The following is a 55113-nucleotide window of genomic DNA, read 5'->3' as shown; positions in this document are numbered from 1 at the left end:
CGAGGGTGAACACGGTCAGTGTCGCGCCGGTGCTCGCCGCGATCCCGTACAGCTCACGCAGGTCGTCCTCGATGCGTTCATACGACGGTTCGGGACGAAAGATGTCATTGGCACCGGACGGCAGGTGCAGCAGGTCGGGTCCGAACTCGACGATGCGCTCCGCCTGGGTCGCAATCGCCTTGCGTGTCGTCGCGCCGATTTCGGCGGTGTTGAGATAGACGAGCGCCGGGTTCACCAACTGCAGCACGCCCCGAACACGCTCGGGCCACGGCAACGTGCGGTACCCGGGACTGGGGTCGCTCGTGCCCGCGGACAAGCTGTCGCCGATGGACGCGAAGCGCGTCCACGGTGCACCGGCAAGCAGCGCGGCGGCGGCTTCGTCGGAAAGGCAGTAGGGATCCGTTGATTCGGTGCGGACGGGGAGGTCGATCGAGGAATCTGTGGTCATGTCATCCAGGATTCTCGGCCCGGGACCGGCGCACGAGTGTCTGATCGGCCATCATAGGTATGATTTCAGACATGACGGTCGTAGCCCTGGCGATCTCCGACGGAGTGCCCCTCTACGAGCTGGCCGCGCCGTGCGCGATCTTCGGCGTCGCGGCGCCGCGCGGCATCGATGACTGGTACGACCTCCGAGTGTGCAGTCCGCCCGGCGCACGCGTCGACCGCTGGTTCACGGCGTCGACGCCCTACACCTACGACGATCTCGTCGCGGCCGACCTGATCGTCGTCCCGGCGTGTGCCGACCTACAGCCGCCGGAACCGCTGGTGGCTGCCGTGCGCGCGGGATACGACCGGGGAGCGCGGGTGATGTCGATCTGTACCGGCGCGTTCGTGCTCGCTGCCGCGGGGATTCTCGACGGCCGCCGCGCAACCACGCACTGGATGTACGCGGACACGCTGGTGCAGCGATACCCGGCGGTGACGGTCGATCCCGGCGTGCTGTACGTCGACGAGGGCAGAGTCCTCACCTCGGCAGGTAAGGCGGCCGGTCACGACCTGTGCCTGCACGTCGTGCGAAACGACTTCGGTGCCGCGGTCGCCAACAAGATCGCTCGGCTGCTGATCATCCCGCCGCATCGCGAGGGCGGCCAGGCACAGTACATTTCCCGCCAGGTCCCGCGGCGATCCGCGGACGGACTGTCACCGGTCCTCGACTGGGCGCTGGCACATCTGAACGAGCCGATCACCGTGGAAGACCTCGCCAACCGCGCGCACCTCGGCACCCGTACGCTGCATCGGCACTTCCAGGCACGACTCGGGACGAACCCCCTCGCGTGGCTGCAGCAGCAACGGGTTCGACGCGCGCAGGAACTGCTGGAACGAACCGACCTACCGATCGACACCGTCGCTGCCGAGGTCGGCCTCGGCAGTGCGGCGGTACTGCGCCGACACTTCCGGCAGGCGCTCGACACCACCCCCGACGCCTATCGGCGAACGTTCTCCGCCGTGACGTCGGCGAGTGCGACCGAGTCGGGCGTAGTTTCACTCACGCGGAATGTCGCTCCCGCCCGTTAACCTTTCGCCATGGTGGCGCAGCTGATGTGGGGGATCCCGACGCACGGGTTCTTCGTCGCGCTCGGGGTCGCGGTCGCCGCGGTGGTGTTCTTCCTCGAGTGCAGGCGTCGCGACGCACTGCGCGAAGAGTCGCTGGTCGCGGTTACCGGGGCGTTGGTCGGTGGGGCGATCGGGATGCGGTTGACGAGTCTGGTCGAAACACTCGATCCGTACGAGAGCTGGATGTTCGGGGCGCGCAGTGTGCTCGGCGGATTGCTCGGCGCGTACGTGGGGGTGCTGATCGCGAAAAGAATTATCGGATACAAGGAACGGACCGGGGATCTGTTCGCGCCCGCGGTGGCGCTCGGGATGGCGGTGGGGCGCATCGGTTGCCTGCTCACCGAGGCGCCGGGGCGGCCGACGAGCCTGCCGTGGGGGATCCACGCGCCCGCGACGGTGCCGCAGTGTCCGGGGTGTGTGGCCGGGGTGGCGATGCATCCGAGTTTTGTCTACGAAATCGTGTTCCAGTTGGCCGCTTTCGGCGCACTGTGGTGGTTGCGGGACCGGGTCAGCACACCGGGAGAGCTGTTCACCCTCTATGTGGGGGCGTATGCGATCTTCCGGTTCCTGGTCGAGTTCACGCGCGCCAATGACACGGTGTGGCTGGATCTGACGCGCCCCCAATGGTTCCTGCTACCGGGGCTGGTCCTGGTGGCGGTGCGTTGGACCGTCGGCTATCGGCGCGGGAACTATGACGGTGTACTTCGACGAAAGGTCGCGGCATGAACTTTCCTCCCGGACCACCACCGAACATGCCACCCCCGCCACCGCCGGGAGGTAAGCCGCCGGGACAGGGCGGGCAGGTCGCGGCGATGGCGTTGGCGGGGGCGACGGCGTTCATCGTGGTCAACGCGATGGCCGGGTTCTTCGTGCTGATGGTGGTCTCCTCCATCAACGACGACACCACGACCAGGGTGTTGTTCGCGCTCACCGCGGTGGCCAGCGCGGCCGCGGCATTCGTCGGCGGATGGTTGTTGATCCGGCGCAAAACGCCCGCGCCCAAAGGGTTCGGGATGGGGATGATGATCGGCTGGGCGCTGGTCACCGTGTTCACCGCGGGCGTGTGTACTGCGGTCAACCCGTACATGTACACGTCGATGTTCGGGATGGCCCCATGACCGGGATGCCGTTGCGGGGCGATCGAATCCTGCGGTATGTCACCGCGTTCTGCCCCCGCTGCCACGACGAACATCCCGAGACACCGCTGCCCGAGGTCGCGCGACTGTCGGGGTGGTTGGCCGAACGGGACGGGAAGGTCTTCCTCGAACGCGGTTGCCGCACCCACGGCATGGTGCGGACCCTCTATGACGAGGACCCCGACATCCTCGCCTACCTCGAAGAGTGGACAGCCCCGACCAAAGCTCACCTGCCCGACACCGTCGGCAATTTCGACCCGGTGCCCTCGGCATACCTGCGCGGACTGCCCGAAATGCAGACCCAGCACACCTGCATCCTGCTCGAAGACATCATCGACAGCTGTAACCTGCGCTGCCCCACCTGCTTCGCCGACTCCTCGCCCGAATTGCGTGGTGTGGTGGCGGTGGAGGACGTGCTCGCCAATGTGGACCAGCGACTGGCCCGCGAGAACGGGCGCCTGGACGTGCTGATGCTCAGCGGCGGCGAACCGACACTGCACCCGCAACTGGCGCGGTTGCTCGCCGAGCTGACCGCACGGCCCATCACCCGGATCCTGCTCAACACCAACGGGCTGCGCATCGCCGTCGACGACGAGTTGGTGGAACTGCTGCGCGCGCATCGTGACCGGGTCGAGGTGTATCTGCAGTACGACGGGGAAACGGCGCAAGCCTCGCGCCATCATCGCGGCGGGGACCTTCGGGTGCGTAAACAGCAGGCGCTGCAACGGCTTTCGTCGAACGCTGTCTTCACCACGCTGGTGATGACGGTGGCACTGGGCGTGAACGACGACGAGATCGGCGCGGTCCTGCGCACCGCGATGGACACCCCGTTCGTCGGTGGCGTCTCGATCCAACCCCAATTCGGTTCCGGGCGTTCGGGCGCGATCGACCCGATGGACCGGCTCACCCACACCGGCGTGCTGCGCCGGCTCGGCCCGCAGACCGACGGGCTGGTGACCTGGCGTGATCTGACCGGGCTGCCGTGTTCGCACCCGCACTGCTGCTCGGTCGGTTACCTGCTGCGCGACGACGCGGGGGCCTGGCGGTCGCTGGTTTCGCTGATCGGACACGACCGGCTCAAACAGCAACTGGGGCTGGTGTCGAACCGGATCGCGGACTCGGGCCTGCCCGCCGAACTGCGGGCGGCGGTGCGGGAATCGCTGCTGGGGTTGCTGTCGGAGCAGTCGTCGCTGTCGCATCCGGAGATCGGGCGGGTGTGGCGCAACATCTGTGAGAACTGCGATCTGGGGATGTCGACGATGCTGACGTTGGCGTCGTCGGCGTTGCCCGGTCGGCGTCAACGGTTGCGGACGCTGCTCGGGGAACGGATTGTGCGGGTCACGGTGAAACCGTTCATGGATATGTCGACGATGATCGAGGAACGGCTCACCCAGTGCTGCGTGCACGTGGGCACCCGCGCTGACGCCGATCAGTGCGCGCCGTTCTGTGCGGTGCAGGCGTGGCCTGCGCTGTCGCGGCAGCGGTTGTCGGCGGTGGCACCGCCGGGGCGGGCGTTGCTACCAGTGGAGGTCCGGTGAGCGAGCGCGGGGTCTACTACGAGGAAGCGGTGCGGGGGCAACAGCCGCACGACCCGTTGACGTTGTGTGTGGTCGCGACCGTGGCGTTGCTGACGTGGTTGGTGGGGCCGTGGGCGGTGGTCGGGTTCGGGGCGCTCGCGTTCGTCGGATATTGGCGGGCGTGGCGGGCCGGGCTGAAGCGAAGTCGATGTTGGTTGCGCGATACCCGGCTGGTGCTGGCGTATGTCGGGGCGATCGCTGTAGTCGGGGTGGTTGCCGCGGTGTGGTGACGGCGTGTCGCCAATGTTGGTGTCGCAGAACGGTAGCGGGCGAGGGCGGGGCACGGTTGACTGGTAGCCATGGCCTCCACTCGATCCAGCAGGCAGCGCCGCTCCGGGACGCCCGCACCCGCGGTTCCGCCGGGCGAACTGATCGTCGTCACCGTGTCGACCGGCCCCGAGATCACTCCGATCGCCCTGCGCGAGAACCGCTCCGTGCGCGGCAGGGTCGATGAATTGCTGCCCGCCACCGCACATCTGGTGCCGATCTTCGGTCCGGACAACCGGTTGGCGGCCAGGCTGGCCGATACACCGCAGGCGCCGGTCGCGGGGGAGTACCTCAGCTACTACTCGGTGCACGGGGAACTGGGTGACCTCGGCGAGCTCGCCCACCGGCTTCGGGCGGACGACACCGTCGCCGCCGCCTATGTGAAGCCGGCCGCCGAACCACCGCTGGCGCCGCTGGCGGAGAACATCGTCGCAGCGCGCGCACCGGCCGTGACACCCGATTTCCGTGCCAGACAGGCCTACTTGGACGCCGCACCCCACGGCATCGACGCGGTGTGGGCGCACGGTCAGCCCGGCGGGCTCGGCACCGGGGTGCGGGTGATCGACATCGAAGGTGCGTGGCAGTTCACCCACGAGGATCTGCGTCAGAACCAAGGCGGGATCATCGGCGGCACGGCGTCGGCCGATCTGGGTTGGCGCAATCACGGCACCGCCGTCGCCGGGGAGATCAGCGGCGACCTCAACGCGGTCGGCGTCACCGGTATCGCCCCCGAAGCCCACATCAGAGCCATCTCGATCTTCGGTATCGGTTCGGCCGCCGCGATCCGCTCGGCGGCCGACGCACTGAACCCTGGCGACATCGTATTGATCGAATTGCACCGCCCCGGCCCGCGATTCGACTACCAGGGCACACCCGATCAGCGCGGCTACATCGCCGTCGAATGGTGGCCCGACGACTTCGCCGCCATCCGCTACGCCGTGAGTCGCGGCATCATCGTCGTCGAAGCGGCGGGCAACGGTGCCGAAAACCTCGACGACGCCGTCTACGACACCCGCCCCGGCGACTTCCCCACCACCTGGCGCAACCCGTTCCGCGCCAACGACTCCGGCGCCATCGTAGTCGGCGCGGGCGCCCCACCACCGGGCCTGCACGGCCGAGACCACGGCCCCGCCCGCTCCCGTCTCGACTTCTCCAACCACGGCGCCCGCCTCGACGCCCAGGGCTGGGGCCGCGAAGTCACCACCACCGGCTACGGCGACCTCCAAGGTGGCCCCGACGAAGACCTCTGGTACACCGACGAATTCAGCGGTACCTCCAGCGCCTCCCCGATCGTCGTCGGCGCCATCGCCGCCTACCAGGGCATCCGAGGCTCCGCTCGTGCGACTCCCGACCAGGTCAGGTCCCTGCTGCGCGCGACAGGTTCCCCGCAGACCGCCGCTGCGGGCCGCCCGGTCACCCAACGCATCGGCAACCTGCCGGATCTGCGCGCGATGACGGCGAAAGGGTAACGCCATGGCGGTCATTCATCAGACCACCGTCACGCCGATTGCCTGCAGCTTCGCGACCCGGTGCAGCAGGTTCGGTCGCCGCGCCTTCCGCGCTGGGGACCAACGGTCGAATTGCTTACCGTCCTGACCGACTAGGCGTACCTCGGCCGCTCGAAAACCAGATGTGGCGGGGTGGGACGGCGTGGGAAGGTACGGGGATGGCATCGGCGAAGAGTGTGACGGTTCGGGCGGCTGTGCAGGGGGAATCGGGGGCGATCACCGGGTTGCAGGAGGCCGGGTTCGGGATTCGGTTCGGGGGTGATGAGCAGGAGTTCCGGGGGGAGGTCTTTCCGGTCGAGCGGTCGTTGGTCGCGGTGGAGGGGGACCGGATCGTGGGGCATACCGTGGATCGGACGATGACGGTGACCGTGCCGGGGGAGCGGACGGTGCGGGCGTGTGGGGTGGCGGGAGTCGTGGTGGCGGCGACGCATCGACGGCGGGGGATTCTGCGGGAGCTCTACACCGCCCAGCACGCTCGGACCGAAGCCGAAGCTCTGCCGTTGACGATCTTCACCGCGAGCGAGGGCACGATCTACGGGCGGTTCGGCTACGAGGTGTCCATTCTCGACACCGCGGTCGCCATCGACACGCGGCGGGCCGAATTCCGTTCCACCACACCCGATCCCGGCGGCGTCACCCTGGAAACCCTGGCCGATGCCGCCCCGCGGATTCGCGAGATCTACGAACGCTGGCAGAAGGTGACGCCGGGCGCACAGGAACGTCCGGATGCCAAGTGGGACATGTTCTTCGCCGACATCGAACGGCACCGTCAGGGTGCGACGACGCTGTTCGTGCTGCTCCACGCCGACGGATACGCCCTGTACCGGCGCTCCCGGCGCGGAGAGCACGGCATCGCCTCGATCTGGGAATTCCGCGCCGCGACCCCCGACGCGCACGCCGCACTGTGGCGGGTCCTGCTCGGGATGGACCTCGTCGACACCGTGGAAGCCGACATCGCCGACGACGACCCACTGGCCCACATGCTCACCGACCCCCGTGCCGTACAACTCACCCGCCGCGGCGATTCCCTGTGGGCGCGAATCATGGACGTCCCCGCCGCCCTGACCGCCCGCACCTACCGAGCCGACCTCGACACCGTCATGGCAGTACACGACCCGTTCCGCAGCGCGGGCGGGAACTTCGCCCTGCGGATCCGCGACGGCATCGCCGAGTGCGAACCGACCACCCGCCCCGCGACTCTCAGCTTCGACATCAACATCCTCGCCGCCCTCTACTTCGGCGGTCAGCGCGCGAGCACCTTCGCGGCCGCCCACCGGCTGAAGGCCGAAGACCCCACGGTGCTGCGCGCGTTCGACGAAGCGTTCACCGCCGACCGGGCACCCCAATTGGGCTGGTTCTTCTGAGCCGAACCGCAACGGGCGCGTTCGCCCCGCAGGTCACCCCTCGGGAGTACGGTAGGTAGCTGTGGATTCGCACGAGGTCGATTCTTCGGTTCGGGTGCGTGGCGCCCGGGTCCACAACCTGCGCGATGTCGACGCGGACATGCCACGAAACGCCCTCGTCGCGTTCACGGGTGTGTCCGGTTCGGGTAAGTCGTCGTTGGCGTTCGGCACCCTCTACGCGGAATCGCAACGCCGCTACCTGGAATCGGTGGCGCCGTATGCCCGCCGATTGCTGCATCAGGTGGAAGCTCCCGATGTCGACACCGTCACCGGCCTGCCGCCGACGGTGGCATTGGCCCAGCGCCGGTCCTCGCCGTCGTCGAGATCGACCGTCGGCACCGTCACCGCCATCTCGAACACCTTGCGCATGTTGATGTCTCGCGAAGGCCACTACCCCGACACACCGGCCAGGACCGGCCCCGGGCACTACCCGGAGGGCACCAACCGCCTCTACTCCGACGCGTTCTCCCCGAACACCGCCGAAGGCGCCTGCCCGCGCTGCCACGGACAGGGCGTCGTGCACGAAGCCACCGAGGCGTCGATGGTCCCCGACCCGTCGCTGAGCATCCGCGAAGGGGCGATCGCGTCGTGGCCGGGAGCCTGGCAGGGCAAGAACCTGCGTGATGTGCTGGGCGCGCTCGGCTACGACATCGATCGCCCGTGGCGCGAACTGTCCCCGGCCGCGCGCGAATGGATCCTGTTCACCGAGGAAAAACCGGTCGTCACGGTCGAACCCGTGCGCGAACCCCATCGCATCCACCGCCCCTACCAGGGCACCTACACCGGCGCCAAACAGCTGCTGCTGCGCTCGCACGCCGAATCCAAGAGCGAGGCCACCCGCGCCCGCGCCGCCGAATACCTGCACACCGCCGTCTGTCCCCTGTGCGACGGGCGCAGGCTCAAACCCGAAGCCCTTGCCGTGACGTTCGCCGGATTCAACATCACCGAACTCGCCGACCTACCCCTGAGCGAACTCGCCGAGGTGCTGCGGCCCTATACCCCCGGCACGGACGCGCTGGCCGTGCTCACCCAGGACCTCACCTCCCGCCTGGACGTGTTGATCGAGCTCGGGCTCGGTTACCTCAGCGTCGACCGCGAGAGCCCGACCCTGTCCGGCGGCGAGCTGCAACGTTTACGGCTGGCGGGGCAGCTGCGGTCGGGGCTGTTCGGCGTCGTCTACATCCTCGACGAACCCTCGGCCGGACTGCACCCCGCCGACACCGCCGCCCTGACGACCGTGCTGGACCGGCTCAAGAATTCGGGCAACAGTGTGTTCCTGGTCGAACACGACCTCGACGTCGTCCGCCACGCCGACTGGCTCATCGACATCGGACCCGGCGCGGGCGTGCACGGCGGGAAGGTGCTCTACGCCGGGGAAGTCGAGGGCCTGCGAGACGTAGCCGAGTCGGTCACCCGGCCGTACCTGTTCGGCGAGATCGTGCGCCCACCGCGCGCAGCCCGCACCCCCACCGGCGAGCTGCGGCTGCGGGGGATCACCAGCCACAACCTGCGAAATCTCGACGTCGACATCCCCCTCGGAGTGTTCACCGCGATCACCGGCGTCTCCGGATCGGGCAAATCGACGCTGCTGCACGCTGTTTCGACCACCGCCGACGCCGACCCGGAGATCGTGCGCGTGGTCGAAGTCGACCAGGCGCCGATCGGGCGCACCCCACGGTCGAACCTGGCCACCTACACCGGCCTGTTCGACACCGTCCGCAAACTCTTCGCCGCGACCGACGCCGCCAAAGCGCGCGGCTACGGGGTCGGCCGGTTCTCGTTCAACGTCGCCGAAGGACGGTGCCCGACCTGCCAGGGCGAGGGCTACATCACCGTCGAACTGCTGTTCCTGCCCAGCACCTACAGCCCGTGCCCGGCCTGCCACGGCGCCCGCTACAACCCCGAAACCCTCGACATCACCTACCGCGACACCACCATCGCCGAGGTACTCGACCTGACCGTCGACAAGGCTGCCGACTTCCTCGCCGACGTCCCGGTGGTGGCGCGCGCTCTGCACACACTGCGCGATGTGGGCCTGGGCTACCTACGGCTCGGACAACCCGCGACCGAACTGTCCGGCGGTGAAGCGCAACGGGTGAAGCTCGCCACCGAGCTGCAGCGGGCGCGCCGCAACAACACCGTCTACCTGCTCGACGAACCAACGACCGGACTGCACCCGGCCGACACCGATATCCTGATGACACAACTGAATTCGCTCGTCGACAGCGGCGCCAGCGTGGTCGTCGTCGAACACGACATGACCGTCGTCGCCGGGGCCGACCATGTGATCGACATGGGGCCCGGCGGTGGCGGGCAGGGAGGTCGGATCGTGGCGCAGGGGACACCGCAACAGGTGGCGGACAATCCGGTCAGCCGGACCTCGCCCTACCTGCGGGAGCGACTGTCATGAACGGCGGCCAAGACCGGACCCGGACTGCGATGCTCGTCGCCGGCGGGTGCTCGTTCGTGCTCGGGGTGGCGTTGCTGCTGTGGCCGGGACGCGACGAGAACACCCTGGCGGTGCTGTTCGGGATCTCGCTGATCCTGAGCACCATGGTGCAGGCGTATCTGGCGATGATGGCGCGGCTGGCGTTCCTGCTGCGGGTGTTGGTGCTGGTCAGTGCCGGGCTCACGGGGATTCTGGCGGCGCTGGTCTTCCAGGGCGGCAATATCGAACTGCTCGCCCTGTGGATCGGGATCGGCTGGGCGGTGCGCGGTGTCGTGCACGCACTGGTCGCGGCGTGGGATGCCACTGTCGTCGACGGGTGGATGCACGAGGTGTGCGGGCTCGTCACCACCGTGATCGGCATCGCGATCATCGCGATCACGTTCCAGACGGTCACCGGACTGGCCACGATGGCCGGGAGCGGGCTGGTCCTGATCGGTGTCATGGAACTGCTGGCCGGTGGGCTCGGGCGGGCGGCGTTGGCTGCGGCGCACGGATCCGCGGAGCCGGTGCCCGCGGTTCGGACCGCGACCGAGCTGTAGTTGTCGATCACACACTGCCAGTGCACAATTCGAGGTTTACGCGAACTCGCGGACAACGCGACGTTGCGGGCATCCGAGCGAGCGCTGAACTCTGCGTGCACCCTTGCTCGCGGCGCGGGTAACTGTGCTGCGCGCCGGTAGCGTGGCCCGAGGCGTGCGCACGGGTGTTTCGGCGCGCCGCGTTCGCTCCCCCCGATTGTGAGCCCAGGAGAAGTGTGGTGTCGCGCGTAGTACCCGGCGTAGCTGCTGATGCCGTCCAGCGTGAAGAGCTGGCCATGCGGCGGATGACCGAGAGTTTGGTCGAAGACCTGTCCGAGAACGTCCCCGTCGACCAGGTGACGTCGGCGGTCGGCGCCGCGCACCACCGATTCACCGGCAAACCGATCCGGGAGTTCGTGCCGATCCTGGTCGAGCGGATCGTGCGCAGCGAACTCGCCGATCCCGAACCGACGGTGCGAGTTCCGGCGCCGTCGGCCGCCGTGCGGGCGGCCGAGGTGATCGCGCGCGAGACGAACAAGGCCGAGGGGCAGCCGAAGCGGTTGAGCAGGCGTGCGGTGATGCCGTTGTCGATCGGCGCGGCCGTGGTCGTCGCCGGTGTGGTGGCGGGTGCGGTCCTGCTGCCCGGTGGCGACGACGCTCCGGCGGCCACGGTCGCGGCGACCACTGTGGTGCGCGGTGTCGTCGGGTCGGAGAAGATGTCGTTCTTCGCCGACGAGCGGGTGGTGAAGGTGCTCGCCGACAACGGTGTTCGGGTGCAGGTGGAGCCCGCCGGTTCGCGCCAGATCGCGACCACCGTCGACCTCGGCGCGTTCGATTTCGCGTTCCCGTCGAGTATTCCGGCCGCCGAACGCATCCAGCGTCAGCGCAACATCACCACCAAGTACACGCCGTTCTCCTCGCCGATCGCCATCGCCACCTACCGGCCCATCGCTGACCTGTTGACCACGGCCGGGGTGATCAAGCCCGGCCCGGTCGCGACGTTCGACATGGACAAGTACCTGGAACTGGCCGGAACCGGCGTGCAGTGGGACGACCTGCCCGACAACACCACCTACCCGGTCGCCAAGAACATCCTGGTCTCCACCACCGACCCGCGCAGCTCCAACTCCGCGGCCATGTATCTGTCGATCGCCAGCTACGTCGCCAACGACCACACCATCGTGCGCGGCGCCACCGCCGAACAGCACGTGCTGCCTGCCCTGTCGAAACTGTTTCTCGCCCAGGGCTACACCGACAACAGCAGCGAAGGCCCGTTCAACCAGTACCTCACCAACGGCATGGGCCCGACCCCGCTGGTGTGCATCTACGAAGCCCAATTCGTCGAAGCGGCGGGTAAGGGCCGCATCAAGCCGGACATGGTGCTGACCTACCCGACCCCGACCGTCCTGTCGAGCCACACCCTCGTCCCGCTGACCGGGACCGGCGACAAGATCGGCAAACTCCTCACCGACAACCCCGAACTGCGCCGCCTCGCCGCCGACCACGGCTTCCGCACCGGCGACACCGCCCAGTTCACCTCGGTCGCCGCGCAACGCTCGGTGCCGGTGGCCGCCGATCTGATCGACGTGGTCGACGTGCCTGCCTACGAGACCCTCGAACACCTGCTCGACGGAGTTGCCAACTCCTACAACTGAACCCGATGCCGGTGCCGTGCAGCTCTGCGCTGTGCGGCACCGGCGTTTCAGCGTCCGACGAGCTCGCTGGCCGCGGCCAAGACACTGTCGAGTCCTTGTTCGGAGTAGGTTGCGGAATCGGCGCTACAGAATCCGTGGTGTTGCGGTAGGACGTCGACGGTCACACCGGTAATGGTTCGCAGGGTTGATGCGAGGTGGTTCGGGTCGAAGCTGGGCTCGTGTTCGGCGAAGACGAGGTGGGCACGACCGCTGGGGCGCACGTCGAGATGGTCACGAATCCGCGAGCCGTAGACCGCGAGCACCGCATCGAATTGTTCACTCGCCGAGGCGATCCACGCGGCGGTGGCGCCGACGCTGAGGCCGACGCAGTACACGGCCGTATGGTCTGTCACCTGGGCGGCGTTGTAGTCGAGCACTCGGGTGGCCAGACCGGCGGGGCCCAGTGTCGTCATGAAGCGTTCGTAGGCGATGGCCTCGTCGGCTCGCCCGAAAGGTGCGGTGTCGAGTAGGTGCGGTGCGTAGATCGTGGCTTGCGTTGCCTCGCGGAGTTTTTCGGCGAACTGGGTGATGCTGTCGGTGAGGCCGAAGACCTCGTGCACCAGGACTACCGCGATGTCGCCCGTGCTTGTCGGCCGGATCACTGTGTGCTCCCACTGACCAGGACTCGGCATGTGGGAATCGTAGCCTGGGGTTGACACTTGTTCAGTGCACGACTGTACACTGAGATGGTCAGTTGATACCCGCTGGCCTGCACCGCGAATGGAGTCCCACCGAGATGCGTAAACGCGAACCCGGCCGAGAACTGCTCAACGAACTGTCCATCGCCGCACGCCGAACCGGAAACGCGTTGGCGGGCATCGCGAGCGAAGCGGGACGTAAAGGTGCCCGCGAGGTCATCGATCTGGCGCACGAAGGTCGCGAACTGGTCGCCGCGACACTGCGTGCCCGCGCGGACGAACTCAGCCGCCGCCGCTAGTTCCGGTTCTCGCCCGACTGAAATGCCTGTGACCTGCGGGAAAGATTGTCGGAAAAGAATTTTCGCGGTGAGCGATGAGTTCTCACAGCGGGCACCGTCTGTATGAGTGCTACCTGTAGCCGAGATCCGGGAGAGCCTCATGACCGCCAGTTCCGCCGTCACCACCGGCACCCTCGTGGTGCCGGACGCCCGCCTGTATTACGAGGTCCGTGGGGCGGGACCGCTGCTCGTCCTCGTCGGCGCCCCGATGAACGCCGCCTCGTTCGCCGCGGCCGCCGAACAACTCGCCGTCACCAACACCGTCCTCACCACCGACCCGCGGGGTCATTACGCCAGCCCCCTCGACGACCCTGACCAGGATTCGACGGTGCTCGCCCGCGCCGGAGACCTCGCCCAACTCATCACCCGCCTCGACGCGGGCCCGGCAGTGATGTTCGGATCCAGCGGCGGCGCCGTCACCGCGCTGGCCCTGGCCCAGACCAACCCCGACCTGGTCACCACCGTCGTCGCCCACGAGCCGCCCCTGCGCGAACTGCTCCCCGACGCCGACACCCAACGCGCACTCACCGAGGACATCATCGCCACCTACGCCACCGGCGACGTGATCGGCGCCTGGCGAAAGTTCTTCGCTCAGGCCAACATACCGATCCCCGACCCGATGCTCGAGCAGATCTTCGGCGGCGACCGCGACCCGCAGCAGGTGGCCAGCGAACGCTTCTGGTTCGCCCACGAACTCCGCCACACCACCGCCTGGGTGCCGGACCCGCCCCTGCTGCGCTCGATCCCCACCCGCGTGATCATCGGAATCGGTGCCGAATCCACCGGCCAGTTCTGCGACCACACCTCACGAGCACTGGCGTCAGCGCTGGGCGTCGACCCCGTCCTGTTCCCGGGCGACCACACCGGCTTCGTCAACGACCCCATCACCTTCGCATCCCGCCTGCAAGAGGTGCTCGACGAGCCGTGATCGTCGTCCGTAGTGGCGCCGGGCAATGGCTGGGAAGTGGGCAACGATACCCCTCGGACTGCAATGATCTACGAATGAAGGCGACACCGTGACCGACTGGCGTGCGCGATGGCTCGCGACCGTCGCAAGCAACGTGAGCACGCGAAATGGCATCGGCTGGGAGTTCACCGACCTCCAGCAGCGCGATGTCTGGGCCGTATTTCGAGAGGACGGCGGCGACTTCCCAGTGTTCTCGGCGGTGCGCAGCGTAGGCAATTTGCCGCCGTCAGACGACCTCGAGGAAATGACCGGGGAGGCCGTTGCTGATCTGTTGGCGACTGCCGAACTGCCGGACAACGACGGATGGATCACCAAGAACATCACCTCCGCGCTGATGCTCGCGTCCATGGATGTCGTCGGCTGGGAAGGCCAGGAGTGGGCACTGGAGTCCGCTGACGATGGCGTAGCCGTCAGCTGGGCAGCTGCTGACGGCACCAGGATTCCTTTCGCGTGGCTGCGGGCGAAGGGCATCGATCGCGACGCGATGGTCGGCATTTACCAGGACGACGCCGTGTTCGGTCTGTGCTTCCGTCCGAATGTCGACCCGCAGTTGCCTACGCACGACGAGGGTTCGCTCCGGTCGCGGCGCGATGTCCCCGTCGTCACGGGGCAGATCAGGGCCGTCGAGGTCGTCCTCGACACATCGGTCGACGGCGGCTCGACCCCAGGATCGGTCACTGAGGCCGTGCTCCACGGCTACACGACGTCGACGCTGTTGATCGCCGCCGAGGCGTACTCACACGATGAATGGCACCTCTACGGGGAGTTGGTCGTAGTGCTGCCCGACCCCTCAGCCGTCGACGCGCTCGACTGGATTCCGCCGAGGCGAACATGGCGTCCGACCGCAGCCCCCGGTCGCTGATGCACCAACGGGAGGTCCACGAGGACTCGAGGCAGGAAGTGCCTTGGAAATATTCAGCTGAGCGACCCACTACTTCGGTGCGAGGTGTGGGTAATACCGCAGTCCAATGTGTTGGTGGGCTGCGGCTTTCTACCGTTCGGTCATGCGATTTCGACCATTCACTGTTTCGATCTTCATCGCCGCGCTGATCCTGTCCGCCTGTATGACGAGCACGGCCGAGCCCCTAGCCGTCACGCGCGCGGACAGCGTGCGCGCCGACCTGGACGCGATGGTCGGCACGGGTGCCGTCGGGGCCATCGCCACACTCACCGAATCCGGTACGAGCACCGTCGTCGCCGCCGGATCGGCCGACAGGGCAGCGGCGACGCCGATCGCGACCGACGTCGCCCAGCATGTGCGGGTCGGCAGCATCACCAAGTCCTTCACCGCCGCGATCGTGCTCCAGTTGGTGGCCGAACGCCGCGTCGACCTCGACCGATCCGTCGAGAACGTATCTACCGGGACTGCTCGTCGGTGACGGCGTGGACGGTCGCGCGATCACCGTCCGGCAGATCCTGGGTCACCGCAGTGGCCTGCCCGAACCGGCCCGAACCCCGGAGCTCGACGAACACGAAGCGGCAAAGGCCGGCCGCACCTTCACTCCCGCTCAGGAGATCGCACTGGCCCTGGAGCTGCCCGCGAAGTTCGCGCCAGGCACCCGATTCGAGTACACCAACGTCAACTACATCGTCGCGGGCATGCTGATCGAGGCGGTGACCGGCCATCGCTACGCCGACGAACTGCGCGACCGCATCCTGACTCCGCTCGGCCTGTCGAACACCTACCTGCCCGCCACCGGCGAAACCGGTCTGCGCCGGCCCCATCCGACCGGGTACACCACTGTCGAGGGAACCGTCACCGACACGACGCGGATGGAACCGTCGGTGCCGTGGACGTCCGGCGCCCTGGTGAGTACCGGCGCCGACGTGAACCGATTCTTCCTCGCACTGCTGGCGGGTCAGGTCGTCCCCGAGCCCGAACTCCGGCAGATGCTCGACGGCGTCGACATGGGCAACGGTGACGGCATGTTCTACGGTCTCGGCCTCGGATACACCCAACTGCCCTGCGGTGCGCGGTATGTCGGTCACATCGGCGGCGTCCACGGGTTCTCCACCGTCGCCGGTGCCACCCCCGACGGTCGCGCGGTCACCATCGCCTATACCGGCACCGCTGCGGCGGTCGATCTCGGTGGGCTGCTCACGCACGCGCTGTGCGAGTAGCCGTCCCGCGCTCGGTCACGACAGGTGACACCTCGGTGAGGTAGGAGCGTGTGTCCCCGGTGAGGGCCGGGGACACACGCCACCTCGACTAGCGGCTCAGGTCCCGGAAGCGCTGGACGGCCAGCGGGAAGAACACCGCGATCAGCGCCAGCGGCCAGACCACCGCGAGCAACTCCGCATGGGTCGCGGCCCAGGAGTCGCCGTCGGCGCCCGGGTTGCCGAACAGCCCGCGCACCGCGGTGGCCGTCGCCGACATCGGATTCCACTCCACGACCGCGCCGAGCCAGGACGGCATCGACTCGGGGGAGGCGATGGCGGTGGAGAGGAAGCTGATCGGCCAGACCAGCATCTGCACCGCCTGCACCAGTTCCGGTTTGCCCGCGACCATCGCCAGGTAGATGCCGATCCACAGCATCGCGAAACGCAACAGCAACAGCAGGCCCACCGCACCGAGGAAGGCGGCGAACCCGCCGTGCCAGCGCCAGCCGATCGCATACCCCACCGCGATCATCACCGTCAGCCCGACGACCGATTGCAGCATGTCCGCGACGCTGCGGCCGACCAGCACGGCGCCGGAATTCATCGGCATCGAGCGGAACCGGTCGATCACACCCTTGCCGAGGTCCTGGGTGACCGACAGCATCGTCGATTCCAGGCCGAAGGCCATCGTCATGGTCAGCATGCCGGGGACCAGAAAGGACGTGAAGTCCCCGTCGACGCCCCTGCCGCCGCCGATCAGATAGCTGAACATCACCAGCAGCATCACCGGGAACACCAGCCCGACGACCACTTGCACGGGTTGGCGCACCCAATGGTCCAGTTCGCGTCTGGTCATCGTCCAGGAATCGGCGAGCGCCCAGGTCAGCGTCGACTTGGTGTTGTATGTCGTTGTCACACAGTCTCCTTCGTCAGGTGCAGGAAGACTTCGTCGAGCGTCGGCCTGCGCAGGGCGATGTCCTGGGCCTCGATACCCGCCGCTTCCAAGGCCCGCACGGTTTCGGTGAGCGCGGCCATCCGGTCGGCGACCGTGGCGCTGACCATCCGCCGGTCCTCGTCGACGACCGCGTCTCCGGGAAGGAGCGCGGCCGCGAAGGCGAGCTGGGTGGTGTCGTGCAGGACCACGTCGATGCGGTCGCCGCCGGTCTTGGATTTGAGCTGGTCGGCGGTGCCCTCGGCGATGACCTTGCCGTGGTCGATCACCGCGATCTGGTCGGCCAGCTGGTCGGCTTCTTCCAGATACTGCGTGGTCAGCAGCACGGTCGTGCCGCCGTCGACCAGCGAACGCACGGCGTTCCAGACCTCCGTGCGGCCGCGGGGATCGAGGCCGGTCGTCGGCTCGTCGAGGAACAGCACCTGCGGCTGGGAGATGAGCGAGGCGGCGAGGTCGAGGCGACGACGCATGCCGCCGCTGTACTGCGCGACGGCCTTGTTGCCGGTGTCGGCGAGCCCGAATCGGTGCAGGAGCTCGTCGGCTCGAGTACCGGCTCGGCGCGCACCGAGGTGGTAGAGCCGACCGAACATCTCCAGGTTTTGTCGGCCGCTTAGCTCCTCGTCGACTGCGGCATTCTGGCCGAGCAGTCCGATGCGTGAGCGCACCTCCTCGGCGCGGGTGATCGCGTCGATACCCGCCACTTCGACGCGACCCGCATCGGGGCGCAACAGCGTGGACATGATCCGCACGGCGGTGGTCTTACCGGCGCCGTTCGGGCCGAGGATTCCCTGGACGGTTCCGGCGCGGACGGTGAGATCGAGGCCGTCGAGGGCATGTTTGTCCCCGTATCGCTTGCGCAGGCCTTCGACGACGATCGCGTGATCGTGGTCAGTCACTACGTTCCCCTTCGGTCAGTAATCAAACTTGACTAGAAGAACCAAGGTACGAACTTCTCGGTAATTAGTCAAACTTGATTACTTGGTTGGCGCTCGATGTGACGGCACCTGGTTAAGCTGGCTTCGAGATGCTCTAGTCAAGGTTGCCTAGAAGGAGGCGTACATGTCGGCGATCCGGCTGCTGGTCCTGGGCGCGGTCCGTCAGCACGGGCGGGCGCACGGCTACCAGGTGCGCAACGACCTGGAGTTCTGGGGCGCCCACGAATGGTCCAACGCCAAGCCGGGGTCGATCTATCACGCGCTCAAACAGCTGGCGAAGCAAGATCTGCTGGTCGCCCACGAGGTCGCGCCGAGCACCGTCGGCGGTCCGCCTCGGGTCGAATACGAGATCACCGACAATGGCACCGAGGAATACCTCACGCTGCTGCGCCAGGCCCTGACCTCCTATGACCAGAAGATGGACATGCTCTCGGCCGGCATCGGATTCATGGTCGACCTGCCACGCGATGAGGTCGTCGCACTACTCCGGGAGCGGATCGCGCGACTGGAGCAGTGGCGGGGCTCGGTGACCGAGTACTACACCCCCGAGGACGGTCCGGAACAGCTCGGTCACATCGGCGAGATCATGAACATGTGGTTGCACTCGGCCGACAGCGAGGCGGCGTGGACCAACGGTCTGATCGGGCGGATCGAGGGCGGGGCCTATGAGTTCGCGGGGGAGGGGGAACCGTTTGTCGGGGTGCTCGCCGACGATGCGCCGAACCCGTTCTCGACGGGGCCGCACCCAGGCGACCGGCGCTAGATGCGGCCCTGGATCTCCTAACTGAACTTCGCGCCGACCTCACGCATCCGCTCCACCGCATAGTTCGGGTCGATCAGCGACTCGGGCGTGTGGATGCCGGGTGTCGGTGGGGTGCCGTTGAGGCCGAGGAGGCGTTCGGCGCCGAGGGCGATGCCGAGAGCGGTCATGGGTCGTTGGCCGGCTGGGTGGACGAGGTGGTGCGTGCGATCGAGGTGATCACCTGCATGGTCGGTGCCGTCGAGGTCGATGCGGATTTCGAGTGAGGCGGGCTCGCCACGACGCCGCCTCGCCTCGGAACAGGCCGTTCGCGACGCCGCCCCGACCGTCGCCGGGATCGCCCGGGTCATGAGCGCCGCCTACTTCACCTGCGCCACCGAAATGCCCGAGTGGTTCGGGCGGTGTTCGCCTGGCGGGCGGCGGTGTACGCGCCGCGGGGTGCATCGAGGTCTTCGGGCATGGTTTGTTTGCCGTCGGAGAGCAGGATGACGCGGCGGGGACCTGCGAGGGGCGCGATCTTGTATACGGAGTCGATGGCTTGGAGGGCCGTGATTATGCCTTCGCCGGTTGCTGTGCGCTCGGCCAGTCGCACATTGTCGAGGGCATTGGTGAAGGCGGTGCGGTTGGTTGTGGGGCTCACCTGCAGCGATGCGGTGCCCGCGAAAGTGACCAGACTGAGCTGCGTTCCCGGTGCCAGCCCTGGGCTGGGCGTAGTCCTTCAGCGCTTGCTTGGCGACCGCGAGGCGACTCGGCGCGACATCGGTCGCCTCCATCGACAGTGACACGTCGAGCGCCAGCATCACGACCGCGTCGCACACCGCGGGTACTGGCACCGCAGGCTCGCGGACCCGGAAGTCACTTGCCCGCAACCGGATACGACCACGGCGACGCTGATCGACAGTCCAACCATCGCGGGTCGTATCCAGGATCGAAGCACTCGGTCACGCTACCAGCGGGCATGCCGCCAACCAGGGCAAGAACGATGGTCGCTCGAATACACCTGCGCCAGTGGATGTTCAGGTGAAGTGCTCAAAGGTCGGTGGGTGGCGGTGCGGTCGGGCTGGAAACGTCGACGAGGTAGCCGTTGGGGTCGGTGACCAGCATGCGTCGTTGACCGTAGAACAGATCCCGGGGCTCCTCGACGACGGGAACGCGGAGGTCCTTGACGCGGGCGTACACGGGCTCCACATCGTCGACAACGATGGTGATGTAGGAACCGCCGAATCCGCCCCGGGCATGTTCGGGGACCAGGTCGTGATCACGCGCGATGATGCCGATGGTTGCCCCTGAGCCGGCGTCGTCGAGTTGCACGAACCAGTCACTGTCGTAGGCGATTCGGAAACCCAGTAGGTCGACGTAGAAGTCGCGTGTCGCGGGGAGTCGGTCGCTGCAGATGTTCACGAAGCTTCGTGAAATTGCCATATCGACGAGGCTAGCAAGCGGCGGCGATTCCGGGGAGTCCGATCTGGCTCACTCCGCACTGGACAGACCGCCGGGTCTTCGTCTAACGTTTCATTCAGTCAGTTAGTCAACTAACTCAGGAGTGAAAATGATTGTTGTGACCGGAGCGACCGGCAATGTCGGACGTACTCTCGTGCAGACCCTCGCCGCGGCAGGCGAGCAGGTGACCGCCGTGTCCCGGGGCGCCACGGAGCCCGCGCTGCCGGAGGGCGTTCGGCACCAGCGCGCCGATCTCACTGTGCCCGAATCCCTGCGCCCTGCTTTCGCGGGTGCGACAGCGCTGTTCCTGCACGACACCGGGATCAGTGCGCATCTGCTGGATCCCCGCGCCATCCTCGAGCTTGCGAAATCGGCTGGTGTTCAACGGGTTGTGCAGCTTTCGTCGCAGGGTGTGGCCACCCGGCCGGAGTCGGCCTCGCACGGACAGTTGGGGCACTCGTTCGAGGAGGCTGTGCGCGGATCAGGGTTGGAGTGGACGATTCTGCGGCCTGGCGCCTTCGCCTCCAACGCCTACGCTTGGGCGGAGTCGGTGCGGGCCGAACGCACCGTCGCGGCACCGTTCGGCGAGGTGGGTCTGCCGGTGATCGATCCGTCCGATATCGCCGAGGTTGCCGCGGTCGCGCTGCGCGAGGACGGCCACGCCGGACAGATCTACACATTGACCGGTCCGGAACTCAGCACACCTCGTCAGCGGGCCGACAACCTCGGCGCGGCGCTGGGCGAACCGATTCGGTTCGTCGAACAGACTCGGGCGCAGGCACATACGCAGATGCTGCACTTCATGCCCGAACCGGTCGTCGAAACCACGCTCGACATCATCGGCGCGCCGACGCCCGAAGAACAGCGAATCTCACCCGACGTCACCAAGGTACTCGGCCGCGCACCGCACACCTTCGCAGACTGGGCACGACGAAACATCATCGCGTTCAAGTAGTTCGGCGGAAGACACCCGACAGGCGATGCATTCTCGGGCGACGCACCGGGCTCACCAGTAGGTTGGGCGAGTGTTCACTGCGCACGAATCGGAGGCCCTGGGATTGGTCGCGCCGACTGCGCAGCTGTACAGCGCATGGCTCGATGCCCATGCCGAGTGGGGTTCAGGTGCCCATGAGGACGGTTTCGGGCTGCTGCCCGGCGACGATGTCGGCTCCCTGCCGGGATTCGAGGCGTGGGTCGGGCGGCTCGTCGATGCGTCCGCGGAGCACGCGGACTTCCGGTGCACCTATCGCTGGATCGTCGAGGGTGATCGGGTGCTCGGTGGGATCGCGTTGCGACACGGGGACGGGGAATTCGTGCAGCGGGTGGGTCACATCGGATACGGGATCCGGCCCTCCGCGCGGCGACGAGGTGTAGCTACTTGGGCCTTGTCTCGGATCATCGCGGAGGCGTCGGTGCTCGGCATGGACCGTGTGCTGGCGGTTTGTGACGCTGAGAATCTCGGCTCAGCGATGACGATCGAGCGCTGTGGCGGCGTTCTCGACAGTATCGAGGACACCGAATTCGGTGCGGCACGGTGGTATCGGATCACGGTCGGCCGGTCATACGTCTGAATACTGTTGCGGAGCCGGGGCGCTACCCGGACGGCTGCAGTGCTCGACCGGTCGGGGAACCACCGTCGTGGCAGCGTGCGGGCGTAGGATTTCGGGGATGCGGATCGGTGAGCTGTCCAAACGTACGGGGGTGAGTCCGCGCTCGTTGCGGTACTACGAGGAGCAGGGTCTGCTGACCAGTTCGCGGTCCGCGGCCGGGCAGCGGCACTATTCCGGTGCCGTGGTCGAGCGGGTGTCGCTCATTCGACAGTTGTTCGACGCGGGGATGTCCAGCCGGGTGATCGCGTCTGTGCTGCCGTGTGCTGACGTGCCGGGGGATCTGGACGTCGCCGAGGAGACGTTTGCGACGATGACGCGCGAGCGTGACCGGATCGACGCCGACATCGCGCACCTGATCGAGACCCGCGCTGCGCTCGACGTGCTGATCAAAGCCAACGGTCGGCACCGGGCCGAGCTGTCCGCAGCTCCGGCCTGATGCTGTGACCTGCGACTCAGCCGCTTGCCCCTGACATCAGTGTCAGGGGTGAGGATGGCTACGGAGCCCGGAACCACCGGGTTCGGTCAGCCAGGAGGCAGCGAAAAATGGCGCAGGCGTGGGGTTTCGGCAGGTATGGCGGGCCCGAGGTGCAGGAGTTCTTCGATCGTCCTGATCCGGTTCCCGGTCGCGGCGAGGTGTTGATCCGGGTCGAGGTCGCCGGGGTGAACCCCCTCGATCACGCAGTGCGGTCGGGCCTGGTCCCCGGGCTCGACGGCGGGCGACCGTTTCCCCGCGTGCTGGGCATGGAGGCAGCGGGAACCGTTCTCGCCCTGGGTGAGGACGTCGACGGGCTCGCGGTGGGTGACGCTGTGTTCGGGTTCGCGCTCACCGGTGGGGGCACCTACGCCGAGACGACGGTGCTGTCCGCACCGAATACCGCGCGTATCCCGGCGGGCCTGTCCGCGACGGTGGCGGCAACGCTGCCGGTGGCCGGGACAACCGCCGTCGATGCACTCGACCAGCTCGACCTCCCTACCGGTGCCACGATCCTGGTCAACGGTGTCGGCGGCGGTGTCGGCCTCGCTGTCGCCCGGCTGGCCGTCGCCCGCGGGCTGCGGGTGATCGGCACCGGGAGTGCCGCCAAACGAGCGCACGCGGAAGCCATCGGGGTGCGGTTCATCGACTACGCCGCCGGGGACGTCGTCGCCACGGCACGTGAGCTGGTCGCGGACGGCTTCGACGGAATCGTCGACCTGGTCGGGGGCGCCGCGCTGCGGACCGTCGCTCCGCTGGCCCGGGATCGGCGCAATGTCATCGCCGTGGGCGATATGTCTGTGCCCGATCTCGGTGGGCGTTTCGTCGAGCGTCGCCTCGACCGCGAGAATCTGGAGCGGTCCGCCCAGTTGGCCCTCGACGGAGTCCTCGCACCGGTGATCACCGCGGTCCATTCGCTCGCCGATGCCCCCGCCGCCCTCGCCACCGTCGAGAACGGTCACTCTTCGGGCAAGGTTGTCATCGAGGTGATCGCATGACCGCGGACCAGACGACCGGTCTCACCGTTCCCGCGTCCACCCCGACCGTGGCGGTCGCGCCGCTCGTGCTGCCCGCACCAGCGCGCGGCGAGGACCTGCACGTACGCATTGCCGCCCCGGTGACCGGCACCGATCTGCCGATCGTGTTGTTCGCGCACGGATTCGGCTCGAATCTGGACGGCTACGCACCGCTGGTCGACCATTGGGCCGCCCATGGCTTCGTCGTCATCCAGGCCACCCACCTCGATTCCCAGCGCCTCGACATCCCCGCGGATGATCCCCGCAGACCCCGGACGTGGCGCTATCGCGTGGAAGACATGCGGCGCATTCTCGATGACCTCGAGACTCTCGAGGCAGCCGTACCCGGCCTGGCCGGACGGGTCGACCATGGTCGAATCGTCGCCGCGGGGCATTCCTTCGGTGGCCAGACCGCGGGCATCCTGGTGGGTCTGCGTGTCCGGGATCCGCAGACCGGTATCGCCGAGGATCTGTCCGACCCGCGGATCATGGCCAGTATCCAGCTGGCCACCGCGGGAAAGGGCGGTGACGAACTGACGCCCTTCGCCCAGCAGAACTTGCCGTGGCTGCGCGATCAGGACTTCTCCCACATCACCGCCCCCGGACTGGTCGTCGCCGGCGACGCCGACGACCTCCCGCTCTCCACCCGGGGTCCGGCCTGGACGAGCGACCCCTACACCCTCAGTCGCGGAAACAAGAGCCTGCTCACCGTCCACGGCGGCGAGCACTTCCTCGGCGGCATCTCCGGCTACCAGGTGACAGAGACCACCGACGAGAACCCGGCTCGGGTCGCTCTCGTCCAGCACGTCACGCTCGCCTTCCTTCGCCACGTCACCGGCATCGACCACACCGATTGGGAGACGGCCCAGTCCGTCCTCGCCGATGCGCACCCGTTGGGGCGACTGGAATCCAAGTGACACCGCCGTTTCGAAGAGGCATCGAGCCCGTAGTCGAGACCACGCTCGACACCATCGGCGGCTGACTACTTGCGGCTGAAGTGTTCGACCAGCCGGGAGTAGCTGTCGTGGCCGTGACCTGCGGTGATGGCACCGGCGACCAAGTTTCTGGTGTAGGTGGGTAGGTCGGTGTCGATTCCTCGGGTGTGGCTTTCGGAGATCAGGTCGTCGAGGGAGGGGAGGTGGTGTTTCAGGGCACCGTAAGGGGTGGCGAATTCGGTGTTGTCGATCTCGTTCGCGAGCATCGGGAACAGGGACGACAGGGAGGTCAACGAGGGTTCGGCTTGCTGGGTGAAGTCGCGGATCGAGAGGCCCGCGTTGCCGAGAAGTGCTGAGGCGTGCAGGAATCCGTTCAGCAGGCCCCACATGATGCCGTAGAGGACGGGCACGGCGGGGTCGGGGGAGACGAAAGTGGCGCGGCCGCCGAGGGTTCGGAGGAGGGCTTCGTGGCGGTCGAACGTGGTGCGGTCGCCGCCGTAGAAGATCACGGTGTCCGGAGAGCCGATCGCGGGGGCGATGGTCATGATCTGGCCGTGCAGGTAGTTCGCGCCGTGTTCGATCACCAAATGGCCGGTGGTCGTGGACTGTTCGGCGGAGCCGTCGGTCAGGTCGACGACGGTTCGTCCGGCCAGTTCGGACCCGGAGGCACGCAACAGATCCGCCGCCACCGCACCACCTTTGACGTTCACGATCACCACGTCGGCTGAAGCAACGGCCGCCACCGGAGTCGCGGCAGGCTGTGCGCCCTTGGCCACCAGCGGATGCGCCTTGTCCTCGGACCGGTTCCATACGGTGACTCGATACCCGGCATCCAGCAGTGCAGTGGCCAGTGCCGACCCCATTTCACCCAAGCCCAGAACTGCGACCGCCGGTGTCTGTGCGTTTTCACTCATGAAACGAACCCTAGAAGCTCAACAAACCTTTAGGTCAAGGGGTGAGATCAGGCTCGCCGCTTGATGGTTGCGAGCCAGGCGGGGGTCGTGACGGCGAATCGGGTTCGCAGAGTTTCCGGGGTGACGGCGGCCAGGTGCCAGGCCGGGTCGTCGGTGAAGGGTGCGGTGAGGGCTTGTTCGGTGACGGGATGCGGGCCCGAGTCGCTGAAGCACAGCACGTACAGGGTGCCGCCGGGGTCGATGACCGAGGCCAGGCTGGCCACGTATTCGGTGCGTTCGGAGTCGTCGAAGGTGTGGAACAGGCCGCAGTCGAGGACTGTTTCGAAGCGGCGGTAGAGGCGTTGCAGGTGTAGGGCGTCGGCCATGGCGAAGTCGGCGTCGATGCCGCGGTCGTCGGCGGTTTGTCTGGCGGTGGCCAGTGCTGTTTCGGCAACGTCGACGCCGAGGACCGGGAGACCACGGGCGGCGATGAACAGGGCGTTGTCGCCGGTTCCGCAGCCGACGTCGAGAACCGGCCCGCAGAAACCGCCCGCTTCGGCCAGTCGCACGACGGCGGGTTGCGGGGCGCCGATGTCCCAGGGGGCGGGGCCGTCGAGGTAGGAGGCATTCCACGGTTGGCCGGCTCGGCGTTCGTGGCTGGTCGGTGGGCGGGAGTCGGGTGTCGACTGCATCAGTGGATGAATGTCGCGGAGCGGTCGGCGAGGTCGAGCAGTGGCTGGGGGAAGATGCCGAGCAGGAGGGTGGCGCCGGCGCTGAATGCCACGACGAGGGTGGTGGCGAAGGGTGCAGTGACGGTGGGGGCGTCGGCCGGGGGGTCGGTGAAGAACATCAGGACGATGACGCGGACGTAGAAGAAGGCCGCGATGGCGCTGCAGAGGACACCGACGATGACCAACGCGGTGTAGCCCGCACCGGAGGCCGCCGCGAAGACGGCGAACTTGCTGACGAATCCGCTGGTGAGTGGCAGGCCGGCGAAGGACAGCAGTAGCAGGGCGAATGCCGAAGCGAGCCACGGGGATCGGCGGCCGAGGCCTGCCCAGTGGGACAGGGCGGTCGCTTCGTCGCCGGAGGCGTCGCGGACCAGACTGACCACCGAGAACGCGCCGACCGTGCCGAGGCCGTAGGCGAGCAGGTAAAACAGCACGGCGGCGACACCGGCGGTGTCGGCGGCGACCATACCGACGAGCAGGAAACCGGCGTGGGCGATCGAGGAGTAGGCGAGCATCCGCTTCACGTCGGTCTGGGTGATCGCCATGACCGCGCCGACGACCATCGTCGCCACCGCGACCGCGGCCAGGACCGGACGCCAATCCGGGCTCAGCGCATCGACTCCCACCATCAGCACCCGCATGGTGGCGCCGACGGCGGCGATCTTGGTGGCGGCGGCCATGAAGGCGGTGATCGGGGTCGGCGCACCCTGGTAGACGTCGGGCACCCAGGCCTGGAACGGGACGGCACCGATCTTGAACAGCAGACCGACGGCGAGCATGCCGATGCCGAGCAGGCCCAGGGTCGCGTTCTCGGGTTGCTTGTCCAGTGCCGCACCGATTCCCGGCAGCGACACCGTGCCGGTCTGCCCGTAGAGCAGGGCGACACCGTAGAGGAAGAACGCCGAGGAGAACGCACCGAGCAGGAAGTACTTCAGTGCCGCTTCCTGGGAGAGCAACCGCCTGCGCCGGGCCAGCCCGCACAGCAGATACAGCGGCAGCGACAACACTTCGAGCGCGACGAACATCGTCAGCAGATCGTTCGACGCGGGGAACAGCAGCAGACCGCCGACCGCGATCATCGTCAGCGGGAACACCTCGGTCGTCGCGACACCCGAGCGCACGGCCGCGAGTTCGTGCGCACTCCCGGGCACCGCGGACGCCTGCGGCGTGAACGCGTCGACCCCTCGATCCAACGCGGCCGCCGCCCGGCTCCAGGTTCCCGGCCCGCTGCGCGCCCTCGGCACCGCACCGCGCTCGGCGATCAGCAGCAAACCCAGCAGCGCGACCAGCAGGATCGTGCCCTGCAGGAACAGTGTCACCCCGTCGATGGCGACCGCGCCCACCACCGCCGTGCCCTCGGACCCGGCGAGCAACATGACCGCGATCAATGCGCCGACCACACCGGCCAACCCGAGCACCAACTGCGTGAGATACCGGTAGGGCCTGGGCACGAACGCTTCGACGAGCACACCCACCACACCGACCGCGAACACGATCAGCATCGGGGAGAGCAGGTGGTATTCGATGCTCGGTGCGGGCGCGATGGCCGCGAGCTCGGTGATGGTCACGGAGTCCGTCCTCATTTGTGGCCGCCTGCGGGCGGGATGGCCGCGCCTGCTTCGGGGGCGGGGACCGTCGGAGCGGGGTCGTGCTTGCCGATCGTCGACAGGGTGTGTCCCACAGCGGGATCAACCAGATCCAGGATCGGTTTCGGATAGAACCCGAGCACCAGCAACGCGACCAGCAGCGGCACCACCACGGCCAACTCGCGCGGCACCAGGTCACGCAGGTGCTCGTTGCCCTGCTTCAGCGGGCCGGTCATCAACCGCTGGTACAGCCACAGAATGTAGATCGCGGCCAGCACCAGGGCACCGGTCGCGATCACCGCCGCGAGCTTGTACTTGGGGAAAGTGCCGATCAGGACCAGGAACTCGCTGATGAACGGTGCGAGGCCGGGCAGTGAGAGGGTGGCCAGGCCCGCGATGAAGAACGTGCCCGCGAGCACTGGCGCGACCTTTTGCACGCCGCCGTATTCGGCGATCAGCCTGGTTCCGCGCCGGGAGACGAGGAATCCGGCGATGAGAAACAGTGCGGCCGTGGACAATCCGTGGTTGACCATGTAGAGGGTCGCCCCGGATTGGGACTGGGTGGTCATGGCGAAGATGCCGAGAATGATGAACCCGAAGTGCGAGATCGAGGTGTAGGCGATCAGGCGCATGATGTCGGTTTGGCCGATGGCGAGCAGCGCGCCGTAGAGGATGCCGATGACCGCCAGGGTGATGACCAAGGGCGCGAATGTGTCCGAGGCAAGGGGGAACAGCAGCAGGCAGTAGCGCAGCATGCCGAAGGTGCCCACCTTGTCGACCACGGCCATCATGAGCACCGCGCTCGACGGGGTGGCCGAGACTGCGGCGTCGGGCAGCCAGGTGTGCAGCGGCCACAGTGGTGCTTTCACCGCGAAGGCGAACATGAAGCCGAGGAACAGGGCGTTGAGAACCGCGGTGCTGCCGCCGAGTTCGCCGTTGTTGGCGGCGGCGACCACGATCCGCAGGTCGAAGGTGCCCGCCGAGCCCTCGCCAAGGCCGGCCTTGGCGGTGAGGACGTAGAGCCCGATCACCGCGGCGAGCATGACCAGCCCACCGAAGAGGTTGTACAGCAAGAACTTCACGGCCGCGCGGGAGCGTTGAGCGCGGATCGCGAGGTCGGTGGTGCGGGTGCCGAAACCGCCGATGAGGAAGTACATCGGGATCAGCATCGCTTCGAAGAAGATGTAGAACAGCAGGATGTCGAGCGACAGGAACGAGATCAGCACCATCGACTCGACCAGCAGCATCAACGCCATGTAGATGTGGGTGGTGCGGGGGCCTTCGCCGGTGGCGGTGTCGTCGTTCCAGCCCGCCAGGATGAGCAAGGGCATCAGCACGGCGGTGAGCAGGACCAGCGCGGTGGCGATGCCGTCGAGGCCGAGGGTGTAGCCGACGCCGAATGCCGGGATCCATTCGTGGGATTCGACGAATTGGTACTGGTCACCGCCGGGCTGGAACCGCACCGTCAGGACAACGGCCAGCACGAGCACACCGATCGACACCGCGAACGCCAATCCGCGCGCCACATTTCGTCGAGCGGCGGGGACGGCGAGCACCAGGCCCGCCCCGATCGCGGGGGTGAGCCAGAGTGTCGTCAGCCAGGGAAACGAGTTCACCAGAACCTCACGGCGAGAAGGGCAGCGGCCACCAGGGCCGCGCCGGTGAACATGGACAGAGCGTAGGAGCGCACGAAACCGGTCTGTACCTTGCGGATTCGTGCCGACAGGCCGCCGATCGAGGCGGCTGTACCGTTCACGATCCCGTCGACGCCCTTCGCGTCGAGGAACACCAGCGCCCTCGTGAGATGACGGCCGGGGCGTTCGAACACGGCTTCGTTGATCTTGTCGCCGTAGAGGTCATCGCGCGCCGCGTCGGTCAGCACGCTGACCTGTTCCGGCGCGACCTCGGGGATCGAGTTCTCGGCGTACTTGCGGTAGGCGATGGCCACGCCGATCGCGACCGCGGTCAAGGCCAGACCGGTGACCACGGCGGCAGGGATCACGGGTTCCGCGTGATGGGAGCCGACGACCGGTTCGAGCCAGTGCACCAGCGACGAGCCCCACACGAACAGTCCACCGGCGAAGACGGATCCGAACGCGAGCAGGATCATCGGGCCGGTCATCACCGCGGGTGATTCGTGCGGGTGGGTGTCGGGCTTCCAGCGGCGTTCGCCGAAGAACGTCATCAGCATGACCCGCGTCATGTAGAAGGCGGTGAGCGCGGCGCCGACGAGAGTGACTGCGCCCAGCAGGATTCCGGTGGCGCCGCCGTGGTCGAAGGCGGCTTCGATGATCTTGTCCTTGGAGAAGAACCCGGAGAACGGTGGCACGCCGATGATGGCGAGGTAGCCGAGGCCGAAGGTGATGAAGGTGATCGGCATCAGGGTGCGCAGGCCGCCGTAGCGGCGCATGTCGGTTTCGTCGTTCATCGCGTGCATGACCGAGCCGGCGCCGAGGAACAGGCCGGCTTTGAAGAAGCCGTGGGTGAGCAGGTGCATGATCGCGAACGCGTAGCCGGCGGGGCCGAGGCCGACGGCAAGGATCATGTACCCGATCTGGCTCATCGTCGAGGCCGCGAGGGCCTTCTTGATGTCGTCCTTGGCGCAGCCGATGATGGCGCCGAACAGCAAGGTCACCGCACCGACGGCGATGACGGCCGTACGGGCGTTGGGGGCGAGGTCGTAAATCGGGTTGGAGCGGGCGATCAGGTACACACCGGCGGTGACCATGGTGGCGGCGTGGATGAGCGCCGAGACGGGGGTGGGGCCTTCCATCGCGTCGCCGAGCCACGATTGGAGCGGTACCTGCGCGGATTTGCCGCAGGCCGCGAGCAACAGCAGTAGCCCGATGGCGGTGAGGGTGCCTTCGCTGGCGCCGGGGCTGGCCGCGAAGACGGTCTGGAAGTCGAAGGAGCCGAAGGTCGCGAACATGACCATCATGGCGATGGCCAAGCCCATGTCGCCGACCCGGTTCACGACGAAGGCCTTCTTGGCTGCTGTTGCGGCGGAGGGCTTTTCGTACCAGAAGCCGATCAGCAGGTAGGACGCCAAACCGACGCCTTCCCAGCCCAGATACAGCACGAGGAAGTTGTCGGCCAGCACCAGCACGAGCATGGCGGCCAGGAACAGGTTGAGATAGCCGAAGAACCGGCGCTTGCCCGGGTCGTGGCTCATGTAGCCGAGCGAATAGATGTGGATCAGCGAGCCGACACCGGTGATGAGGAGCGCGAAGCAGATCGACAGCTGATCCAGTTGCAGGCTGAACCCGACCTGTAGATCACCGGTGGGCACCCAGTTGAACAGTTCCTTGTGCACGGCGCGGTCGGCGTCGGGGCGGCCTAGCATCCCGAAGAACGCGACCATGGCGACCACGAACGACGACAGCGCGGCCGCGGTAGCCAGGTAGGGGCCGAAGCGGTCGGTGAGGTGGCCGAACAGCAGCAGGACGATCGCGCCTGCGAGCGGCAGGATGGGCAGCAGCCACAGCGTTGCGGTACCCATGTCAGAACTTCAGCAGGTTGGCGTCGTCGACCGAGGTCGACCGGCGGGCACGGAAGATCGTCATGATGATGGCAAGGCCGACGACGACCTCGGCGGCGGCGACGACCATGGTGAAGAACGCGATCACCTGACCGTCGAGGTTGTCGTGCAGGCGGGCGAAGGTCACAAACGCCAGATTCACCGCGTTGAGCATCAGCTCCACGCACATGAACACCACGATCGCGTTGCGGCGCAACAACACTCCGGCCGCGCCGATGGTGAACAGCAGCGCAGACAGGAACAGGTAGTTCTGGGGGTTCACCGCTTGCCTTCCTCGTCGTCGATCTGGGTGTCTACGTCGACGGTTCTCGGCCGCCTTGATTCTGGACTGACCGGAGGGTGCGACGAAGGAGTGCCCGGAGGGAGGGAAGAATCGAGGCCTCGGGGCCGAGAACCCGCGGCGCCAGCCGCCAAGATCAGAGCTTCGGTGTGGGCGCGGGTGCGGCGGTGACGCAGGATCGTGGACACCGAGTGTTCGGCGAAGGAGCCGTCGGGGAGTTGGGCGGGGCTGTCGACGGCGTTGTGCCGTGCGTAGACGCCCGGTGTCGGTAGCGGAGTGGCCCGTTCGCCCGCAGTACGGAACCGGTCGCGCGACATTTCGCGCTGTCCGCGTTTCGGGGTGAACTGTTCACGGTGAGCCAGCACCATCGCACCGATGGTGGCCGTGATCAGCAGTGCGCCGGTGAGTTCGAAGGCCCACACGTAGCGCAGGAAGATCAGTTCGGCGAGTTCGGCGATCACGTCTCGGTCGCCGAAACCGCGGCCGGGGAAGGTGGTTCCGCTGTCGCGCAGGGCCGCACCGATGCCGCCGATGAACAGCAACCCGAATCCGAGCCCGACGATCGCGGCGGCGATGCGCTGTCCGCGCAAGGTCTCCCGTAGCGATTCCGCCGAGTCGACGCCGACGAGCATCAGCACGAACAGGAACAGCATCATCACCGCGCCCGTGTACACGACGATCTGTACGACACCGAGGAACAGTGCGCCCTGGGCGATGTAGAACACGGCGAGCGCGATCATGGTGGCGGCCAGGCACAGTGCTGAATGCACGGCCTTGGCGGCGGTCACCATGCCGAGTGCGCCGAGGACCGCGATCGGGGCGAGGACCCAGAACAGCACGCCCTCGCCGGTGGAGGTGGCGGCGATCTCGGCGGCCAACAGTGTGCTCATCGCAGGACCTCCTCGTCCGACGGCGCGGGACCGACCCGGCCCAGGTAGTAATCGGCCGCGTCGGTGCCCGGTGCCATCGGGTGCGGTGCGGGCGTCATGCCGGGCTGCATGGGGGCCAGCAGCTGGTTCTTCTCGTAGATGAGGTCGGCGCGGTTGTCGTCGGTGAGTTCGTATTCGTTGGTCATCGTCAGCGCGCGCGTGGGGCAGGCCTCGATGCACAGGCCGCAGCCGATGCAGCGCAGGTAGTTGATCTGGTAGACGCGGCCGTACCGCTCACCGGGGGAGAAGCGTTCCTCCTCGGTGTTGTCGGCACCTTCGACGAAGATGGCGTCCGCCGGGCACGCCCACGCGCACAGTTCGCAGCCGATGCACTTCTCGAGACCGTCGTCGTAGCGGTTGAGCTGATGGCGGCCGTGATAGCGCGGTGCGGTCGGCACCTTCTGCTCGGGATACTGCTCGGTGTTCGGCTTCTTGAACATCGTGGCGGCGGTGACCGCGAAACCGGCGAGGGGTTCGAACAGGCCGATTTCCGGCTGGTCGTTCGCGGGTCGTGGTGGCATCGGTGGGACCGGGAACCCGAGGAACACCGACGATGTCGACGGTTCCTCGGGTAGCGGCGGGAGTCCTGCGGTGCGTCCGGCGCGCAGGAACATCGCGATCATCGCCGCGGTGATCACCAGGCCCACACCGACCAGGATGAAGTTCTGGCCGGGCAGTCCTTCGAGGTCGAGCACGCGCGCCGTGGCGACGATCATCACCCAGACCAGCGAGGTGGGGATGAGCAGTTTCCAACCGAGGTTCATGAACTGGTCGTAGCGCAGGCGGGGCAGGGTGCCGCGCAGCCAGACGAACACGAACAGGAACGTCCACACCTTGAGGGTGAACCACAGCAGCGGCCACCACCCGGAGTTGGCGCCCTCCCACAGGCTGATCGGGAACGGTGCCCGCCAACCACCGAGGAACAGCGTGGTCGCGAGTGCGGAAACCGTTGCCATGTTGACGTATTCGGCCAGCATGAACATCGCGAACTTCAGCGAGGAGTACTCGGTGTGGAAGCCGCCGACCAGTTCGCCTTCGGCTTCGGGCAGATCGAAAGGCGCGCGGTTGGTTTCGCCGACCATCGACACGCAATAGATCAGGAACGAAGGCAGCAGCAGGAAGACGTACCAGGTGCCCTCCTGTGCGGTGACGATCTCGGAGGTCGCCATGGTTCCCGACAGCAGGAACACCGTCGCGAAGGTCAGTGCCATCGCGATCTCGTAGGAGATCACCTGCGCGGTGGAACGCAGGCCGCCGAGCAGCGGATACGTCGAACCCGACGACCAACCGGCCAGCACGATGCCGTACACGCCGATCGAGGTGATCGCCAGGATGTAGAGCACGGCAACGGGCATGTCGGTGAGCTGCAACGGGGTCCACGTGCCGAAGATCGACACCTCCGGGCCCATCGGGATCACCGCGAACGCCATGAAGGCCGGGATCACCGAGATGATCGGGGCGAGCACGAAGATCGGTTTGTCCACGATCGCCGGGATGATGTCTTCCTTGAGCGCCATCTTGACACCGTCGGCGATCGACTGGAGCATGCCGCCGGGCCCGATCCGGTTGGGGCCGACCCGCATCTGCATCCACGCGACGACTTTGCGCTCGGCGTACACCGCGATCAACGGCACCAGCATCAGGTAGACGAACACCCCGAGCGCTTTGACCACCACCAGCCACAGCGGGTCGGTGCCGAAAACTGTCCCGGCCGCCAGGTACTGCACTGGATCACTCATGACGGTGTTCCTTCATCCTGTCGTCGGCGCGACGCAGGCGCACCACGGCGCCGGGTGTCACACCGAGTTCGGCGGCGACCGCCGAACCGGGCGAGTGCAGCGGCAGCCACACGACCCGGTCGGGCAGGTCCGTGATCATCAGCGGCACCGAGATCTCGCCGCGGTCGGTGTAGACGATGATGTGATCGGCGTCGGCGGCTTCGATCTCGGCGGCGGTCGCGGCCGACAGGCGAGCGACCGGTGGGCGGGCGACGCCGGCGAGGTTGGGTTCACCGTCTTGCATGCGGCCGGCGTCGAGGAGCATTCGCCATCCGGCCAGCACGGCGGTTCCGGGACCGGGTGCGGGGCGGGTTTGGCTGGTGAGGTTCGGTGCCGGGATGGGGTCGCCGGTCCAGGTGCCGAGTGCGTCGAGTTCGGCGCGGGCGGTGGCGGCGTCGGGCAGGTTGAGCGGGACCCCCATCTGCGCGGCCAGCGAGTGCAGTACGCGCAGGTCCGACAGGGGTGCGGCGACGCGGCGGGTGGTGTCGAGGGAGGCCGCGGTGAAGGGGCGTGGGCGGCCTTCCCAGGTGCGGAAGGTACCGGATTTCTCCATTGCGGTCGCTACCGGGAAGACGACGTCGGCGCGTTCGGTGACGGCGCTGTGTCGCATTTCGAGGCTGACAACGAACCGGGCGGCGTCGATGGCGGCCAGTGCGGCCGCCGGGTCGGGCAGGTCGGCCGGGTCGACACCGCCGATGACGAGCGCGCCCAACTGGGCGGCGTTGGCGAGGATTGCGGTGGCGTCGCGGCCCACGGTGACCGGGAGTTCGCCGGATTGCCAGCGGTGGCGAACCTGCTGGCGGGCAGTGGGGTCCACGACCGGTCGGCCACCGGGGAGCAAGCTGGGCAGTGCGCCGGCTTCCAGTGCGCCACGTTCGCCTGCGCGACGGGGTACCCAGGCGAGTGCGGCGCCGGTGGTGTCGGCCAGGCGGGTGACGGCCGAGAGTGCGCCGGGGCTGCCCGCGAGACGTTCACCGGCCATGATGACCGCGCCGGGGGTGGACAGCATGGTCATGAGTTCGGTGGCGTCCGCGGAGGTTTCGGCCATGATCGAGGCGATGACGTCGGCTTCGCCGCAGGGCGGGGTCTGGATGAGCGCCCCGGACATGCGTTCGAGGCCGCGGGAGGCGAACGGCGCCAGCGACACCACCCGCTGCCCGCGCGTGCGTGCGGCCTTGCGCAGCCGCAGGTAGACGATGGGCGATTCCTCTTCTGGTTCGAACCCGACCAGCAGCACGGTGGGGGCTCGGTCGAGTGCGGCGAAGTCGACCTGCAGGCCGCGTCCGGCGACTCGGGCGGCGAGGAAGCGTTCTTCCTCCTCGGAATGCACTCGGCTGCGGAAGTCGATGTCGTTGGTGGCCAGGACCATTCGCGCGAACTTGCTGTACGCGTAGGCCTCTTCCTCGGTGACGCGGCCGCCGACGAGGACTCCGGCGTTGCCGATCGCGGCGCTCAGGCCCGCGGCGGCGGCGGTGAGGGCTTCGGGCCAGGACGCGGGGGCGAGGACGCCGTCCCAGCCGCGCACCATCGGGGTGGTGAGGCGGTCGCGTTCGGTGGCGTAGGCGAAGGCCCAGCGGCCTTTGTCGCAGTTCCATTCCTCGTTGACCTGCGGATCGTCACCGGCCAAGCGGCGCAACACTTTTCCGCGACGGTGGTCGGTGCGTTGCGCGCATCCGGAGGCGCAGTGTTCGCAGACGCTCGGCGTGGAGACCAGGTCGAACGGGCGGGCCCGGAAGCGGTAGGAGGTGCCGGTGAGCGCGCCGACCGGACAGATCTGGACGGTGTTGCCAGAGAAGTAGGAGTCGAGAGGTTCGGCCTGGGCGGTGCCGACCTGTTGCAGCGCACCGCGATCCATCAGTTCGATGAACGGGTCACCGGCGATCTGCTGGGAGAACCGGGTGCAGCGCGCGCACAGCACGCACCGTTCCCGATCCAGCAGTACCGCCGTGGACAGCGGGATCGGCTTCGGGTAGGTGCGTTTCTCGCCTTCGAAGCGCGATTCGGCACTGCCGGTGGACATCGCCTGGTTCTGCAGCGGGCATTCACCGCCCTTGTCGCAGACGGGGCAGTCCAGGGGGTGGTTGATGAGCAGCAGCTCCATCACCCCGCGCTGGGCCTTTTCGGCGACCGGGGAGCTGATCTGGGTGCGCACGATCATGCCGTCGGTGACCGGGATCGTGCAGGAGGCGACCGGCTTTCGCTGGCCTTCGACCTCGACGATGCACTGGCGACACGCCCCGACCGGGTCGAGCAGGGGGTGGTCGCAGAAGCGGGGGATCTGCACGCCGATCAGTTCGGCGGCACGGATCACCAAGGTGCCCGCGGGGACTTCGATGGTGGTGTCGTCGATGGTGACGCTCACCATGTCGGTGGGTACCACGCCGCTGCTGTTACCGGGGGCGATGGCTGTCATCGGACCTCTTTCGCTGGTGCCCACACCGTTGAGGCGGCCGGGTCGAACGGGCAGCCGCCGAGTCGCTGATGCGCGAGGTATTCGTCGCGGAAGTACTTCAGCGAGGAGAAGATCGGGCTGGCCGCGCCGTCACCGAGCGCGCAGAACGACTTGCCGTTGATGTTGTCGGCGATGTCGGCGAGTTTGTCCAGGTCGGCTTCGGTGCCCTGGCCGGCTTCGAGTCGGCGCAGCAGTTGCACGAGCCAGTAGGTGCCTTCGCGGCACGGTGTGCATTTGCCGCAGGATTCGTGGGCGTAGAACTCGGTCCAGCGCAGGACAGCTCGGACCACGCAGGTGGTGTCGTCGAAGATCTGTAAAGCCTTGGTGCCCAACATGGATCCGGCGGCGGCGACACCTTCGTAGTCGAGGGCGACGTCGAGGTGTTCGTCGGTGAACATGGGAGTCGAGGAACCGCCGGGGGTCCAGAACTTGAGGGTGTGGCCAGCTCGCACGCCGCCCGCGTAGTCGAGTAGTTCGCGCAAGGTGATGCCGAGTGGGGCCTCGTACTGGCCGGGGCGGGCGACGTGGCCCGACAAGGAGTAGAGGGTGAAGCCGGGGGATTTCTCGGTGCCCATCGAGCGGAACCATTCGGTGCCGTTGCGCAGGATCGAGGGCACGCTGGCAATGGATTCCACGTTGTTGACGACCGTCGGGCTCGCGTACAGGCCTGCGACGGCGGGGAACGGTGGGCGCAAGCGGGGCTGTCCGCGTCGGCCTTCGAGCGAATCGAGCAGGGCGGTTTCCTCGCCGCAGATATAGGCGCCCGCTCCCGCGTGCACGATCAGGTCGAGGTCGAAACCCGAGCCGAGGATGTCGCGGCCGAGCAGGCCCGCGTCGTAGGCCTCGGCAACGGCGGCTTGGAGCCTTCGCAGCACCGGGACCACTTCGCCGCGGACGTAGATGAACGCGGTGGCGGCGCGGATCGCGTAGGCGGCGATCACGATGCCTTCGATGAGGGTGTGCGGGGTGGCCAGCATCAGCGGGATGTCTTTGCAGGTGCCGGGTTCGGATTCGTCGGCGTTGACGACGAGGTAGTGCGGTTTCGTGATGCCGCCGGGGCCGGGGCCCTGCGGGATGAACGACCACTTCATGCCGGTGGGGAAACCCGCGCCGCCGCGACCGCGCAGGCCCGAGTCTTTGACGATCTGGATGACTTCGTCAGGGGTTGTGCGCAGGGCGGTGCGGAGCCCGTCGTAGCCGCCGGTTGTGCGGTAGGTGTCGAGGGTCCACGAGTGGGGGGTGGCCCAGTGTTCGCTCAGGACCGGGGTCAGTGTGGTCATCGCGAGCCCCCTGCCGAGTCATCTTCCGCCGCAGCGGTTTCGAGGCCTGCCAGGGTGGGGGCGCCCGGTGCGCCTTCGAGTGTGCCGGGACGTTCGTCGGGGAATCCGGCGAGGATGCGGGCCGTTTCGCGGAACGTGCACAGCGGGGCACCGCGGGTCGGGCGGACCTGGTGACCCGCTCGCAGCGCGTCGGTGATCGCGACGGCCGATTCGGGGGTCTGGTTGTCGAAGAACTCCCAGTTCACCATCATGACCGGCGCGTAGTCGCAGGCGGCGTTGCATTCGATGTGTTCGAGGGTGATGGTGCCGTCGGGGGTGGTTTCGCCGTGTTTGACGTCGAGGTGTTGTTGCAGCGCTTCGTAGATGGCGTCGCCGCCGAGGATCGCGCAGAGGGTGTTGGTGCACACGCCGACGTGATAGTCGCCGGTGGGGGTGCGGCGGTACATCGAATAGAAGGTGGCGACCGCGGTCACTTCGGCGCCGGTGAGATTGAGATGGTCGGCGCAGAAATCGATGCCGGTGCCGGTGACATAGCCTTCCTCGGCTTGCACCAGGTGCAGCAGGGGCAGCAGTGCGGAGCGGGGGTGCGGGTAGCGGGTGATGATCTCCTTGGCGTCCAGTTCGAGGCGTTCGCGCACGTGTGGCGGATACGGTTCGGGACGGGTGGTCAGGCTCAGGAGAATCGGTGTGCTGGTGGGGTTTTCGTTGCTCATCTGTCCACTCCGCACAGTGTGAAGTCAGTGCCCGGACGGGTTTCTATGCTCATCTGTCCACTCCGCCCATCACGGGGTCGATGCTGGCGACCGAGGCGATGACGTCGGCGACCATGCCGCCCTCGCACATCGCGGCCACCGCTTGCAGATTGGTGAACGAGGGGTCGCGGTAGTGCACCCGGTAGGGCTGGGTGCTGCCGTCGCTGACCATGTGCACGCCCAGCTCCCCGCGCGGGGATTCCACTGCCGAATACACCTGTCCCGCAGGCACTCTGATGCCTTCGGTGACGAGCTTGAAGTGGTGGATCAGCGATTCCATGGAGGTGCCCATGATCTTGCCGATGTGCTTGGGTGAATTGCCGAGACCGTCGGGGCCCAGTTCCAGGTCGGCGGGCCAGGCGATCTTCTTGTCGTCGATCATCACCGGGCCGGGGCGCAGCTTGTCCAGGCACTGTTCGACGATCTTGATCGACTCGGTCATCTCGGCGATCCGGATGATGTAGCGGCCGTAGCAGTCACAGCCGGTGGTGGTCGGAATGTCGAATTCGTAGTTCTCGTAACCGCAGTACGGATCGGATTTGCGCAGGTCGTGGGGCAGACCGGTGGCACGAAGGACGGGGCCGGTGATGCCCAGCGCCATGCAGCCGGTGAGGTCGAGGTAACCGATGTCCTGGGTGCGCTTCTTCCAGATCGGGTTGGCACTGAGCAGGTGGTCCATATCGCGCAGGCGTCCGGGCAGAATGTCCAGGAGCTCACGAACCTTCGTGACGCCGTCGTCGGGCAGGTCCTGGGCGAGGCCGCCGGGGCGGATGTAGGCGTGGTTCATCCGCAGGCCGGTGATGGTTTCGAAGACGTCGAGGATGAGTTCGCGTTCCCGGAAACCGAACAGCATGGGGGTGAGCGCGCCCAGTTCCATGCCACCGGTCGCCAGGGCAACCAGGTGTGAGGAGACGCGGTTGAGCTCCATCAGCAGTACCCGGACCACGGTGGCGCGTTCGGGGATCTGGTCGGTGATGTCGAGGAGTTTCTCGACGCCGAGGCAGTAGGCGGTCTCGTTGAAGAACGGGGACAGGTAGTCCATTCGGGTCACGAAGGTGACGCCCTGGGTCCAGTTGCGGAATTCCAGGTTCTTCTCGATGCCGGTGTGCAGGTAGCCGATGCCGCAGCGGGCCTCGGTGACGGTTTCGCCTTCGATCTCGAGGATCAGGCGCAACACCCCGTGCGTGGACGGGTGCTGCGGGCCCATGTTCACCACGATGCGTTCTTCGGCGCCGCCGTCGAGCACTTCGCTGACCTGGTCCCAGTCCTGGCCTGCGACCGTCACCACCTGTGGGTCGTCGCGGCGAAAATCTGTGTCGGTCATCAGCTGTAGGTCCTCCGCTCGTCGGGCGGCGGTATGCGCGCGCCCTTGTACTCCACCGGGATCCCGCCGAGCGGGTAGTCCTTGCGCTGGGGGTGACCGCGCCAGTCGTCGGGCATGGTGATGCGGGTCAGGGAGGGGTGGCCGTCGAAGAGGATGCCGAAGAAGTCGTAGGTTTCGCGTTCGTGCCAGTCGTTGGTCGGATACACCGAGAACAGCGACGGGATGTGCGGATCGGCGTCGGGCGCCGACACTTCGAGGCGGATCCGGCGGCCGTGGGTGATCGACTTCAGGTGATAGACGGCGTGTAGTTCGCGGTCGGTGTCGTCGGGGTAGTGCACGCCGTTGACGCCCAGGCACAGTTCGAAACGCAGGGAGCTGTCGTCGCGCAGGGTGCTCGCGACGGCGACGAGATGTTCGCGTTTGACGTGCAGGGTCAGTTCGTCGCGGAAGACCACGATCTTCTCGATCACGGTGTCGAAGGCGATGACCCGACCCATCAGTGCGGCGCGCAGGGTGCCGACGAAGGCGTCGAACCAGCCGCCGTACGGGGGCGCAGTACCCGCGGGCAGCGCGACCGAGGTGACCAGGCCGCCGTAGCCGGAGGTGTCGCCGGTGCCGGTGACGCCGAACATGCCGCGCCGGGTGCCGATCACCTCGTCCTCGGGTGGTTTCGGTGGTGGCTGGGCGGGCGATTCCTCCGGAACTTCCTGTCCGGCAGGGATATCGGTGTTGTCGGGGGAGTCGAAGGTCATCGCAGCAGGCCCTCCATCCGGATGGTAGGCGTGCTGGCCAGTGCGGCCTTTTCGGCGGCGCGGATCGCTTCTTCGCGGTTGACGCCCATCGGCATCTCGGCGATTTTCGCGTGCAGCGCCAGGATCGCGTTGAGCAGCATTTCCGGGCGGGGCGGGCAGCCGGGCAGGTAGATGTCGACCGGGACGATGTGGTCGACGCCCTGCACGATGGCGTAGTTGTTGAACATGCCGCCCGAGGACGCGCAAACCCCCATGGCCAGCACCCATTTGGGTTCGGTCATCTGGTCGTAGACCTGGCGTAGCACCGGTGCCATCTTCTGGCTCACCCGGCCAGCGACGATCATGAGGTCGGCTTGGCGGGGGGAGGCGCGGAACGCTTCCATGCCGAAGCGGGCGATGTCGAATCGTCCGGCGCCGGTGGCCATCATCTCGATCGCGCAGCACGCCAACCCGAACGTGGCGGGCCAGACCGAGCCCTTACGCAGGTAGCCGGCGAAATCCTCGACCGTGCTCAGCAGGAACCCGCTGGGCAGTTTTTCTTCGAGACCCATTATTTCCCACTCATTCCCAGCTGAGGCCGCCGCGACGCCATTCGTAGGCGTAGGCGACAGACACATTGACGATGAACAGCGCCATCGCGGCGAGACCGAACAGCCCGAGCGTGTCGAAATGCACGGCCCACGGGTAGAGGAACACGATCTCGATGTCGAAGATGATGAACAGCATCGCCGTGAGGTAGTACTTCACCGGAAAGCGCTGTCCCGCTGTGTTTCCCGGGCCACCGGCGATGGCGTGCGGGGTCGGCTCGATGCCGCATTCATAGGGTTCGAGCTTGGCCCGGTTGTAGCGTTTCGGGCCGATCAGCGACGCCATGATGACGGAGAACACCGCGAACGCCGCGGCGATGGCGCCGAGTACGAGTGCGGGCACCTCGATATTCACGACTGCACTTCCCCTCCTCGCTGGAGCAGGCCGAGCCGTGTGGCCCGGCCGCGGACGGCAGCTTTCGGCGAGACGGGGCCGACAACGTTGTCCGCCGAACCGGGGCTCGCGCAAGGCTGTGCAGCGATGGCGGAGCGTTATACAAGAGCCCGTGCTCGTGTGAGCTACAGCACAGACTACCGCCGTTTCGAAGGTCCGCCGCACGTTTCCGGGGTGGGGTTTGATCGATATCGGTACCGCGATTCATGAGCGATACGGGGGTAATCGTCTACGGGCATGCGGACGCGAACCACGGGCGTAACCAGTGGTGATGCGCAGAAAGGAACGAACAGGACTATCCGGCTGTTCGGGACGATCCCAGTTCAGCGGGCGAGCAGGACCCCGGCGACCGCGTTGGTGAGCTGCATGGGGTCGATCGGGTGCGAGACGGCGGCCTCGGCGCGTGACCAGTTGGCCAGCCAGGCGTCATCCGGGCGGCCGGTGAGGACGACCACCGGCGGGCACTGCTCGATCTCGTCCTTGAGCTGCTTGGCGATACCGAGACCACCCGTCGGCGCGGATTCGCCGTCGAGGATCGCGAGATCGATCCCGCCGGCGTCCATCTGCTCGATGACGACCGGCGCGGTGGCGACCTCGAAGAAGTCGAGCTCCGGTAGATCGGCGCGCGGCCTACGGCCCAGCGCCAGGATCACCTGTTGACGGGTATCGGCATCGTTGCTGTAGACCAGCACACGCAGCGGGGTGGAACCATTCGATTCGGCCACGCTCGGATCGTACGTCCGTAGGTGGCGCCACCGTGGCAGGTTCGCCGGATCGACCGGTCGGCTTGTGGCACAAGAGCCTCCGATACCAGCGATGCGTCCGGTGGACAGTCAGCGCTGTACACCCCAGGTGCCGCCCACGTCGCCCGGGAACGGGATCGTGATCGTCGGCTCCTGGCGGGACTGGGGCAGGGCCGCAGGGTCGAGCACAGTTCCGAGCACCAAGGGTGGTGTGTTCGTGGAGGTGTCGGACTCGGGTGCCTCCCAGATCCGTGGCGGTCGCAGCGAGGCACCGTCATCCGGCCACAGCCGGATTCGCCAGTGGTCGCCCGGTTCGCCGTGTTTCGCGAAGTCTGTTCCGGCGATCTCGGCGAGGTAGTCACCGGGTGGGACGGGCGCTTGCGCCCAGCCGTCGACGGGCGAACTGATGGTCAATCCGTGCTCGCCGATGCGCAGTCGGGCTTCGCTGACCTGTTGCCAGTTCCCGTCATCAGCCGGGCGTTGGTCCCACACCTGAATCCGGATCGGCATGTCGAAGGCGGTCTGTTGCGGGCTGATCACCACGACGGTGTGCCCGTCGCCCGCGGACGGCCCGTGCGCGAAGGCCGCGTCGAGCAACGTGAGTTCGGCGTCCTCCGCGCCCTCGCCGCCGTGCAGGATGAAGTGGCTGTAGTCGAGCAGCAGTTCCAGATGATGGTCGACGACGAGGTGCGGGATTTCGGTCACAAACGAGATCGTGGCACAGCACACCGACAGAATCGCTCGGTGTGGGTGCTACCAGTTGCCGTCTTGAACGGTGTTGTCGCCCAGGGGAATCACCGGAAGGCCGTAGCCGATGGGCGGATTCGGGTGTTCGTCGGCGAGCCAGTTGCCGGTGGGTTTCACGTCGGCGAGTTCGGACGCGGGTGGGAGGTCGTCGGCGTCGGCGTCGTAGTAGTCGAACCAGGGTAGGCCGTTGGCGGCGTAGGCCTGGGCGGTGATCGGGGTTGGTGGCGCGGGTTCGCCGGTGATCTGTTGCCATTCGGCGGCGGAGGTGAGGTGGACGAAAACGCGGCCGCCTGCGGTGGTCCGGTAATCGTTGATGGGGCGTTTGTCGGCGTAGATCTCCTGACGCATCGTGCCGCCCGCGCCCATGCCCATCTTTCGGGCCGCGGGACCACCCGCTCTCGGTGCCGCACCGGGCGCCGGCATGCCGGCGGGGGCGGCACCGAGGGGCGGCGGAGCACTGACAGGGACGGGTCCGGCGTAGGGCGCCGCACCAGCGTAGGGCGCTGACGAGTCTTGGAGCCAGGGTGGTTTGGGGCCCGTCGGGGGCCGCGCCGCTCGTCGCTCTTGTTCTTGCAGGTTCCACGCGTCGCGCGCCGCATCGGTGAGCCCGTGCACCGCCAGTTGCACGCCGCCCCACTGTTCGGTGCCGGTGACCTGACCTTCGACAGTCGCTCCGAGACCCATCGGGACCGCGACGAACTGCCGAACCGTTCCCTCACCGGAGTTGATGCCGTCCAGCCACGGCTGCTCGGGGAGTGCGAGATAGTTCTGCGGATCCTTGGTGAGCGCGTCAGTCCACGGCTTGCCCGATACGGCGCACACCTTGCCGACTGCGACTTTCAACGCGGTCGGCGTTGTCGCCGAGAACCGCAACCACATCGCTTCGCGCTGATACACCGGCAACATCACCCCACCACGTTCGCGCCACTCCTCTGGCACGGTGTCCGGATAGTCGGCGACTCGGCGCAGCGGGAAAGTACCGAGACCGGGCGGCAACGGATAAGTACCCGTCTCGGGCAGGCGCAACGTCCGCACGAACGTCACCCGAACCCCACCCGGCAATTCGAGCGCATCCCCCGACAGCTTGACCTCGGTTGCCATGTCCCACCCCTTCATTCGACTGTCCGCACGCAACGATCACGCCCCTGGCGACGACCGTACCGACGGCATCGTCAGCCGTCCACTGCGATAAGTGGCGCAGAACCGACACGTTCTTGTTTAAGTGACAAAAACCCCTGGCGTGGTGGCGGACTTGTCGTTTAGCGTCGTCGGTATGAGTAGCAGATTGCACCACGTGGCCGTGGTGAACGAAGAGATCGCCGAGCGGGGAAGTTATCGGACCGCGGACGGTGAGAGAGTGGAGATCGGCGTGCAGGTACGGGCCGCTGCGGCGGGGACCGTGTCGTATTCGCCTGCCCAACTGGATGTCCTGGCCGGCGAACAGGCTCCGGGGGCTGGTGTGCCCGCGATCGAGGTGACCGGTGAGGGCAGTGTTCAGGCGGCGCGGCGGGTGTTCGCCGACGGGGGCCGGGTCGCGGTGTTGAACTTCGCGTCCGCGCGCAACCCGGGCGGCGGGTATCTGCGGGGTGCGCGGGCACAGGAGGAGGATCTGTGCAGGCACGCGCTGCTCTATACCAGTCTGGTGCGGGCGCCGGATTATTATGCGGCCCATCGCGCGTCGTCGGATCTGCACTACAGCCACCGGGTGATCCTGTCGCCGGATGTGCCGGTGATCCGTGATGATCGCGGTGAGCTGGCGGCCCCGTTTCCGGTGACTTTCCTGACCTCGCCCGCACCCAATGTCACCCAGTTGAGGCTGCGCTCGGCCGAGGTGGATGTCCGCGATGTCCTGGTGCGGCGCGCCGACCGCGTGGTCGCCGTCGCGGCACGGCACGAGGTGCGCACTCTGGTGCTGGGTGCGTGGGGTTGTGGGGTTTTCGGCAATGATCCGGCCGAAGTCGCCGACGCGTTCGGTGCGGCACTCGGTCGGTGGGGAGCTGCGTTCGACCGCGTGGTTTTCGCGGTCTGGGATCGCGCCGCGGTTTCGGCCAATCGTGCCGCTTTCCAGGCTCGATTCGGCTCACCCGAGGGCGATTACCGCTGATCGAGTGGTGGGTGCTGGTCGCCTCGGGGATCATCGCATCAGCGTTCTGATTTATTGGAAGGAATTCGCGGATGACCACACCGCGGCGGTACTGGATCGAATTCGACCGGCAGGAGGGCTCCGACGTACGGCTCTGGGAGGGGGTCGGTGTGACCGGATTCGATGTGCCGGATTGTCTTTCGATGGTGGCGGAGATGGTTTGCGATGGACCGCTGCCACCTGTGCGCCGAATTACGGTCGATATCTCGCTGGCCGAGCCGTTGCCGGTGAATCGCGGTCTCGGAGTCCCGGTGTGGCGCGGTGTGTGGTATCCGGCCGTGAACCTTGGCACCGGGCCTACCCGTGACATCGACCGAAGTGGCGCTCCCGCCGACTATCCGACGCCAGTCACCGAATCGCGGCCGAAGCGGGTCAGTGCGACTTTGGGCGCGGCGACCACGTGGTGGGACGAAATTCCGCATATTGCCGGACTGCTGTGGCCGCTGGTGAGAATGCACAGCGCCGAATACTGCCGTGGAACGGTGTCCAGTGCCCGAGGGCTGCGCGACGCCTGCGCCAGGGATCAGACCTATGGGGCCATGGTGGGCGAAGCTCTCGATTTCATGATCGCGTGGCAGCCGACACCGGACGAATGGTTCGACCCGACCGGAACCAGGTTCGCCGATCAACAGGACTTGGACGAGTATCTGCGCGCCTTCCGCGACTACGTGTTCGGTGATCGCCCCGAGCCGATCGCCCCGCCCGGCAGCGAACCGATGTCACCCGAGGAGGCCCTGCGACTGGTTCGCCGGATGTCCGGTAGGCAGGGCTAGACCGTCCGAGCTCGTGGATCAATGGTCGGGAAAGTTCACATTGCTTGTGGGGGCGGTGTGAGCCATCCTGGAAAGGGCTACGGGCACAGTGGATTTCACAGGGGGCGTGGGCGAATGCCGAACGGATTGAAGACACTGACGCGGTACACGATCGAGGAAGAGCATCGGCATCCCGGGTCTTCGGGGGAGTTCTCGGCGCTGATCAATGTGGTGTCGACGGCGGCGAAGATCATCGCCAATCAGGTGACGCGGGGGGCGATCGTCGCCTCGGAGATCGAGGACGGGGCGTCGGTGAGTGGGCGGCTCGATGTGTTGACCGACGAGATAGTGGTGGGGCAGACGCAGTGGAGCGGGCAACTGGCGGGGCTGTTGTCCGAGCAGCACGACACGGTGCTGCCTGCCAATACGCGGCGGGGGAAATACCTGCTGGCGTATGACGCGCTGGACGGGTCGAGCAATATCGACGTGAATTTGCCGGTGGGGTCGATTTTCAGCATCTTGCGGGCGCCGGAGGGGATTGTCGACGGTGGCGCCGAACTTGCCGAGAGCGACTTTCTGCAACCGGGGGTGGAGCAGGTGTGTGCGGGGTTCACCCTGTATGGGCCCGCCACGATGCTGGTGCTCACCACCGGCAGCGGGGTCGACGGGTTCACCCTGGATCGGGAGATCGGGGCGTTCGTGCTGACCCATCCGCAGATGCGAATCCCCGAGGACACCTCGGGTTTCGCGATCAATGCCGCCAACGAGCGGTTCTGGGAGCGGCCGGTGCGCCGGTATGTGCTCGAGTGTTTGGAAGGGGTGGAGGGGCCGCGGGGGCGGGACTTCAATATGCGGTGGGTGGCGTCGCTGGTGGCCGACACATTCCACATCCTGACCAAGGGCGGGCTGTATCTGTACCCGCGCGATACCCGCAATCCCGCACGGCCGGGCCGGGTTTCGCTGCTGTACGGGGCGAATCCGATCGCGTTCATCGTCGAGCAGGCGGGTGGGGCGGCGACCACGGGGCACGAGCGGATGATGGAGTTGACGCCGACCGAGGTGCATCAGCGGGTGCCGTTCATCTTCGGCTCGCGCAACGAGGTGTTGCGGATCGAGCGCTATCACCGGGAACCGGACGCGGACAAGCGGTTCGACAGTTCGCTGTTCGGGACGCGGTCACTGTTCCGGCCCGCCAGGCACGACCAGCGGAGTTAATCCTGGTCGCGTTGTTCCTGTTGTCTGCGGGCCTCGCGGCGTTGCTGTTCGGCGCGCTCGCGCAGGCCGCGCAGGAAGGCCTCGTCGTCGTCGGGATTCGACGCGACCTGTCGGCCGGGCCGGTCGTATTCGCCGAACCGGGTGTTCGAGACAGGTCGGGATTCGCCGACGGGCCTGCCCGCGAACAACCACAGCAGCGCACCGATCGTGGGGATCAGGACGACGACGATGATCCAGCCCATCTTCGGCAGGTGCCGGATGCCGGCGTCGGGGCTGGTGACGATGTCGACCAGGCAATACACCCACAGGGCCAGGGTGAGAAAGCCGATGACGGCGTAGGGCATCGCGGTTGTCCTCTCGGTGTCGGAGGACAGCTGTCGCGCGAGCCCCCCGGGCAGACAGAATGCCGTACCCGCGGCTGTCCCGCGAGTTCGGGGTCAGTCGGGTAGGAGTGGGACCGAGACGCCCTCGCCGCTGCGCAGGAGCGCGGCGCGGGTGACGGCGGTGGAGCCGAAGCGGCGGCGCAGGTCGTCGAGGGTGGCGTCGAGAGTGTTGTCGGCGCGGGGTTCCAGGGGCAGGGTGAGTTGCATGGTGTCGGCGTCGTCGAGGTTGGTCAGGGACACACCGATCAGGGTGATGCCGCGTTCGGTGATGAGTGGTTGGGCGGTGGCGAGGAGGAGGCGGGCGGCGTGGCGGATGGCGGCCGAGGAGTCGGTGGCTTCGACGAGGGTGTGGGATCGGGTGGCTCGGGTGAAGTCGTCGAAACGTAAGCGCAGCACCACTGTTCGGCATACACGGTCGGCGGCGCGCAGGCGGCGGCCGAGGCGGTCGGTGAGGCCGTCGAGGTAGGCGGCGATTTCTTCCGGGTCGCGGGGGCTGCGGCCGAGGGCACGTTGGGCGCCGATCGAGCGGCGGCGTTTGCCGGTTTCGACGCGGCGTGGGTCGCGGGCCCACGACAGGGCGAACAGGTGGCGGGCGGCGGCGGGGCCGAGGATGGCGCGCAGGTGGGGTTCGCCGAGTTCGGCGAGCTGGCCGATGCGGGTGATGCCGTTGGCGTGCAGGGTCGCCGAGGTGACTTTGCCGACGCCCCATAATCGTTCGACCGGTAGTGGGTGCAGGAAGTCGAGTTCCTTGCCGGGTTCGACCAGGCGTAATCCGTCGGGTTTGGCGACGGCGGAGGCGACTTTGGCGAGGAATTTGTTGCAGGCGATGCCGACGGAAATGGGCAGGCCGACGCGATCGGCCACCTGCGCGCGTAAACGGTGGCCGATCTCGATCGGCTCGCCGCTGATCCGCCGCAACCCGCCGACGTCGAGGAAGGCCTCATCGATCGAGATCCCCTCGACCAACGGGGTCGTGTCGTCGAATACCGCGAACACCGCCTTGCTCGCCTCGGCATAGGCCGACATCCGGGGCGGCACCACGATCGCATGCGGACACAACCGCAGCGCCTGCCCCGCGTTCATCGGCGTCCGAATCCCGAACGCCTTGGCCTCATAACTGGCCGCCAACACCACCCCACCACCCACGATCACCGGCTTGCCGCGCAACCACGGCTGATCCCGCTGTTCGACCGAGGCGTAGAACGAGTCCAGGTCGGCATGCAGGATCGTCGCCTCGGCGCGGGACTGGATGCGCGGGCGGCGCGGGGCGACGGAATCGGACACGAACATATGTTCGCATCAGGGTCTGACGGAAACCGCGCATCAGGGTGTCGCGGTCAATCCGGTCCGCGGTGATGTCGGTGGCAACACCGCGCGCTCGGTGGCGTGAGGTGCGAGGCCGGTTGTGCTCGCGCGTCTCACCGGGTGGGTGGCGGTACTGTGAACCGGTTCGGGCAAGGTGAAGGAGTCGGTGGGCGGTGCGTGGTTTCGGGGATCTCGAGGCGGTGCTGATGGATCGGCTGTGGGATCGCGATGTCGATGCGACGACTGTGCGGGAATTGTTCGACGAGCTTGTCACCGAACGCGATATCGCTTATACGACGGTGATGTCGACGATGGACAATCTGCATCGCAAAGGGTGGTTGGCGAGGAAGCGTGAGGGGCGCGCGTATCGGTATTGGCCGACGGTGACGCGTGAGGAATACAGTGCGCGGCTCATGCACGAAGCGCTGGGGGTCGGGGGGCGGTCGGATCTGGTTCTGCACTATTTCGTGGATCGGATCAGCGATGACGAATTCGCGGGATTGCGTGCGGCTTTGCGGCGGGTCGCTACGCGGCGGACCGAGGCGAGCTGACCCGAACATGTCGGAGTGATCTGATCTGATGGAGACATCGGCGAAGGGAGCGGGCGGCATGTTGAGTGTGGGGTGGGATCAGGTGTTCGCCTGGCGGCTGGGGCGCCAGTTCGTCCCGGCACCGACCGCGGGCTCGGTCGAGGACATCGCGGGCAGGTTGGTGGGGGTGCAGGCGCAGGTGGCGTCGGCGGCGGAGACGGCTGTTGCGGTGCGTAGTCGCGAATGCCGACCGGCTGGGGTGAGTGCGGCGCTCGCGGGCGGCACGCTGGTGAAGACGTGGGCGATGCGCGGGACCTTGCACGCGATGGTGCCCGAGCAGGCCGCGGCGGCGTTGTCGTTGATCGGGTCGGCGCGCACGTGGGAGAAGCCGTCGTGGCAGAAGACGTTCGGTGCGACGCCCGAGCAGGTGGCCGCGCTGGTGGAGGCGGTGTCGGGTGTGCTGGCGGGGCAGGTTCTGACTCGCGAAGAACTGGTCGAGGCGGTGCTCGCCGAATCCGGGTTCGCCCATCTCGGTGCGCAGTTGCGGTCGGGGTGGGGTGCGGTGCTCAAACCGTTGGCCTGGCAGGGCGCGCTGTGTCACGGGCCTGCGCGCGGCAGCAAGGTCACTTTCACGGCACCGGCCGACCTGGTATCCGGATGGCACGGCATACCCGACCCTGACGTCGCCGCACCGATGCTGATCAGTGCTTATCTCGGTGCATACGGTCCCGCGACGCCGACGGCTTTCGACACGTGGCTCAGTCGCGGCAGTGTGCGTAAACCCGTGCTGCGCGGGTGGTTCGCGGCGATGGGTGACGCGTTGACCGAGGTCGATGTCGAAGGCCGGGTCGGGTGGATGCCGAGCGAGCTGGTCGACGATCTTGCCGCGGCGAGTCTCGACGGCGAAGTCCACCTGCTCGGGCCGTTCGACCAGTACGTGCTGGGGCCGGGCACCGCCGACACCGTGCTGCTGCCCGCCGAGCACCGGTCGAAGGTGAGCAGGACGGCGGGCTGGATCTCGCCGCTGGTGCTGGTCGACGGGCGGATCGCGGGGACCTGGGAACAGGTCGGGGACGAGGTCGTGGTGTCGATGTTCGAGGGGCGCAAGGTCGCCAAGCGCGCGCTGTCGGCGGCGGTGCAGCGGTTCGCCGAGGCTGTGGGGTCCGCTGGCCTGCGCGTGGGCTGAAATTTCGGATACCACCTACTCCGAACCAAGCGCTTGCTACGGTGGCTCGATGATCCCCACGATCGTCTGGGGCACCGGAAATGTCGGCCGCGCGGCCATCCGTGCCGTGGCTGCCCATCCGGCGCTGGTTCTCACGGGGGTGCTCGTGCACAACCCCGACAAAGTCGGCCGAGACGCGGGTTCGCTCGCCGGCCTCGACACCGAGTTGGGGGTGGCGGCCAGCGCTGATATCGACGCGCTCCTCGCCGCCGGTCCGCGGGCAGTGGTGTACGCGGCATCCGGCGATATCCGCCCCGACGACGCCCTCGCCGACATCGTGCGGGCGATCCGGGCCGGGGCCGTGGTCGTCACTCCCGCGCTCTACGCCCTCTACGACCCACGCAACGCGCCGCCGGAAATGCGCGAGCCGGTACTGGAAGCCATTGCGGCGGGCGGTGGTTCGCTGTTCGTGTCCGGGGTGGATCCCGGCTGGGGCAACGATGTGCTGCCATTGTTGATCAGCGGGCTCGCGAGCACCGTCGACGTGGTGCGCTGCCAGGAGATCTTCGACTACTCCACCTACGACCAGCCCGACTCCGTGCGCTATCTGGTCGGGATGGGGCAGCCGATGGAGTATCAGCCGCCGATGCTGATGGCGGGTGTGCCGACGATGGTGTGGGGCGGCCAGATTCGGTTGCTGGCCAGGGCGCTGGGTGTCGAACTCGACGAGATCGTCGAGACGGTGGACCGGCGCGCTCTCGACGAGACGGTGCGGACCGCGAAAATGGGGGTGTTCGACGCGGGCACGCAGGGGGCGGTGCGGTTCGAGGTGCAAGGCATTGTCGAGGGGCAGGTGCGCATCGTGATCGAGCATGTCACCCGGATCCATCCGAGCTGCGCCCCGGACTGGCCGACACCTCCCGATGGTGACGGTGCCCACCGGGTGATCATCGAGGGTTCCCCGCGCATCGAGGTCAGCGTCGAAGCGACCGACGAAGGGGGCAATCGGGCGGCGGGTGGAAATGCCACGGCGGTGGGCAGATTGGTCAATGCCATCGACTGGCTGGTCGAGGCGCCGCCCGGTCTCTACGACGCACTCGATGTGCCGCTGCGTGCCGCGGTCGGCAAACTCGGAAGGACATCACGATGATCATCGACATTCCCGAGGGCAAAGATCCCATCGGTTTCGTGTGGGGCGAGATGGTGCCCGGCATCGGGGTCGCCGCGGCGGCGTTCTCGCTGTCGGTTTACGAGCACTCCACGCTGGGCCTGCGCGAATTCGAAGCGGCCCGGCTGCGGATCGCGCAGATCAACGGGTGCCTGTTCTGTCAGGACTGGCGCACCGAACGCGGCGGGCGCAAGGTCGAAGCGGAGTTCGCCGATGCGGTCACGGCCTGGCGCACGACCGATATTTTCGATGAACGCACGCGGTTGGCGGCGGAGTACGCCGAGCGTTATGCGACCGACCATCACGGGCTCGACGAGGAATTCTGGGCGAGAATGTTCGCTGCGTATTCGCAGGCGGAGGTGGTGGAGTTGAGCATGAGCATCGGTTCCTGGTTGGCGTTCGGGCGGCTCAACCGTGTGCTCGGGTTGGACACCGTGTGCGTGCTACCGGGGCACTGACCCGCAGCGACATCCTGCGCAGCGCTGCGTGGCCGGGCCGATTAGGCTGCGGTCCGTGGTGGAACCTGCGCAGAAGCTCATCGATACGGTGGCCTGGGTGTTGATCGAGAACGGTCGCATCCTGTGTGCTCGCCCGCGCGGTAAGGACGTGTTCTTCATTCCGGGCGGCAAACGCGAGGGCGCCGAGACCGACCTGCAGACCCTGGTCCGTGAGGTCGCCGAGGAACTGACCGTCGACCTCGCGCCCGACAGTGCGGTGCATGTCGGCACCTACGAGGCCGCGATCGCCGACGGGCACGACACTGTTGTCCGGATGGCCTGCTACACCGCCGACTATCGCGGGGTGATCACGGCCAGCAGTGAGATCGAGGCGTTGGCGTGGTTCGGGTTCGGTGACCGTGATTCGGTGCCACCGGTTGACCAGTTGTTGTTCGACGATCTCGCGGCGGCCGGGTCACTGCGGTGATCGCGGCGGTGGCACGGTCGGCGGTCTATGAACTGCTGGCATTGCCACTGGCCTTCACCCGGCTGCGGACCCGGTTACGGGTGCCGCGGCTGCTGCTGCGCGAACCTGTTGGCGCCCACAGTCTTTCGCTGGTGCACGGGGTGATCCACTCGGCGCTGTCCGGGGGTGTCGGGCTGCTCGGCTGGTTTCTGGCGATGCTCAGTGTGTTGGTGCTGGTGCGTGGTCTGGCGTATCCGCTGGTCGCCGCCGATGATTACGAGAACTCGTGGGGCGGGCCGACTCTGGTCGGGGCGTGGCTGGTGCATGCGGCGCTGGGTGTGCTGATCGCGCCGGTGTTCGTCGGGATGATCGCCCTGTTGGGCCGGTTGCAGCTGCGGCTGACGCGCACGGTGCTGGGTGGTGACCGGTCGTCGTGGGCGATTCCGGCCGCCGTGATTCTCGCGGCGGCCGGCGGGGTGTTCTTCGCCGCGTGGGTGCACCAGATCTGATGCGCCCACGCCGGATCAGCCGGCGACCGGGACGATGGTGGCCTCGATGAAATGGATGGTGCCGTCCGGGATGACGAACGTCTCGGTGATCGACACGGTGGCCAGGCGAACGCCGACCAGGCCCGCATCCAGGAGGTAGTGGGCCGTCACCACGTCGCCGGTTTCGACCAGCGTGACATTGCGGATGCCCTGGATGGCCCGCTGGAGGGGGCCATGGTCGAGTTCGGCGGCCATTCCCGGGCCGGAGAAGCCTGTCTGGACACCCATTTCGATGCGGGTGGCGTTCGGGGCGAAGGGCACCGCGCCGGCGTCGTGGGAGACCAGGGCGTCGAGGTAGGTGCGGGCGACCGCCTGCCGCGGGGAATCGGACGGATCGGGTTGTGCCGCAGCGGTGGCGGTGCCCAGCGATAACAGGATCGCGGCGGTGGCAGTGACAGATAACAAACGCATGAGTGACGATAGTGCTGGCGGCAACGGTAAAGCGCAACTCGCACAACGCAACACGGGTCAGCGGCCGTTCGCTCCGGGAATCCGGACACCGGCGGCACGAAGTTTCGCTTCGACGAGCGCGGTCATGCGGGCCGCGGTCGACTGTGGCTCTTCGCCGTGGTGGCGGATCAATGTGTAGCGGGTCGCGGCTTCGGTGCGGGCTTGCAAGCCCGTCACGATTTCGAGGTGGGCGGGGTTGGCGAGGTAGTGCCCGGCGACGGCGGTGGCGACGTCGTCGATGCGGGGGTCGTCGGGTTCCCAGGTCAACGCTTCGGCGGCGTTACGGTAGACGGCGAGGAATTGGGGGTCTTCGATGGCGTGCTGCACCGAGCCGTAGCGGCGGTAGCCGGAGCTGTCGCGGGCCGGTTCGTCGAGCAGGCCGTTCTTCTCGTAGTGCCGCACGGTCTTGATCGTGACCCCGGCGAAGACCGCGGCCTGGCCGATCGTGACACCGTTGTTCATCTGCTCAGTCCGCCCTGCTCGGGGTATTCCAACTGTCAAAGTTGACCTTGATGCGGGGGTGAGGTCAAGTGTCCGGGCCGCGCCGGTGTGCGCGCGGCCCGGACTGCGGGGTACTCAGGCCTCGCCGAATACTTCGCGGACCAGGCGTTGGGTCGCGGCCTGGAACACGGCGGCCAGGGACAGGTCGGCGTCGTCGATGTAGTTCAGCGCGGCGGTCATGGTTTTGCTGCCGTCGGGGGTGCTGTACATCAGTGCGGCGTGGCCGCCGTGGCCGCCGTTGTGGGTGATGACCGTGCCGGTCTCGGTCTTCTGCACGAAGATCCCGAGGCCGTAGCCGACCTTGGACTCGAGAGTGAGCATCTCGGCGAGCAGCGGGGCGGGCAGGAGTGACCCGCTCAATAGTGCGGAGAGGAAGGTGTGCAGGTCTTTGCTGGTGGAGATCATGTCGCCGCCGCTGGAGATCCAGGAGGGGGTCTGGACAGTGGCGTCGACGATGTGCTCTTCGCCGTCTTCGTCGTAGCGGTAGTAGGCGTGGGCGTGTGGGCCGCCGATCTCGGTCGAGGTTTCGGGGACGACGGTGTCGGACAGGCCGAGTGGGCCCAGGATCAGTCGGTGCATCTCCTCGGCGAGTGAGTGGCCGGTGACAGCTTCGATCAGCAGGGTGGCCAGGAAGGTTTGGTGTTGCTGCCGATCCGGACCCGGCCGTTGAGCGGCGGGGCCGCGGTCCGGCCGAGCTCGCCGAGTCCGGCGGCGCCGACCCATTCACCGTTGGCGTCGGTCACCCGCAGTTGCAGGCCGACGAAACCGGTGTCGACGATCTCCTCGATGGTGCGCTGCAGGTCCGGGTTGGACTGTGCGGCAACAGTTGTGGCGGTGTTCGCGTTCGAAGTCATGCCATGAGTTTCCTGAGTCAACCCCTACGCTGCAATCAGCTGTTTTTCGGGCTCGTGCCGGGCAGGGTTGTAAGCGGTTTCAGTGCGCCAGCACGCCCAGATGATCCGCAGCCAAGACCGACCCAGGGTGCGCAGGGCGTGTGGGTGTCGTTGCCCGC

At 67.2% G+C, this 55113-nt stretch carries 60 protein-coding genes and 1 pseudogene (1 of these 61 only partly in view); 30 read left to right on the top strand and 31 right to left on the bottom strand.

All coding sequences use genetic code 11. The features are described 5' to 3' along the window. Positions 1-448: the 5' portion of an SGNH/GDSL hydrolase family protein gene (locus ACFWUP_RS00305; RefSeq protein ID WP_379229461.1), read on the bottom strand. Its footprint begins 242 nt before the window's first position; the window shows 448 of its 690 coding nt (coding positions 1-448); its start codon is at positions 446-448; the stop codon falls past the left edge of the window. Between the two features lie 71 nt (positions 449-519). Here ACFWUP_RS00305 and ACFWUP_RS00300 point away from each other — a divergent pair, with 71 nt between their 5' ends. From ACFWUP_RS00300 to ACFWUP_RS00255, 10 genes are all read left to right on the top strand, one after another. Further along, positions 520-1518, top strand: a complete 999-nt coding sequence (locus ACFWUP_RS00300; RefSeq protein WP_379229460.1) for a helix-turn-helix domain-containing protein — start codon at positions 520-522, stop codon at positions 1516-1518. Between the two features lie 9 nt (positions 1519-1527). Beyond that, positions 1528-2283 carry a prolipoprotein diacylglyceryl transferase gene (locus ACFWUP_RS00295; RefSeq protein ID WP_379229459.1) on the top strand — a complete coding sequence of 252 codons (756 nt, stop codon included), beginning with the start codon at positions 1528-1530 and terminating at the stop codon, positions 2281-2283. Next, a complete protein-coding gene (locus tag ACFWUP_RS00290) occupies positions 2280-2675 on the top strand; it encodes a hypothetical protein (protein WP_379229458.1) in 396 nt (131 codons plus the stop codon). The genes ACFWUP_RS00295 and ACFWUP_RS00290 overlap by 4 nt, the downstream gene beginning before the upstream one ends. A gap of 5 nt (positions 2676-2680) precedes the next feature. After that, entirely contained in the window at positions 2681-4231 is a 1551-nt protein-coding gene (locus tag ACFWUP_RS00285) for a radical SAM protein (RefSeq protein WP_379230905.1), read from the top strand. Further along, positions 4228-4500, top strand: a complete 273-nt coding sequence (locus ACFWUP_RS00280) for a hypothetical protein (protein ID WP_379229457.1) — start codon at positions 4228-4230, stop codon at positions 4498-4500. The genes ACFWUP_RS00285 and ACFWUP_RS00280 overlap by 4 nt, the downstream gene beginning before the upstream one ends. 69 nt (positions 4501-4569) lie before the next feature. Next, positions 4570-6006 (top strand): S8 family serine peptidase, encoded by a 1437-nt coding sequence (locus ACFWUP_RS00275; RefSeq protein WP_379229456.1) that lies wholly within the window; start codon positions 4570-4572, stop codon positions 6004-6006. A 197-nt stretch (positions 6007-6203) separates the two neighbouring features. After that, positions 6204-7409, top strand: coding sequence for a GNAT family N-acetyltransferase (locus tag ACFWUP_RS00270; protein WP_379229455.1), 1206 nt, complete (start codon positions 6204-6206; stop codon positions 7407-7409). Positions 7410-7548: 139 nt separating this feature from the next. After that, positions 7549-9858, top strand: a complete 2310-nt coding sequence (locus ACFWUP_RS00265) for an ATP-binding cassette domain-containing protein (RefSeq protein ID WP_379230903.1) — start codon at positions 7549-7551, stop codon at positions 9856-9858. Beyond that, positions 9855-10436, top strand: a complete 582-nt coding sequence (locus ACFWUP_RS00260; RefSeq protein WP_379229454.1) for a DUF308 domain-containing protein — start codon at positions 9855-9857, stop codon at positions 10434-10436. Before ACFWUP_RS00265 ends, ACFWUP_RS00260 begins: the two co-directional genes overlap by 4 nt. A 218-nt stretch (positions 10437-10654) precedes the next feature. Continuing rightward, entirely contained in the window at positions 10655-12070 is a 1416-nt protein-coding gene (locus tag ACFWUP_RS00255; RefSeq protein WP_379229453.1) for a three-helix bundle dimerization domain-containing protein, read from the top strand. Positions 12071-12117: 47 nt separating this feature from the next. On the opposite strand, the gene ACFWUP_RS00250 is transcribed toward ACFWUP_RS00255, so the two are convergent. Beyond that, complete coding sequence (locus ACFWUP_RS00250; protein ID WP_379229452.1) at positions 12118-12741, bottom strand: dienelactone hydrolase family protein; 624 nt, start codon at positions 12739-12741, stop codon at positions 12118-12120. A gap of 104 nt (positions 12742-12845) precedes the next feature. Between ACFWUP_RS00250 and ACFWUP_RS00245 the strand changes: the two genes are divergently transcribed. From ACFWUP_RS00245 to ACFWUP_RS00225, 5 genes are all read left to right on the top strand, one after another. Next, the gene (locus ACFWUP_RS00245) at positions 12846-13046 is read left to right on the top strand and encodes a hypothetical protein (RefSeq protein WP_379229451.1); all 201 of its coding nucleotides are present in this window, start codon (positions 12846-12848) and stop codon (positions 13044-13046) included. A gap of 139 nt (positions 13047-13185) precedes the next feature. Beyond that, on the top strand, positions 13186-14013 hold the full coding sequence (locus ACFWUP_RS00240; RefSeq protein WP_379229450.1) for an alpha/beta fold hydrolase: 828 nt from the start codon (positions 13186-13188) through the stop codon (positions 14011-14013). A gap of 88 nt (positions 14014-14101) precedes the next feature. Next, positions 14102-14914 (top strand): hypothetical protein, encoded by an 813-nt coding sequence (locus ACFWUP_RS00235; RefSeq protein WP_379229449.1) that lies wholly within the window; start codon positions 14102-14104, stop codon positions 14912-14914. A 142-nt stretch (positions 14915-15056) separates the two neighbouring features. Then, a complete protein-coding gene (locus ACFWUP_RS00230) occupies positions 15057-15431 on the top strand; it encodes a serine hydrolase (RefSeq protein WP_379229448.1) in 375 nt (124 codons plus the stop codon). 4 nt (positions 15432-15435) lie between these two features. Further along, the gene (locus tag ACFWUP_RS00225; protein ID WP_379229447.1) at positions 15436-16173 is read left to right on the top strand and encodes a serine hydrolase domain-containing protein; all 738 of its coding nucleotides are present in this window, start codon (positions 15436-15438) and stop codon (positions 16171-16173) included. Positions 16174-16261: 88 nt separating this feature from the next. Here the strand turns inward: ACFWUP_RS00225 and ACFWUP_RS00220 are convergent, their stop codons facing one another. Both ACFWUP_RS00220 and ACFWUP_RS00215 read right to left on the bottom strand, forming a co-directional pair. Next, complete coding sequence (locus ACFWUP_RS00220) at positions 16262-17068, bottom strand: ABC transporter permease (RefSeq protein WP_379229446.1); 807 nt, start codon at positions 17066-17068, stop codon at positions 16262-16264. After that, positions 17065-18000, bottom strand: a complete 936-nt coding sequence (locus tag ACFWUP_RS00215) for an ATP-binding cassette domain-containing protein (RefSeq protein ID WP_379229445.1) — start codon at positions 17998-18000, stop codon at positions 17065-17067. The genes ACFWUP_RS00220 and ACFWUP_RS00215 overlap by 4 nt, the downstream gene beginning before the upstream one ends. Before the next feature lie 163 nt (positions 18001-18163). On the opposite strand from ACFWUP_RS00215, the gene ACFWUP_RS00210 reads away from it, so the two are divergent. Continuing rightward, positions 18164-18802, top strand: a complete 639-nt coding sequence (locus ACFWUP_RS00210) for a PadR family transcriptional regulator (RefSeq protein WP_379229444.1) — start codon at positions 18164-18166, stop codon at positions 18800-18802. Positions 18803-18819: 17 nt separating this feature from the next. Here the strand turns inward: ACFWUP_RS00210 and ACFWUP_RS00205 are convergent, their stop codons facing one another. The 3 genes and pseudogenes from ACFWUP_RS00205 to ACFWUP_RS00195 all read right to left on the bottom strand — a co-directional run bounded on the left by ACFWUP_RS00205 (position 18820) and on the right by ACFWUP_RS00195 (position 20221). Continuing rightward, positions 18820-19149: a hypothetical protein gene (locus ACFWUP_RS00205; protein ID WP_379229443.1), complete on the bottom strand. Its 330-nt coding sequence runs from the start codon at positions 19147-19149 to the stop codon at positions 18820-18822. A 56-nt stretch (positions 19150-19205) separates the two neighbouring features. Continuing rightward, a pseudogene (locus ACFWUP_RS00200) lies at positions 19206-19608 on the bottom strand (VWA domain-containing protein); the annotation flags it as partial. A gap of 220 nt (positions 19609-19828) precedes the next feature. Continuing rightward, entirely contained in the window at positions 19829-20221 is a 393-nt protein-coding gene (locus tag ACFWUP_RS00195; RefSeq protein WP_379229442.1) for a VOC family protein, read from the bottom strand. 127 nt (positions 20222-20348) lie between these two features. On the opposite strand from ACFWUP_RS00195, the gene ACFWUP_RS00190 reads away from it, so the two are divergent. From ACFWUP_RS00190 to ACFWUP_RS00170, 5 genes are all read left to right on the top strand, one after another. Next, entirely contained in the window at positions 20349-21194 is an 846-nt protein-coding gene (locus tag ACFWUP_RS00190) for an NAD(P)H-binding protein (protein ID WP_379229441.1), read from the top strand. A gap of 70 nt (positions 21195-21264) precedes the next feature. Then, positions 21265-21810 (top strand): GNAT family N-acetyltransferase, encoded by a 546-nt coding sequence (locus ACFWUP_RS00185; protein WP_379229440.1) that lies wholly within the window; start codon positions 21265-21267, stop codon positions 21808-21810. 97 nt (positions 21811-21907) lie between these two features. Further along, positions 21908-22285 carry a MerR family transcriptional regulator gene (locus tag ACFWUP_RS00180; RefSeq protein ID WP_379229439.1) on the top strand — a complete coding sequence of 126 codons (378 nt, stop codon included), beginning with the start codon at positions 21908-21910 and terminating at the stop codon, positions 22283-22285. A 107-nt stretch (positions 22286-22392) separates the two neighbouring features. Further along, positions 22393-23319 (top strand): NADP-dependent oxidoreductase, encoded by a 927-nt coding sequence (locus tag ACFWUP_RS00175; protein WP_379229438.1) that lies wholly within the window; start codon positions 22393-22395, stop codon positions 23317-23319. Then, a complete protein-coding gene (locus ACFWUP_RS00170) occupies positions 23316-24254 on the top strand; it encodes an alpha/beta hydrolase family protein (RefSeq protein WP_379229437.1) in 939 nt (312 codons plus the stop codon). Before ACFWUP_RS00175 ends, ACFWUP_RS00170 begins: the two co-directional genes overlap by 4 nt. A 65-nt stretch (positions 24255-24319) precedes the next feature. On the opposite strand, the gene ACFWUP_RS00165 is transcribed toward ACFWUP_RS00170, so the two are convergent. The 18 genes from ACFWUP_RS00165 to ACFWUP_RS00080 form a co-directional block, all read right to left on the bottom strand. Beyond that, entirely contained in the window at positions 24320-25186 is an 867-nt protein-coding gene (locus ACFWUP_RS00165) for an NAD(P)-dependent oxidoreductase (RefSeq protein ID WP_379229436.1), read from the bottom strand. Between the two features lie 47 nt (positions 25187-25233). Beyond that, positions 25234-25857: a class I SAM-dependent methyltransferase gene (locus ACFWUP_RS00160; RefSeq protein ID WP_379229435.1), complete on the bottom strand. Its 624-nt coding sequence runs from the start codon at positions 25855-25857 to the stop codon at positions 25234-25236. Beyond that, on the bottom strand, positions 25857-27479 hold the full coding sequence (nuoN, locus tag ACFWUP_RS00155; RefSeq protein ID WP_379229434.1) for an NADH-quinone oxidoreductase subunit NuoN: 1623 nt from the start codon (positions 27477-27479) through the stop codon (positions 25857-25859). Before nuoN ends, ACFWUP_RS00160 begins: the two co-directional genes overlap by 1 nt. Continuing rightward, positions 27476-29098 carry an NADH-quinone oxidoreductase subunit M gene (locus ACFWUP_RS00150; RefSeq protein WP_379229433.1) on the bottom strand — a complete coding sequence of 541 codons (1623 nt, stop codon included), beginning with the start codon at positions 29096-29098 and terminating at the stop codon, positions 27476-27478. Before ACFWUP_RS00150 ends, nuoN begins: the two co-directional genes overlap by 4 nt. Then, a complete protein-coding gene (gene nuoL / locus ACFWUP_RS00145) occupies positions 29095-30981 on the bottom strand; it encodes an NADH-quinone oxidoreductase subunit L (protein WP_379229432.1) in 1887 nt (628 codons plus the stop codon). The genes ACFWUP_RS00150 and nuoL overlap by 4 nt, the downstream gene beginning before the upstream one ends. Before the next feature lies 1 nt (position 30982). Continuing rightward, a complete protein-coding gene (gene nuoK, locus ACFWUP_RS00140) occupies positions 30983-31282 on the bottom strand; it encodes an NADH-quinone oxidoreductase subunit NuoK (RefSeq protein WP_056819797.1) in 300 nt (99 codons plus the stop codon). After that, positions 31279-32190, bottom strand: a complete 912-nt coding sequence (locus ACFWUP_RS00135; RefSeq protein WP_379229431.1) for an NADH-quinone oxidoreductase subunit J — start codon at positions 32188-32190, stop codon at positions 31279-31281. The genes nuoK and ACFWUP_RS00135 overlap by 4 nt, the downstream gene beginning before the upstream one ends. Continuing rightward, complete coding sequence (nuoH, locus tag ACFWUP_RS00130; RefSeq protein WP_379229430.1) at positions 32187-33968, bottom strand: NADH-quinone oxidoreductase subunit NuoH; 1782 nt, start codon at positions 33966-33968, stop codon at positions 32187-32189. The genes ACFWUP_RS00135 and nuoH overlap by 4 nt, the downstream gene beginning before the upstream one ends. Then, the gene (locus tag ACFWUP_RS00125; protein ID WP_379229429.1) at positions 33961-36420 is read right to left on the bottom strand and encodes an NADH-quinone oxidoreductase subunit G; all 2460 of its coding nucleotides are present in this window, start codon (positions 36418-36420) and stop codon (positions 33961-33963) included. The genes nuoH and ACFWUP_RS00125 overlap by 8 nt, the downstream gene beginning before the upstream one ends. Further along, positions 36417-37739, bottom strand: a complete 1323-nt coding sequence (gene nuoF / locus ACFWUP_RS00120) for an NADH-quinone oxidoreductase subunit NuoF (protein ID WP_379229428.1) — start codon at positions 37737-37739, stop codon at positions 36417-36419. The genes ACFWUP_RS00125 and nuoF overlap by 4 nt, the downstream gene beginning before the upstream one ends. After that, on the bottom strand, positions 37736-38452 hold the full coding sequence (nuoE, locus tag ACFWUP_RS00115) for an NADH-quinone oxidoreductase subunit NuoE (protein WP_379229427.1): 717 nt from the start codon (positions 38450-38452) through the stop codon (positions 37736-37738). The genes nuoF and nuoE overlap by 4 nt, the downstream gene beginning before the upstream one ends. Positions 38453-38501: 49 nt before the next feature. After that, positions 38502-39815, bottom strand: coding sequence for an NADH dehydrogenase (quinone) subunit D (gene nuoD / locus ACFWUP_RS00110; RefSeq protein ID WP_379229426.1), 1314 nt, complete (start codon positions 39813-39815; stop codon positions 38502-38504). Next, entirely contained in the window at positions 39815-40567 is a 753-nt protein-coding gene (locus ACFWUP_RS00105) for an NADH-quinone oxidoreductase subunit C (protein WP_379229425.1), read from the bottom strand. The genes nuoD and ACFWUP_RS00105 overlap by 1 nt, the downstream gene beginning before the upstream one ends. Next, positions 40564-41118, bottom strand: a complete 555-nt coding sequence (locus tag ACFWUP_RS00100; RefSeq protein ID WP_101468016.1) for an NADH-quinone oxidoreductase subunit B family protein — start codon at positions 41116-41118, stop codon at positions 40564-40566. Before ACFWUP_RS00100 ends, ACFWUP_RS00105 begins: the two co-directional genes overlap by 4 nt. Before the next feature lie 10 nt (positions 41119-41128). Beyond that, complete coding sequence (locus tag ACFWUP_RS00095; protein WP_266288656.1) at positions 41129-41509, bottom strand: NADH-quinone oxidoreductase subunit A; 381 nt, start codon at positions 41507-41509, stop codon at positions 41129-41131. Between the two features lie 362 nt (positions 41510-41871). Then, positions 41872-42273: a hypothetical protein gene (locus ACFWUP_RS00090; RefSeq protein ID WP_379229424.1), complete on the bottom strand. Its 402-nt coding sequence runs from the start codon at positions 42271-42273 to the stop codon at positions 41872-41874. Positions 42274-42381: 108 nt separating this feature from the next. Then, positions 42382-42996 (bottom strand): hypothetical protein, encoded by a 615-nt coding sequence (locus ACFWUP_RS00085; RefSeq protein ID WP_379229423.1) that lies wholly within the window; start codon positions 42994-42996, stop codon positions 42382-42384. A 48-nt stretch (positions 42997-43044) separates the two neighbouring features. Beyond that, entirely contained in the window at positions 43045-44139 is a 1095-nt protein-coding gene (locus tag ACFWUP_RS00080) for a hypothetical protein (RefSeq protein ID WP_379229422.1), read from the bottom strand. A 172-nt stretch (positions 44140-44311) separates the two neighbouring features. Between ACFWUP_RS00080 and ACFWUP_RS00075 the strand changes: the two genes are divergently transcribed. The 3 genes from ACFWUP_RS00075 (at position 44312) to ACFWUP_RS00065 (ending at position 47148) form a co-directional block, all read left to right on the top strand. Continuing rightward, entirely contained in the window at positions 44312-45142 is an 831-nt protein-coding gene (locus tag ACFWUP_RS00075; RefSeq protein WP_379229421.1) for a TIGR02452 family protein, read from the top strand. Positions 45143-45213: 71 nt separating this feature from the next. Further along, entirely contained in the window at positions 45214-45954 is a 741-nt protein-coding gene (locus tag ACFWUP_RS00070; RefSeq protein ID WP_379229420.1) for a hypothetical protein, read from the top strand. A 114-nt stretch (positions 45955-46068) separates the two neighbouring features. Next, positions 46069-47148, top strand: coding sequence for a class 1 fructose-bisphosphatase (locus ACFWUP_RS00065; RefSeq protein ID WP_379229419.1), 1080 nt, complete (start codon positions 46069-46071; stop codon positions 47146-47148). Here the strand turns inward: ACFWUP_RS00065 and ACFWUP_RS00060 are convergent. Together ACFWUP_RS00060 and dinB are read right to left on the bottom strand one after the other, a co-directional pair. Continuing rightward, entirely contained in the window at positions 47145-47492 is a 348-nt protein-coding gene (locus ACFWUP_RS00060) for a PLD nuclease N-terminal domain-containing protein (protein WP_379229418.1), read from the bottom strand. The two genes, ACFWUP_RS00065 and ACFWUP_RS00060, sit on opposite strands and share 4 nt — an antisense overlap. Positions 47493-47585: 93 nt before the next feature. Further along, positions 47586-48821: a DNA polymerase IV gene (gene dinB / locus ACFWUP_RS00055; protein ID WP_379229417.1), complete on the bottom strand. Its 1236-nt coding sequence runs from the start codon at positions 48819-48821 to the stop codon at positions 47586-47588. A gap of 188 nt (positions 48822-49009) precedes the next feature. On the opposite strand from dinB, the gene ACFWUP_RS00050 reads away from it, so the two are divergent. The 6 genes from ACFWUP_RS00050 to ACFWUP_RS00025 are packed head-to-tail and all read left to right on the top strand — an operon-like array spanning position 49010 to position 53111. After that, positions 49010-49387 carry a BlaI/MecI/CopY family transcriptional regulator gene (locus ACFWUP_RS00050; protein WP_379229416.1) on the top strand — a complete coding sequence of 126 codons (378 nt, stop codon included), beginning with the start codon at positions 49010-49012 and terminating at the stop codon, positions 49385-49387. Between the two features lie 58 nt (positions 49388-49445). After that, positions 49446-50552, top strand: a complete 1107-nt coding sequence (locus ACFWUP_RS00045; protein WP_379229415.1) for a winged helix DNA-binding domain-containing protein — start codon at positions 49446-49448, stop codon at positions 50550-50552. Between the two features lie 49 nt (positions 50553-50601). Beyond that, the gene (locus tag ACFWUP_RS00040) at positions 50602-51681 is read left to right on the top strand and encodes a dihydrodipicolinate reductase (protein ID WP_379229414.1); all 1080 of its coding nucleotides are present in this window, start codon (positions 50602-50604) and stop codon (positions 51679-51681) included. Further along, complete coding sequence (locus tag ACFWUP_RS00035; protein ID WP_379229413.1) at positions 51678-52157, top strand: carboxymuconolactone decarboxylase family protein; 480 nt, start codon at positions 51678-51680, stop codon at positions 52155-52157. The genes ACFWUP_RS00040 and ACFWUP_RS00035 overlap by 4 nt, the downstream gene beginning before the upstream one ends. Before the next feature lie 55 nt (positions 52158-52212). Further along, entirely contained in the window at positions 52213-52623 is a 411-nt protein-coding gene (locus tag ACFWUP_RS00030; protein ID WP_379229412.1) for an NUDIX domain-containing protein, read from the top strand. An 8-nt stretch (positions 52624-52631) separates the two neighbouring features. After that, a complete protein-coding gene (locus tag ACFWUP_RS00025; RefSeq protein WP_379229411.1) occupies positions 52632-53111 on the top strand; it encodes a hypothetical protein in 480 nt (159 codons plus the stop codon). Positions 53112-53126: 15 nt separating this feature from the next. On the opposite strand, the gene ACFWUP_RS00020 is transcribed toward ACFWUP_RS00025, so the two are convergent. The 4 genes from ACFWUP_RS00020 to ACFWUP_RS00005 all read right to left on the bottom strand — a co-directional run bounded on the left by ACFWUP_RS00020 (position 53127) and on the right by ACFWUP_RS00005 (position 54955). After that, positions 53127-53561 carry a hypothetical protein gene (locus tag ACFWUP_RS00020; RefSeq protein ID WP_379229410.1) on the bottom strand — a complete coding sequence of 145 codons (435 nt, stop codon included), beginning with the start codon at positions 53559-53561 and terminating at the stop codon, positions 53127-53129. 57 nt (positions 53562-53618) lie between these two features. Then, the gene (locus tag ACFWUP_RS00015; protein WP_379229409.1) at positions 53619-54062 is read right to left on the bottom strand and encodes a MerR family DNA-binding transcriptional regulator; all 444 of its coding nucleotides are present in this window, start codon (positions 54060-54062) and stop codon (positions 53619-53621) included. Between the two features lie 114 nt (positions 54063-54176). Then, complete coding sequence (locus tag ACFWUP_RS00010; RefSeq protein ID WP_379229408.1) at positions 54177-54680, bottom strand: serine hydrolase; 504 nt, start codon at positions 54678-54680, stop codon at positions 54177-54179. 35 nt (positions 54681-54715) lie between these two features. After that, entirely contained in the window at positions 54716-54955 is a 240-nt protein-coding gene (locus ACFWUP_RS00005) for a hypothetical protein (protein ID WP_379229407.1), read from the bottom strand. Between the last annotated feature and the right edge of the window lie 158 nt (positions 54956-55113).

This window comes from Nocardia sp. NPDC058658 (assembly GCF_042716665.1).
Classification (GTDB): Bacteria; Actinomycetota; Actinomycetes; order Mycobacteriales; family Mycobacteriaceae; genus Nocardia.
This window is presented reverse-complemented; position numbering and strand designations above follow the sequence as displayed.

Excerpts from the sequence above, each read along its gene's own strand:
- ACFWUP_RS00300 (WP_379229460.1), top strand. The coding sequence starts at position 520 with ATGACGGTCGTAGCCCTGGCGATCTCCGACGGAGTGCCCCTCTACGAG.
- ACFWUP_RS00295 (WP_379229459.1), top strand. The coding sequence starts at position 1,528 with ATGGTGGCGCAGCTGATGTGGGGGATCCCGACGCACGGGTTCTTCGTC.
- ACFWUP_RS00290 (WP_379229458.1), top strand. The coding sequence starts at position 2,280 with ATGAACTTTCCTCCCGGACCACCACCGAACATGCCACCCCCGCCACCG.
- ACFWUP_RS00285 (WP_379230905.1), top strand. The coding sequence starts at position 2,681 with ATGCCGTTGCGGGGCGATCGAATCCTGCGGTATGTCACCGCGTTCTGC.
- ACFWUP_RS00275 (WP_379229456.1), top strand. The coding sequence starts at position 4,570 with ATGGCCTCCACTCGATCCAGCAGGCAGCGCCGCTCCGGGACGCCCGCA.
- ACFWUP_RS00270 (WP_379229455.1), top strand. The coding sequence starts at position 6,204 with ATGGCATCGGCGAAGAGTGTGACGGTTCGGGCGGCTGTGCAGGGGGAA.
- ACFWUP_RS00265 (WP_379230903.1), top strand. The coding sequence starts at position 7,549 with ATGCCACGAAACGCCCTCGTCGCGTTCACGGGTGTGTCCGGTTCGGGT.
- ACFWUP_RS00260 (WP_379229454.1), top strand. The coding sequence starts at position 9,855 with ATGAACGGCGGCCAAGACCGGACCCGGACTGCGATGCTCGTCGCCGGC.
- ACFWUP_RS00250 (WP_379229452.1), bottom strand. The coding sequence starts at position 12,741 with ATGCCGAGTCCTGGTCAGTGGGAGCACACAGTGATCCGGCCGACAAGC.
- ACFWUP_RS00245 (WP_379229451.1), top strand. The coding sequence starts at position 12,846 with ATGCGTAAACGCGAACCCGGCCGAGAACTGCTCAACGAACTGTCCATC.
- ACFWUP_RS00240 (WP_379229450.1), top strand. The coding sequence starts at position 13,186 with ATGACCGCCAGTTCCGCCGTCACCACCGGCACCCTCGTGGTGCCGGAC.
- ACFWUP_RS00230 (WP_379229448.1), top strand. The coding sequence starts at position 15,057 with ATGCGATTTCGACCATTCACTGTTTCGATCTTCATCGCCGCGCTGATC.
- ACFWUP_RS00210 (WP_379229444.1), top strand. The coding sequence starts at position 18,164 with ATGTCGGCGATCCGGCTGCTGGTCCTGGGCGCGGTCCGTCAGCACGGG.
- ACFWUP_RS00205 (WP_379229443.1), bottom strand. The coding sequence starts at position 19,149 with ATGACCCGGGCGATCCCGGCGACGGTCGGGGCGGCGTCGCGAACGGCC.
- ACFWUP_RS00195 (WP_379229442.1), bottom strand. The coding sequence starts at position 20,221 with ATGGCAATTTCACGAAGCTTCGTGAACATCTGCAGCGACCGACTCCCC.
- ACFWUP_RS00190 (WP_379229441.1), top strand. The coding sequence starts at position 20,349 with ATGATTGTTGTGACCGGAGCGACCGGCAATGTCGGACGTACTCTCGTG.
- ACFWUP_RS00180 (WP_379229439.1), top strand. The coding sequence starts at position 21,908 with ATGCGGATCGGTGAGCTGTCCAAACGTACGGGGGTGAGTCCGCGCTCG.
- ACFWUP_RS00175 (WP_379229438.1), top strand. The coding sequence starts at position 22,393 with ATGGCGCAGGCGTGGGGTTTCGGCAGGTATGGCGGGCCCGAGGTGCAG.
- ACFWUP_RS00170 (WP_379229437.1), top strand. The coding sequence starts at position 23,316 with ATGACCGCGGACCAGACGACCGGTCTCACCGTTCCCGCGTCCACCCCG.
- ACFWUP_RS00165 (WP_379229436.1), bottom strand. The coding sequence starts at position 25,186 with ATGAGTGAAAACGCACAGACACCGGCGGTCGCAGTTCTGGGCTTGGGT.
- ACFWUP_RS00160 (WP_379229435.1), bottom strand. The coding sequence starts at position 25,857 with ATGCAGTCGACACCCGACTCCCGCCCACCGACCAGCCACGAACGCCGA.
- nuoN (WP_379229434.1), bottom strand. The coding sequence starts at position 27,479 with ATGAGGACGGACTCCGTGACCATCACCGAGCTCGCGGCCATCGCGCCC.
- nuoL (WP_379229432.1), bottom strand. The coding sequence starts at position 30,981 with ATGGGTACCGCAACGCTGTGGCTGCTGCCCATCCTGCCGCTCGCAGGC.
- ACFWUP_RS00135 (WP_379229431.1), bottom strand. The coding sequence starts at position 32,190 with ATGAGCACACTGTTGGCCGCCGAGATCGCCGCCACCTCCACCGGCGAG.
- nuoH (WP_379229430.1), bottom strand. The coding sequence starts at position 33,968 with ATGAGTGATCCAGTGCAGTACCTGGCGGCCGGGACAGTTTTCGGCACC.
- ACFWUP_RS00125 (WP_379229429.1), bottom strand. The coding sequence starts at position 36,420 with ATGACAGCCATCGCCCCCGGTAACAGCAGCGGCGTGGTACCCACCGAC.
- nuoF (WP_379229428.1), bottom strand. The coding sequence starts at position 37,739 with ATGACCACACTGACCCCGGTCCTGAGCGAACACTGGGCCACCCCCCAC.
- nuoE (WP_379229427.1), bottom strand. The coding sequence starts at position 38,452 with ATGAGCAACGAAAACCCCACCAGCACACCGATTCTCCTGAGCCTGACC.
- nuoD (WP_379229426.1), bottom strand. The coding sequence starts at position 39,815 with ATGACCGACACAGATTTTCGCCGCGACGACCCACAGGTGGTGACGGTC.
- ACFWUP_RS00105 (WP_379229425.1), bottom strand. The coding sequence starts at position 40,567 with ATGACCTTCGACTCCCCCGACAACACCGATATCCCTGCCGGACAGGAA.
- ACFWUP_RS00100 (WP_101468016.1), bottom strand. The coding sequence starts at position 41,118 with ATGGGTCTCGAAGAAAAACTGCCCAGCGGGTTCCTGCTGAGCACGGTC.
- ACFWUP_RS00080 (WP_379229422.1), bottom strand. The coding sequence starts at position 44,139 with ATGGCAACCGAGGTCAAGCTGTCGGGGGATGCGCTCGAATTGCCGGGT.
- ACFWUP_RS00075 (WP_379229421.1), top strand. The coding sequence starts at position 44,312 with ATGAGTAGCAGATTGCACCACGTGGCCGTGGTGAACGAAGAGATCGCC.
- ACFWUP_RS00070 (WP_379229420.1), top strand. The coding sequence starts at position 45,214 with ATGACCACACCGCGGCGGTACTGGATCGAATTCGACCGGCAGGAGGGC.
- ACFWUP_RS00065 (WP_379229419.1), top strand. The coding sequence starts at position 46,069 with ATGCCGAACGGATTGAAGACACTGACGCGGTACACGATCGAGGAAGAG.
- ACFWUP_RS00060 (WP_379229418.1), bottom strand. The coding sequence starts at position 47,492 with ATGCCCTACGCCGTCATCGGCTTTCTCACCCTGGCCCTGTGGGTGTAT.
- dinB (WP_379229417.1), bottom strand. The coding sequence starts at position 48,821 with ATGTTCGTGTCCGATTCCGTCGCCCCGCGCCGCCCGCGCATCCAGTCC.
- ACFWUP_RS00045 (WP_379229415.1), top strand. The coding sequence starts at position 49,446 with ATGTTGAGTGTGGGGTGGGATCAGGTGTTCGCCTGGCGGCTGGGGCGC.
- ACFWUP_RS00040 (WP_379229414.1), top strand. The coding sequence starts at position 50,602 with ATGATCCCCACGATCGTCTGGGGCACCGGAAATGTCGGCCGCGCGGCC.
- ACFWUP_RS00035 (WP_379229413.1), top strand. The coding sequence starts at position 51,678 with ATGATCATCGACATTCCCGAGGGCAAAGATCCCATCGGTTTCGTGTGG.
- ACFWUP_RS00020 (WP_379229410.1), bottom strand. The coding sequence starts at position 53,561 with ATGCGTTTGTTATCTGTCACTGCCACCGCCGCGATCCTGTTATCGCTG.
- ACFWUP_RS00015 (WP_379229409.1), bottom strand. The coding sequence starts at position 54,062 with ATGAACAACGGTGTCACGATCGGCCAGGCCGCGGTCTTCGCCGGGGTC.
- ACFWUP_RS00010 (WP_379229408.1), bottom strand. The coding sequence starts at position 54,680 with ATGCACCGACTGATCCTGGGCCCACTCGGCCTGTCCGACACCGTCGTC.
- ACFWUP_RS00005 (WP_379229407.1), bottom strand. The coding sequence starts at position 54,955 with ATGACTTCGAACGCGAACACCGCCACAACTGTTGCCGCACAGTCCAAC.